At 41.3% G+C, this 57,671-nt stretch carries 51 protein-coding genes, 1 pseudogene and 1 riboswitch (1 of these 53 running past the window's edge); of the genes and pseudogenes, 39 read left to right on the top strand and 13 right to left on the bottom strand.

Annotation, left to right across the window (positions count from 1 at the left end; genetic code table 11):
• Both BLQ13_RS09670 and BLQ13_RS09665 read right to left on the bottom strand, forming a co-directional pair.
• Positions 1 to 27, bottom strand: the start of a protein-coding gene (locus BLQ13_RS09670) for a hypothetical protein (RefSeq protein WP_090918577.1). 342 nt of this gene lie to the left of the window's left edge; only the first 27 of its 369 coding nucleotides appear in the window; its start codon is at positions 25 to 27; its stop codon lies beyond the left edge, outside the window.
• A gap of 116 nt (positions 28 to 143) precedes the next feature.
• Positions 144 to 2,849 carry a UvrD-helicase domain-containing protein gene (locus BLQ13_RS09665; protein ID WP_208606767.1) on the bottom strand — a complete coding sequence of 902 codons (2,706 nt, stop codon included), beginning with the start codon at positions 2,847 to 2,849 and terminating at the stop codon, positions 144 to 146.
• Positions 2,850 to 3,204: 355 nt separating this feature from the next.
• On the opposite strand from BLQ13_RS09665, the gene BLQ13_RS09660 reads away from it, so the two are divergent.
• Together BLQ13_RS09660 and BLQ13_RS09655 are read left to right on the top strand one after the other, a co-directional pair.
• Positions 3,205 to 4,023 carry a zinc ribbon domain-containing protein gene (locus BLQ13_RS09660; RefSeq protein WP_090918575.1) on the top strand — a complete coding sequence of 273 codons (819 nt, stop codon included), beginning with the start codon at positions 3,205 to 3,207 and terminating at the stop codon, positions 4,021 to 4,023.
• Positions 4,024 to 4,083: 60 nt separating this feature from the next.
• Entirely contained in the window at positions 4,084 to 4,887 is an 804-nt protein-coding gene (locus BLQ13_RS09655; RefSeq protein ID WP_090918573.1) for a TrmB family transcriptional regulator, read from the top strand.
• 603 nt (positions 4,888 to 5,490) lie between these two features.
• Here the strand turns inward: BLQ13_RS09655 and BLQ13_RS28790 are convergent.
• Positions 5,491 to 6,288, bottom strand: coding sequence for an NUDIX hydrolase (locus BLQ13_RS28790; RefSeq protein WP_244159270.1), 798 nt, complete (start codon positions 6,286 to 6,288; stop codon positions 5,491 to 5,493).
• Positions 6,289 to 6,367: 79 nt separating this feature from the next.
• Here BLQ13_RS28790 and BLQ13_RS09645 point away from each other — a divergent pair, with 79 nt between their 5' ends.
• The gene (locus BLQ13_RS09645) at positions 6,368 to 6,670 is read left to right on the top strand and encodes a hypothetical protein (protein ID WP_090918571.1); all 303 of its coding nucleotides are present in this window, start codon (positions 6,368 to 6,370) and stop codon (positions 6,668 to 6,670) included.
• Positions 6,671 to 6,953: 283 nt separating this feature from the next.
• Here the strand turns inward: BLQ13_RS09645 and mscL are convergent, their stop codons facing one another.
• Positions 6,954 to 7,448, bottom strand: coding sequence for a large conductance mechanosensitive channel protein MscL (mscL, locus tag BLQ13_RS09640; RefSeq protein WP_090918569.1), 495 nt, complete (start codon positions 7,446 to 7,448; stop codon positions 6,954 to 6,956).
• A gap of 263 nt (positions 7,449 to 7,711) precedes the next feature.
• Positions 7,712 to 7,811, top strand: a riboswitch (purine riboswitch).
• Between the two features lie 233 nt (positions 7,812 to 8,044).
• Between mscL and BLQ13_RS09635 the strand changes: the two genes are divergently transcribed.
• Positions 8,045 to 8,632 (top strand): xanthine phosphoribosyltransferase, encoded by a 588-nt coding sequence (locus BLQ13_RS09635; RefSeq protein ID WP_090918567.1) that lies wholly within the window; start codon positions 8,045 to 8,047, stop codon positions 8,630 to 8,632.
• Position 8,633: 1 nt separating this feature from the next.
• Complete coding sequence (locus BLQ13_RS09630) at positions 8,634 to 9,995, top strand: nucleobase:cation symporter-2 family protein (protein ID WP_090918565.1); 1,362 nt, start codon at positions 8,634 to 8,636, stop codon at positions 9,993 to 9,995.
• Between the two features lie 346 nt (positions 9,996 to 10,341).
• On the opposite strand, the gene BLQ13_RS09625 is transcribed toward BLQ13_RS09630, so the two are convergent.
• A complete protein-coding gene (locus tag BLQ13_RS09625) occupies positions 10,342 to 10,680 on the bottom strand; it encodes a DUF4870 domain-containing protein (protein WP_090918563.1) in 339 nt (112 codons plus the stop codon).
• A gap of 71 nt (positions 10,681 to 10,751) precedes the next feature.
• Positions 10,752 to 11,024, bottom strand: a complete 273-nt coding sequence (locus BLQ13_RS09620; RefSeq protein WP_090918561.1) for a transposase — start codon at positions 11,022 to 11,024, stop codon at positions 10,752 to 10,754.
• A gap of 395 nt (positions 11,025 to 11,419) precedes the next feature.
• On the opposite strand from BLQ13_RS09620, the gene BLQ13_RS09615 reads away from it, so the two are divergent.
• From BLQ13_RS09615 to BLQ13_RS09575, 9 genes are all read left to right on the top strand, one after another.
• Positions 11,420 to 11,608: a hypothetical protein gene (locus tag BLQ13_RS09615; protein ID WP_017690840.1), complete on the top strand. Its 189-nt coding sequence runs from the start codon at positions 11,420 to 11,422 to the stop codon at positions 11,606 to 11,608.
• A gap of 205 nt (positions 11,609 to 11,813) precedes the next feature.
• On the top strand, positions 11,814 to 12,569 hold the full coding sequence (gene map / locus BLQ13_RS09610) for a type I methionyl aminopeptidase (RefSeq protein ID WP_090918558.1): 756 nt from the start codon (positions 11,814 to 11,816) through the stop codon (positions 12,567 to 12,569).
• A 566-nt stretch (positions 12,570 to 13,135) separates the two neighbouring features.
• On the top strand, positions 13,136 to 14,188 hold the full coding sequence (gene coxB, locus BLQ13_RS09605; protein ID WP_090919014.1) for a cytochrome c oxidase subunit II: 1,053 nt from the start codon (positions 13,136 to 13,138) through the stop codon (positions 14,186 to 14,188).
• A 71-nt stretch (positions 14,189 to 14,259) separates the two neighbouring features.
• Positions 14,260 to 16,110: a cytochrome c oxidase subunit I gene (ctaD, locus tag BLQ13_RS09600; RefSeq protein WP_420848927.1), complete on the top strand. Its 1,851-nt coding sequence runs from the start codon at positions 14,260 to 14,262 to the stop codon at positions 16,108 to 16,110.
• Positions 16,107 to 16,733 carry a cytochrome (ubi)quinol oxidase subunit III gene (locus BLQ13_RS09595; RefSeq protein ID WP_090918554.1) on the top strand — a complete coding sequence of 209 codons (627 nt, stop codon included), beginning with the start codon at positions 16,107 to 16,109 and terminating at the stop codon, positions 16,731 to 16,733. Before ctaD ends, BLQ13_RS09595 begins: the two co-directional genes overlap by 4 nt.
• Before the next feature lie 3 nt (positions 16,734 to 16,736).
• Positions 16,737 to 17,057 (top strand): cytochrome C oxidase subunit IV family protein, encoded by a 321-nt coding sequence (locus tag BLQ13_RS09590; RefSeq protein WP_090918552.1) that lies wholly within the window; start codon positions 16,737 to 16,739, stop codon positions 17,055 to 17,057.
• A 171-nt stretch (positions 17,058 to 17,228) separates the two neighbouring features.
• On the top strand, positions 17,229 to 18,161 hold the full coding sequence (gene ctaG / locus BLQ13_RS09585; protein ID WP_090918550.1) for a cytochrome c oxidase assembly factor CtaG: 933 nt from the start codon (positions 17,229 to 17,231) through the stop codon (positions 18,159 to 18,161).
• Positions 18,162 to 18,193: 32 nt separating this feature from the next.
• The gene (locus tag BLQ13_RS09580; RefSeq protein ID WP_090918548.1) at positions 18,194 to 18,658 is read left to right on the top strand and encodes a DUF420 domain-containing protein; all 465 of its coding nucleotides are present in this window, start codon (positions 18,194 to 18,196) and stop codon (positions 18,656 to 18,658) included.
• Between the two features lie 80 nt (positions 18,659 to 18,738).
• Complete coding sequence (locus BLQ13_RS09575; RefSeq protein ID WP_090918546.1) at positions 18,739 to 19,110, top strand: hypothetical protein; 372 nt, start codon at positions 18,739 to 18,741, stop codon at positions 19,108 to 19,110.
• A gap of 128 nt (positions 19,111 to 19,238) precedes the next feature.
• Here BLQ13_RS09575 and BLQ13_RS28260 read toward each other — a convergent pair whose 3' ends face one another.
• Positions 19,239 to 19,598, bottom strand: a complete 360-nt coding sequence (locus BLQ13_RS28260) for a hypothetical protein (protein ID WP_139168873.1) — start codon at positions 19,596 to 19,598, stop codon at positions 19,239 to 19,241.
• A 219-nt stretch (positions 19,599 to 19,817) separates the two neighbouring features.
• Between BLQ13_RS28260 and BLQ13_RS09565 the strand changes: the two genes are divergently transcribed.
• From BLQ13_RS09565 to BLQ13_RS09510, 13 genes are all read left to right on the top strand, one after another.
• Positions 19,818 to 20,531, top strand: a complete 714-nt coding sequence (locus BLQ13_RS09565; protein WP_090918542.1) for a hypothetical protein — start codon at positions 19,818 to 19,820, stop codon at positions 20,529 to 20,531.
• A 92-nt stretch (positions 20,532 to 20,623) separates the two neighbouring features.
• Positions 20,624 to 21,013, top strand: coding sequence for a GntR family transcriptional regulator (locus tag BLQ13_RS09560; protein ID WP_090919013.1), 390 nt, complete (start codon positions 20,624 to 20,626; stop codon positions 21,011 to 21,013).
• Between the two features lie 12 nt (positions 21,014 to 21,025).
• The gene (locus BLQ13_RS09555; protein ID WP_208606766.1) at positions 21,026 to 21,928 is read left to right on the top strand and encodes an ATP-binding cassette domain-containing protein; all 903 of its coding nucleotides are present in this window, start codon (positions 21,026 to 21,028) and stop codon (positions 21,926 to 21,928) included.
• 20 nt (positions 21,929 to 21,948) lie between these two features.
• Positions 21,949 to 22,851, top strand: coding sequence for an ABC transporter ATP-binding protein (locus BLQ13_RS09550; RefSeq protein ID WP_090918540.1), 903 nt, complete (start codon positions 21,949 to 21,951; stop codon positions 22,849 to 22,851).
• Positions 22,844 to 24,142: an ABC transporter permease gene (locus BLQ13_RS09545; protein ID WP_090918538.1), complete on the top strand. Its 1,299-nt coding sequence runs from the start codon at positions 22,844 to 22,846 to the stop codon at positions 24,140 to 24,142. Before BLQ13_RS09550 ends, BLQ13_RS09545 begins: the two co-directional genes overlap by 8 nt.
• A 128-nt stretch (positions 24,143 to 24,270) precedes the next feature.
• The gene (locus tag BLQ13_RS09540) at positions 24,271 to 25,392 is read left to right on the top strand and encodes a hypothetical protein (protein ID WP_244159269.1); all 1,122 of its coding nucleotides are present in this window, start codon (positions 24,271 to 24,273) and stop codon (positions 25,390 to 25,392) included.
• 587 nt (positions 25,393 to 25,979) lie between these two features.
• A complete protein-coding gene (locus BLQ13_RS09535) occupies positions 25,980 to 27,254 on the top strand; it encodes a dsDNA nuclease domain-containing protein (protein WP_167375699.1) in 1,275 nt (424 codons plus the stop codon).
• Positions 27,235 to 27,771 carry a hypothetical protein gene (locus BLQ13_RS09530; RefSeq protein WP_090918534.1) on the top strand — a complete coding sequence of 179 codons (537 nt, stop codon included), beginning with the start codon at positions 27,235 to 27,237 and terminating at the stop codon, positions 27,769 to 27,771. Before BLQ13_RS09535 ends, BLQ13_RS09530 begins: the two co-directional genes overlap by 20 nt.
• A gap of 12 nt (positions 27,772 to 27,783) precedes the next feature.
• Positions 27,784 to 29,769, top strand: coding sequence for a hypothetical protein (locus BLQ13_RS09525; RefSeq protein ID WP_090918532.1), 1,986 nt, complete (start codon positions 27,784 to 27,786; stop codon positions 29,767 to 29,769).
• A gap of 555 nt (positions 29,770 to 30,324) precedes the next feature.
• Positions 30,325 to 31,362: a phosphoribosyltransferase-like protein gene (locus tag BLQ13_RS09520; RefSeq protein WP_090918530.1), complete on the top strand. Its 1,038-nt coding sequence runs from the start codon at positions 30,325 to 30,327 to the stop codon at positions 31,360 to 31,362.
• 78 nt (positions 31,363 to 31,440) lie between these two features.
• Positions 31,441 to 33,276: an NADAR domain-containing protein gene (locus tag BLQ13_RS09515; RefSeq protein ID WP_090918528.1), complete on the top strand. Its 1,836-nt coding sequence runs from the start codon at positions 31,441 to 31,443 to the stop codon at positions 33,274 to 33,276.
• A 33-nt stretch (positions 33,277 to 33,309) separates the two neighbouring features.
• Positions 33,310 to 33,489, top strand: a complete 180-nt coding sequence (locus tag BLQ13_RS29155) for a DUF3298 domain-containing protein (protein ID WP_139168878.1) — start codon at positions 33,310 to 33,312, stop codon at positions 33,487 to 33,489.
• A gap of 319 nt (positions 33,490 to 33,808) precedes the next feature.
• On the top strand, positions 33,809 to 34,564 hold the full coding sequence (locus tag BLQ13_RS09510; protein WP_090918525.1) for a hypothetical protein: 756 nt from the start codon (positions 33,809 to 33,811) through the stop codon (positions 34,562 to 34,564).
• 290 nt (positions 34,565 to 34,854) lie between these two features.
• Here the strand turns inward: BLQ13_RS09510 and BLQ13_RS09505 are convergent, their stop codons facing one another.
• Positions 34,855 to 35,199, bottom strand: coding sequence for a helix-turn-helix domain-containing protein (locus BLQ13_RS09505; RefSeq protein ID WP_090918523.1), 345 nt, complete (start codon positions 35,197 to 35,199; stop codon positions 34,855 to 34,857).
• Positions 35,200 to 35,334: 135 nt separating this feature from the next.
• On the opposite strand from BLQ13_RS09505, the gene BLQ13_RS09500 reads away from it, so the two are divergent.
• From BLQ13_RS09500 to BLQ13_RS09465, 9 genes and pseudogenes are all read left to right on the top strand, one after another.
• A complete protein-coding gene (locus tag BLQ13_RS09500; RefSeq protein ID WP_244159268.1) occupies positions 35,335 to 36,324 on the top strand; it encodes a DGQHR domain-containing protein in 990 nt (329 codons plus the stop codon).
• 19 nt (positions 36,325 to 36,343) lie between these two features.
• Positions 36,344 to 38,122, top strand: a complete 1,779-nt coding sequence (locus BLQ13_RS09495; protein ID WP_167375698.1) for a TniQ family protein — start codon at positions 36,344 to 36,346, stop codon at positions 38,120 to 38,122.
• Positions 38,123 to 38,179: 57 nt separating this feature from the next.
• Positions 38,180 to 38,806: a TnsA endonuclease N-terminal domain-containing protein gene (locus tag BLQ13_RS09490; protein ID WP_090918518.1), complete on the top strand. Its 627-nt coding sequence runs from the start codon at positions 38,180 to 38,182 to the stop codon at positions 38,804 to 38,806.
• A 6-nt stretch (positions 38,807 to 38,812) separates the two neighbouring features.
• Positions 38,813 to 40,900, top strand: a complete 2,088-nt coding sequence (locus tag BLQ13_RS09485; protein WP_090918516.1) for a hypothetical protein — start codon at positions 38,813 to 38,815, stop codon at positions 40,898 to 40,900.
• Between the two features lie 79 nt (positions 40,901 to 40,979).
• The gene (locus BLQ13_RS09480) at positions 40,980 to 42,008 is read left to right on the top strand and encodes a TniB family NTP-binding protein (RefSeq protein WP_244159267.1); all 1,029 of its coding nucleotides are present in this window, start codon (positions 40,980 to 40,982) and stop codon (positions 42,006 to 42,008) included.
• A 13-nt stretch (positions 42,009 to 42,021) separates the two neighbouring features.
• Positions 42,022 to 42,384: pseudogene (locus BLQ13_RS29150) on the top strand (TniQ family protein); the annotation flags it as partial.
• Between the two features lie 84 nt (positions 42,385 to 42,468).
• A complete protein-coding gene (locus tag BLQ13_RS28785; RefSeq protein WP_244159266.1) occupies positions 42,469 to 42,996 on the top strand; it encodes a hypothetical protein in 528 nt (175 codons plus the stop codon).
• A complete protein-coding gene (locus BLQ13_RS09470) occupies positions 42,993 to 43,817 on the top strand; it encodes a site-specific integrase (RefSeq protein WP_090918512.1) in 825 nt (274 codons plus the stop codon). Before BLQ13_RS28785 ends, BLQ13_RS09470 begins: the two co-directional genes overlap by 4 nt.
• Positions 43,818 to 43,994: 177 nt before the next feature.
• The gene (locus BLQ13_RS09465; RefSeq protein ID WP_090918509.1) at positions 43,995 to 47,756 is read left to right on the top strand and encodes a hypothetical protein; all 3,762 of its coding nucleotides are present in this window, start codon (positions 43,995 to 43,997) and stop codon (positions 47,754 to 47,756) included.
• Positions 47,757 to 48,536: 780 nt separating this feature from the next.
• Here the strand turns inward: BLQ13_RS09465 and BLQ13_RS09460 are convergent.
• From BLQ13_RS09460 to BLQ13_RS09445, 4 genes are all read right to left on the bottom strand, one after another.
• Positions 48,537 to 49,955 carry an MDR family MFS transporter gene (locus BLQ13_RS09460; RefSeq protein WP_090918507.1) on the bottom strand — a complete coding sequence of 473 codons (1,419 nt, stop codon included), beginning with the start codon at positions 49,953 to 49,955 and terminating at the stop codon, positions 48,537 to 48,539.
• Between the two features lie 150 nt (positions 49,956 to 50,105).
• The gene (locus BLQ13_RS09455; RefSeq protein WP_090918505.1) at positions 50,106 to 50,576 is read right to left on the bottom strand and encodes a MarR family transcriptional regulator; all 471 of its coding nucleotides are present in this window, start codon (positions 50,574 to 50,576) and stop codon (positions 50,106 to 50,108) included.
• Between the two features lie 323 nt (positions 50,577 to 50,899).
• On the bottom strand, positions 50,900 to 52,606 hold the full coding sequence (locus tag BLQ13_RS09450) for a CocE/NonD family hydrolase (RefSeq protein ID WP_090918502.1): 1,707 nt from the start codon (positions 52,604 to 52,606) through the stop codon (positions 50,900 to 50,902).
• Between the two features lie 25 nt (positions 52,607 to 52,631).
• A complete protein-coding gene (locus BLQ13_RS09445; RefSeq protein ID WP_090918500.1) occupies positions 52,632 to 53,864 on the bottom strand; it encodes an MFS transporter in 1,233 nt (410 codons plus the stop codon).
• Positions 53,865 to 54,064: 200 nt separating this feature from the next.
• On the opposite strand from BLQ13_RS09445, the gene BLQ13_RS09440 reads away from it, so the two are divergent.
• From BLQ13_RS09440 to BLQ13_RS09430, 3 genes are all read left to right on the top strand, one after another.
• A complete protein-coding gene (locus BLQ13_RS09440) occupies positions 54,065 to 54,814 on the top strand; it encodes an IclR family transcriptional regulator (RefSeq protein ID WP_167375697.1) in 750 nt (249 codons plus the stop codon).
• Positions 54,815 to 54,954: 140 nt separating this feature from the next.
• Positions 54,955 to 55,818 carry a DUF421 domain-containing protein gene (locus BLQ13_RS09435; RefSeq protein ID WP_090918497.1) on the top strand — a complete coding sequence of 288 codons (864 nt, stop codon included), beginning with the start codon at positions 54,955 to 54,957 and terminating at the stop codon, positions 55,816 to 55,818.
• 204 nt (positions 55,819 to 56,022) lie between these two features.
• Positions 56,023 to 57,246 (top strand): TraB/GumN family protein, encoded by a 1,224-nt coding sequence (locus BLQ13_RS09430; RefSeq protein WP_090918495.1) that lies wholly within the window; start codon positions 56,023 to 56,025, stop codon positions 57,244 to 57,246.
• Between the two features lie 198 nt (positions 57,247 to 57,444).
• Here BLQ13_RS09430 and BLQ13_RS28655 read toward each other — a convergent pair.
• Positions 57,445 to 57,671, bottom strand: a 227-nt coding sequence (locus BLQ13_RS28655) for a hypothetical protein (RefSeq protein ID WP_208606764.1), incomplete at its 5' end; no start/stop codon positions are given.

Below are 57,671 nucleotides of genomic sequence, written 5' to 3'. Positions count from 1 at the left end.
ATACAGATGTTGTTTGCCTTCCTGCATAATCCAACCCCCATTTCAATATTGAAAAAAAGACCATTTTACTGTTGAATTGGAAAAAAGACGCTTCTACTGTTAATAAACAGCAGCAAGCGCCCTGAAACGAAGAAGATGCTTCTCTATTTTCCAAATCGATTTGTCAATGGAACCTGCCGGGTGCCGGCGATCATCGTTCCTGAACATAGTGGACAGACGGGAGGGCCGGAGGTGGCCTTTTTCGACGTTTTACCGGACGCTACAGCCGGTTTCTGCCTCAACCATGCTTTGCATGTAACAGAACTACATTTCCAGACGGCCACCGTTTCTGTCCGCTCGGCTTTGTTCGAACCTGCTCGAGAGGAATCAGTATTTCGGGAAGTACTCGAAGTCATGGTTGTACTGGTAGCCTTCGGATGTAGTCCGGGTGTACTAAATGCTGTATGATCTCTAATAATTCCGCTGCCGCGTTTCTCGCTGAGGCGATCCTCATCCCGCTCATCCAGCATTTCCATCTCCCGATGATCCTTATGGTTAATTGCACTACGCTGCCGATCGTGCTGCACATAAGATGAAGTTTGTTGTGCAGTACCACCCTTACCATTTTCACGTCTGTCGGCATCTTTAGCGTTACCGATGCTTTTCCAGTTTCCGTTGCTGCTTCGGTTGTTGCTATTTCCGTTGTTGTTCCTGTTGAAGCTTGCGTGTCCATGATTCCCGTATGAAGACGGGCTGCCACTACGGGCTTCTTCCCGTGTTTTACGTTTGTCCGGGACCTCCATGCCAAAAGCTTCAAGCAGGAAACGCGACACATCAGCAGGTTTGCCGTGATGGCTTGCAGGTGATGTCACATATAAGTGCTGCTTCGCACGAGTGATCGCCACATAAGCCAGTCTGCGTTCTTCCTCCAAAGCCATATCCAATTCAGCATCCGTCTGCTGCACGGTGAGTGCTGCCTTCTGATCTTCCGGAATATCCTGACGCAAGGCGGTACTATGCGGCACAATGCCTTCGCTGGCTCCGATCCAGTACACACATGGGAACTCCAGTCCTTTGGCCCGGTGAATGGTCATGAGCTGTACGGCATCACTATCCTGCGCCCGGCGCAATGATTCCATCTCGCGGTGTCTGCGGGACAGCTCGTCTGCGAATTGCACGAATTCCTCCACGGTTTCGAACTTTTTGACAGCCGCTTCGAATTCATCCAGTGTTTCCAGCATCGTTTCCTTATAATGGGTAAAAATAGTCGGGTCGCCGCTCTCCATATACTTATCGTAGAACTGGCGGCGCATCTCCTGAATCGCGATAATCGGCTTCAGCTTGTGCAGAGATTTGATCAGCTTGATGCGTTCCTTGACCTGCTCCTGTTGAAAAGGCTTCAACTTGTCCCATTTGCTCAGATGAATCAGCGGATATTTTTTGGCTTGCTCCTGCTCACAGCGCTGGATATACTCCAGTCCTGCATCACGGGACACATACAGCGGACCGAGTGCGCTTGGCAGAGCATCCATCGCTCGTGGGTTCAAAGACAGGCGCATATGATCCATTAACGGCTTGATCAGTGACTGATCATAGAAGACCGGAGCGGCTCCGTGTTGTACAAAGGGCACATCCTTCAGCACCAATTGCTCAAATACCGCCCGGCTGCTACTGGCGGTCCGGTGCAAAATAGCAATGTCCCGATATGGAAACTGTCCTTCCTCCACCTGCTCACAGATCTGATTCACGACCCAGGCGGCTTCTTCCTCGGCGTTAGATGGTGTAGCGAACCGGGGCGCATCCCCGCGTTGTCCTGCCGCACGCAGCCGTTTGTCACGTCTGCGTTTGTTGCGTGCGACCAGCTCGCTTCCAAGTCCCAGAATACGCGCATCACTGCGGTAATTAATATCCAGCGTCACGATGCGTGCACCTGGGTATACTTTATCGAATTCCAAAATCGATTCCTGCCGTGCGCCGTTGAACGTATAGATCGTCTGGTCATCGTCTCCAACAACCATCAGATTGCGGTGTGCTCCAGCGAGCATCTGTACAATCTCGTATTGCAGCCGGTTTGTATCCTGAAATTCATCAACCATAATGTATTGAAAACGCCGCTGCAGCGGCTTTAACACCGCCGGATCCCGAAGTAGCGCAGCCGCGCGCAGCAGGATATCATCAAAGTCCATTTTGCCACGATCCTGTTTCCAGCTTTCGTATCCGAGCAATACACGCTTGGCATCGCGCTCATCTTGCGTTTTCTCCGGCAAGTCTGCCGTGTCTGAACCTTGCATCTTCCAGGCGGACAGCATCGCCAGCAGACTCTCCGGCTGAAACGCCTCGCTCATGCCATTTTGGCGAAGAAGCATTTTCAGCACCGTATGCTGGGCCCGCGACTCACCAAAAATGTCTTCCTGTACCCCGTAATGGCGTAGCAAAGTCAGCGCAAACGAGTGAAATGTGCGGGCCTGTACCGCTCTTGCTGCAGCAGGTCTAATCCCTGGCAAAGCAGCAATCCGGTCCTTCATCTCTGCAGCGGCTTTGTTGGTAAACGTTACGAGCAGAATGCTGCCCGCGTGTACACCGCTGACTTCCATCAAGTAGCCTGCCCTTGCAGCCAGCACGGTTGTTTTGCCACAGCCAGCACCGGCGAGGGTGAGAATAGGCCCTCTGCCATGACGAACAGCCGAGATTTGCGGACCATTGAGTTTAATGCCCGCTTCTTCAAGCGAGCGGAAATAATAGGCGTCCTGCTGATCATCACCCACAAGCTGCCGGCTGGTTTCCAGCGGCGCCGAGGGAGATTGAGGCAAGGAGGACGCGGGGGTCACCCCGAGCGGACGGGGGTAGAACGTTGAGTTCGGACTTAACATGTTTCATCCACCTCTGTATACATTCAGGGATTGAATAATCCCGTTCAAGAGTAAAGAATTTGCCCTTTTCACAATCGCATTGTAAATTGGTAAGATAGAGTAAGTTGCGAATCCTGCGTGTTCCATTCATATGGAGTCAAAGTTCCATTATACCGAACGTATGGTCTTGACGAAAGCCCCTGTTTTGATCCAATATCCGCATAAAATGGGGTTCCAGCGCGATTTTTCGCAACTTTTTGGCTTCATATCGTATAAGTTATATATCCAGAGCATCTCGCATGTTGCGAATTGCTCACCTACTAACTAATGAAGAATAATAATGATATTGTTTTGACGGGACAGAGGAGGAATTGTGATGAAACTGCTTCAGCGCATCAAAAACGGAGCAAACAAAGCAACAGAGCGTGCACAGCACGCCGTTGAGATTGGCAAACTGAACAATCAGATTGTGGGCTTGCAACAGGAACAGGAAGTCCATTTTACCGATATGGGCCGCATCTTCTATGAAGGTTATCGTGCACAGGATATGACGCTCGCTGAAAAGGAAATGGTAGATCTGTCTAATCTGTGTGACGAGTTACAGGATGAGATCGACGCTCTGCGCAGCAAGATTGCCGAGTTGAAAAATGAACGTCTGTGTGAGTGTGGACACGTTGCATCACTGGATGCCAATTTCTGTCCGAAGTGTGGACGCAAATTGGGCGAATCCAAACCGGGTGCAGCTGCATCGGGAACGGCCGGAGTCGCAGGGGTTGGCAAAACGGCAAATCATGAGACGGCAGCTGCACAGAACCCGGTCGCGGAGCAGTCTATTTTTGATGCACCGCCGGCTGTGGAAGAACATGAAGAGACCGAGCCGTATCATACGGTTATCCCTTCGATTGCGGATCTGGATACGGAACCGGGATATAACAGCACCGAGTTTACGCTGGAAGAGAAGGAAGCGTTCGATGCAGAGTGGGAACGCCGCAGAGAAGAGGAAATGCAGCGGGAACGTGAGCGTCAGCAGGAGCTGGATGAGCGTATTCGTTATTGGAAAGAAAACAATCCGATCGTGAACACCGTAGATGTGCAGACGGAAGTGCCACGTGAAATGGTGAAGTGTCAGATTTGTGCATCCGAATTGCCAAAAGGCTCGAAGTGGTGCCCGCGTTGCGGAGCCGAGCAGATTTGATGCAGTAGACGTGCTGCCGTCAGGCAGTGCTGGTTGCTGACAGCATGGGGGGACAGAAATATGGACCAACTGCTGCATCATCTACGTCATCTCGGGTTCACCGAGATGGAATCTAAAATTATGGTGGAATTAGCCCGCCAGGGATCAGCCTCTGGATATGAGGTAGCCAAACGGCTGGGTGTGTCCCGTTCCAATGTATATGCAACCTTGCAACGACTGGAATCAAGAGGATTTCTCCGGTGCAGTCCGGGAGAACCTGCGAAGTACAGCATGTTGAAACCGGAAGAGATGACACGCATGATCTCTGATCAGATGCATACTTCTCTGGATTACGTCGAGCGAAGCATGCCGAAGAGCGAACCGGAGAAACCTGTGTTTTACAATGTCGAAGGCGACAAAAATGTTCTGGAGAATCTGAGTCGTGAACTTGCCGCAGCGCAGCACGAGATTGTAGTGGATGTGTGGCGCGAGGAAGCAGAACTGCTTCGAGAGGAGTTGCAACAGGCTGAGGCTCGGGGTGTACGCTTATTGTGGTCCTGTGAAGGTGGGGAAGGTATGGTAGATCAGCCGCTTCCTTTGCCGGGATTGCCCTCACATGGCATGGGTAACGGGCGTAAGTTCTCGCTCGTTGTAGATCGCCGCTGGTGCATGCTGGGCATGCGTGGGGAGTCATGTCCTACGCAGGCCGTGGTCACAGCTCATCCGGTAATGACCGGATTGCTATTGAATCATTTTGCACAAGAACTGGTGCTGTATGAACTGGAGCAGGATATCGGCGAGGAGTTGGAGGATCGCTACGGACGTCGGTACGCAGACATTGCTGCACGGTACTGGTCTACCCCTGCACCAGATCATGAACAGTAACACTACATTAGCAGGAGAGCTCTTACGGGAGAAATAAGAAATACCAAAAAGGACGAGGCGCGAACAGAAGGGTTCGTTGCGGCTTCGTTCTTTTTGTGTTGTTCTGTGTTACTGATCGTGGCACCTTATAGCCTCTTTGTCTAGCACATACTCGAAAACCTACGGCTTGAGCGCTAACGATCACCACAAGCCTTATTTTGGCGAAATCGACCTCTTTCAGATTCTAACGATCCTCAGGAATGCTATTTCGTCCAAAAATCATCTATTCGCCGCCAATAGAGCCAATTATGCCTAAATAACGTCTCTGGTGATCGTTACATTTCACGAGACCCCGAAATGGGGAAAATAACGTTCCCTGTGATCGTTAGAATTTTATGAGCCCAAGCTCGCGTACATTCGCTTTAGGTGGTTCGTGAGTACAACGATACAATTCAGAACCACAATGCAGTGATGCTTGTTACAGCATTGGTTTGCCATCCGGTTGATAGTAAAGGAATGCTCCTGGAATACCTAAAGGGAAGGGTAATGTGATTGGAATAATGAAGGTAATCGTCTAGGGATAAGTCAAACGTATGAAGTGATGCTATTTTTGAGAAAATGAAGTTAGACCCCGTGTACTCGTTTCAAAGCTTCGAGTACGTCGATATAATACGTGGAGCCATGCGGCACAAAATCCGCCGTGCTTACTTCGCATATGAGGCGTGCAGCACTGGCGGAATGCTCATAATCGCCATGATTGGACGAAAGGTCGGTTGATGTCATTGTGATTTCTTGGGTGCACTCAGACAGTGACTCACCAGTTCGTAGGGATGCGGTTAAGGGTGTGTTATCCAGTGATGGTGTAGATAACGCTTTACCTTCTTGCACAAATGTCCGTTGTTGTGCACGCACACCGGATGCTTGAACGGTATCCTTCTCTTGGCGGAACAGGGCGAGCAAGTCATCTAGTGGCGCCTCATAGAGACTGTCCACCTCACTAGCCTGGAGAACATAGGACTCCAGTGGCTGGTTCAGGCACAGACCGTAGACAGCACTGAATTCCCGATCCAGAAACGGAATGCCGCGCACCTCACCCTGTAGTTGTTGCGTAGCCGTGAACAAATAAGTCAGCGCATCGAATGAGGTATGCACACCGAGCTCTTCTTCGAGTTCACGATGTGCATCCTGTAGCTGTTCACCGGCTACGAGGTGGCCTGCCGCTGTGATATCATAATATCCGGGAAAAGTATCTTTAATATCCCGTCTTCGCTGAAACAGAACCATGCGCTTGTCGCCTTCGTCACGCACGATCCAGCAATGAAAGGAACGATGCCAATATCCTTTGGCATGAACCTCATTTCGGGGTGCTGTACCGATCCATTGTTGCTGATCGTCATAAATGTCGAAACGTTCTGGGGTCATGAAACGTATCTCCTTATATAGCAGAATTTAAAGTTCAAAATTTCACAAAGTATCTTTTTAACGAAAGGGGAACGATTGTATGGAATGCATTGTACACTTTCAGGTGATTTATCCGCAACCTCAGGAGCGTAAAGCGCTTAGGGGACTTATCTTTGTAGGGCAAGGTCAGGAGCCGGCCACGAGTCAGCTTACGACGATGTTCAAAGACATGGGATTTCATGTTCGTTTGGAAGACGAAGCACAGTTGTTGTTTAAACCGACGGATGCCAGCGCCAATTTTGAATACATTCGGGTTACTGAACTGGATACCGGGGAAGAGGTCTACAAGGAAGACAAAGATCTCAAATCGATTCTGGAACACTTGCTGCCAAAACGTTTCTAAATAAGAGACGCATGACCAGCATACAGCAATCACAGTAAATAAAAAAAGGTCCCACCGCTAAGGTGGAACCTGAACATTTGCAGGTTTGATGTACTTTATACGCGTATGCATAGCTAAAATAGTTTTCGATCAAACAAGAATGAGTATGCTTAAATGCTCTATAGATGCAGACAATAATCATTACATAAGCGTACATTGGCTTAGATGTCATTGCTGTATCAAGAATCAAACCTGCGTTTTGCTTTATTTAATTGTATGCTCTACACAATAATAGATCAGACCCTTATGCCGGAGCGTTGCTTCCTTCAGCCTCGAGCTGGGAAGTGCATTGGGAACAACGAGTAGCTGCAGCCGGAATTTCAGACAGGCAGTACTTGCAGGCTTTCGTTGTTTTTTTCGGTTCAGGCTTGGCATGCTCTTTGCGCTTCAGATAGTTAATGCCTTTAACCAGCATGAAGATACAGAACGCTACGATAATGAAATCAATCATCACATTGATAAATTGACCGTAAGCAATGACGGTGGCACCGGCTTCGTTGGCTTGAGCCAGTGTCGTGATGTCTTGTCCACCGGCTGTCTTTACGTCAGGATCAAGGTTAATGATTTTTTGGCTGAAATCGATCCCGCCGAGCAGTTTCCCAACCGGTGGCATGATGATATCATTCACAAGGGAGGTAACGATTTTTCCAAAAGCAGCTCCGATAATTACACCGACCGCCAGATCAATGACGTTGCCGCGAACAGCAAACTCCTTAAATTCTTTCAGTATGCCTTTCATGTAACAATCTCCTTTAACGACTAGATTCGGAACGCATCCTCCAAGGTAAGTCCCGTCAGGATACGCTTTTGTTCTCATATTGTACATAAAAAATGAAAATCAATCATCCCCCATTATGCAAAAGAAACATCGTTTCCGCAAATTCCATGAAAATACCTCTTTATTTCAAGCCGCCAATTCGGTATACTTCTAACATTGTCAGTGAGATTACACTTTTACATTCAGGTTCGCAATTATACATGGATACGAATCGTGAAGCCAAAATGAATTGAATAGCCGTTACTCGTATATGTGCAGGAATAGGCCTGCATGTCTCTACCCGATCACCGGAATGATTGGACTACGGGAAGGATGCTTCTACGCTCTGCGTGGGTTAAGGTCAGGTCTGCCTAAATACATAGGTATGGCTTCCTGAGCCTCAGCCTGTGGCGTATGCAGTGTTCGAGCGGCTTGTGTCCGTACAGGAACAAGTCCGTCTTTCCCGTCTCCGGTTCATGCCGCAGGTGTGGACAGGCGGGCTTTTTGTTTTTTACACGGGAGAGATATTGTAGAGCAGACTGTACATGGCGGTAGAGGGCATTTGGGAGGAAAAAACGATGCAATTGTTAAAAGACAAAGTCAGACAGGAAGGCATTGTCCTGTCCGAGCAGGTACTCAAAGTAGACTCATTCCTGAACCACCAGATGGACCCCGTGTTGATGAAGGAAGTTGGCAAAGAGTTCATTCGTCGGTTTGAAGGGGAGAACATTACACGTGTGCTGACGATTGAATCATCCGGCATTGCGCCGGGTATTATGACCGCACTGGAACTCAATGTTCCGCTGATCTTCGCCCGTAAGCAGAAGTCACTTACCCTAACCGAAGATATTTTGGTGGAGAAAGTGTATTCCTTCACCAAGCAGGAGACGAATGAAATCACGGTAGCGAAGAAGTTTATGAATCCCGGCGACCGCGTGCTGATCATTGATGATTTTCTGGCGAACGGCGAAGCTGCATTTGGCCTGGCTCGTATTGTAGAACAGGTTGGCGCGGAAGTCGTTGGGATCGGGATCGTGATTGAAAAAGCATTCCAGCCGGGAGGCCGTCTGTTGAAAGAAGCGGGTTACCGCGTGGAATCTTTAGTTCGTATTGGAGCACTGTCCGATGGACAAGTAACCTTTGCAGATGAGGAGGGCACGAACTAGTATGGCACGCGAACGTATTTTTCAACGTCACCGGCATCCGGCCAAAACCTTCTCACTTGGCTTGCAGCACGTACTTGCGATGTATGCAGGAGCTGTCATTGTCCCGCTTATTGTTAGTAGCGCACTTGGATTCACACAGGAGCAACTTACCTATTTGATTGCGATCGACCTGCTTGCTTGCGGTGTAGCTACACTGCTTCAGGTCTGGGGCAATAAATATTTCGGCGTTGGCCTGCCAGTTATGCTGGGCTGCGCCTTCCAGGCCGTATCTCCGATGATTATGATCGGGAAGAGTAGCGGCGTATCTGCCATTTACGGTGCCATTATTGCCTCCGGTCTGTTCGTTCTCATTTTCTCGGGTTTGTTTGGCAAACTCATTCGGCTCTTTCCGCCAGTGGTTACAGGTTCCGTGGTCACCATTATTGGTCTGACCCTGATTCCGGTAGCATTTACCGATTTGGGTGGGGGTCAGAATGCGGCGGACTTTGGCAGCGGTGTACATCTGTTGCTCGGTTTCGGTGTATTCATTTTTATCATATTAATGACTCGTTTCACTACAGGTTTTGTACGCTCTATCTCTGTATTAATCGGTCTGTTCGTTGGCACAGTGGCTGCTGGCTTCATGGGTGAGGTGAAGTTTGCTCCCGTTCTTGATGCAAGCTGGTTCCATATGGTTCAGCCATTTTATTTCGGAAGACCGACCTTTGAGATTGTTCCTATTCTGACGATGATTCTGGTCGCGATTGTCAGTGTAGCCGAATCTACGGGCGTATTTATGGCTCTGGGCAAAATGTTGGACAAGGATCTGACCTCCAAGGATTTGGCGCGTGGATATCGTGCAGAGGGACTGGCTATTGTGCTTGGGGGGATTTTTAACTCGTTCCCTTATACAACGTATTCGCAAAATGTAGGGCTTGTACAGATGACTCGTGTGAAGACACGTGATGTCATCGTTGTTGCAGGCGGTTTGCTGATCGTTATTGGCTTTGTACCAAAAATTGCTGCTCTAGCTCAGCTTGTTCCCGGATCAGTGCTTGGCGGTGCCATGGTGGCGTTGTTCGGTATGGTGATTTCGTCGGGTATTCGCATCATTGGCACTCAGGTGGACCTGAACCGTCATGAGAACCTGTTCATCATTGCATGTTCTATTGGCATGGGACTAGGGGTGACGGTGGTACCGCAGTTGTTCGCAGGTGCACCAGCCTGGGCTCAGATTATGCTGGGCAATGGCATTATTGCAGGTAGCTTTACAGCAATCTTTATGAATTTGTTGTTTAATGGCCTCGGCAGTAAAGAAACAGCTGCCCAACTGGCTGCACAGCATACAGATGAGATGGCTCAGGAGAACAGCAAGACTGCATAAAGGTGAGGTAAGGAGTAATGTAAGGCTGGATAGGATTATGGCTTGGAGTGGGATTCTATCCCTTCATAAACTGGCCGGAATCGCTGTTCCTTTTAGCCTGATGCTTGGTCAGAAGGGTTATTATGTAAAGCGTACATGATGAATGATTCACGTCATAAAGCATGTTGACTCAGCATATAAATGATTTATTTCTTATATTATTCACGTTATAAAATATCAATGCGATGAAGTATAAGTTAACCTTTATTTTGGACAGTTAACATAATTTACGCACAGCAAACACCGAAACAATGGGTTCAGCACAAACCATTGTTTCGGTGTTTTCTTGTTATTGCACGATACGATATTATAGGTGCCGCATCTGCTTCTCGGCAAAATCACCAACCCAAGGTAGCTTAAGCCATTTTCCTTGCAGACTTGTAACGACGGTCAGGAGCCATACGATTACACCTAACAGGGATAACAGTGAAGCTACAAGTGGACCAAACAGTGGGAGAAAGGCCGACAGTACATGCCCAACCATAATCAGTCCGAAAACCGTCACGGATTGAAGGGCATGGAACAACACAAATCGGCTGCGCTTCTCCACGGCTAGAAAGATGATGCCGCCTACAAACGTGAATAAATAACACAACATGCCGGCTATATTTTCATCCAGACCGCTGGACGATTTCATGGGAGACATTCGGCCCAGCCTCCTTTGTCCTTTTTATATAGGCTATGTAGGAGGTGGACAGAACTGAACCGATGAATGGATTAAGTTTGAATCTGTCTGCGAGGACTGGTTATTTTCCCTTTTTTATCTTCATCATCTTCCTTGGGCACCAGACGCTCATCTGTTTTTCCTTCATGATGATTATCAAATGCATACTCTGTCAGCTTCCATTCGGTCTTGCCGAGTACGAGGTCGGCAGGAAACTCTTGCCCCCGGTGAAGGTGCTCTTCCTGCCCGGCTTCATTGACATAAACGCCGTCGACCTCAACCTTTTCATGCGAAAGGGGTAACATATCCTGTTCTTTTCGTTCCATAACAGGTCCTCCTTTTAATTCCATATAGTTAACTGATTTGGTGATCCAAGATAATATCCCCCGAATAGTTGCGGGTTATGCTGGATAGATTAATCCGTATAGAATAAACATTTTATAAAATATGATTCGGAATTAAACTTTTTGGGCAGTAAAACCGTTATATATATTAGGAAAAATCGTCAAGTCGTAACGAGGTTCCGAATATGATACAATAAGATTATGATTCAACCTGAATCATATCGGGTATTTATAGTGTCAGGTACTTGCTATTCGGCGAGGTTCCCGACCTAAAGCTTGCTTTAAGCCGCGCACACAACTTCATGAATGGCATTTAAGACTTATTCGGCGTTCTCTAAACGGAGCATTCACTTTCAACGTTTTGGGAGGGAATTACAATGGCAACGAAAGGTCACAATGAGGTCAAAGAAAGTTTGAGGGAAATGACTCGGATTTTCCGTCCTAAAGATCCAAAAAAATTCGTGAAGGAGTATGTGAGAAAATACCGGATTACGGGTGGATATGAGGAAGAATTGACTTCTGTCGTTGAGCATGAACTTGTCAAGATGGATTCTTCCGTATCCTGAAACAACACCAACTTCTGATTATACTGTTCCAATATGAATAGAACCGTCTCTCGGGCCTTGGCTCCGGCAGACGGTTTTTTTTGCGTTTGTGGAGTCAGTTAGCATGTATCTATATTATCTTGGATTTAGTGTCACTTTAGGGGCTTTGTTCTGAATTGCCTGCATATACATGGAAGTATACCTACAGCAGGAAGGATGAAGGCATGTGGACCCTATATTGAAAACCAGAGAAGAGATTGGCTACATGCGAGAAGCGGGACGGATATTAAAGGAATGCCATCAACATATTGAACAGTACATGGTTCCAGGCACCACAACAGCGGAGATTAACGAGCACGTTGAAGCCTTTCTCGCGGATCATGGAGCCACACCTGAGCAGAAAGGGTATAAAGGTTATCCCTATGCTACATGTGCTTCCGTCAACGATGTGGTCTGTCATGGGTTTCCTGGGAGCCAGGCACTTGCAAGTGGAGATGTCGTGACGATTGATATGGTAGTAAACAAAGACGGTTGGCTTGCTGATTCGGCCTGGACATATGCCATAGATGAACCGAGCAGATCTATTCGTCGGCTTATGAAACGTACGGAGAAGGCGCTTTATAAGGCGATAGCACAGGCCGTTCCAGGGAATACACTTGGAGACATTGGTAGCGCAATTGAACGAACGGCACGATTGTACCGATATGGAATCGTTAAACCGCTTATCGGCCATGGCATAGGGCAATATATCCATGAGCCACCGAATGTACTGCCTTATGGAAAACGAAAAACAGGAATGATGCTTACTGAAGGTATGGTCATAACCATTGAACCCATATTCACGAAGGGTAGCTCCGGGGCTGTGGTGTGGGATGAGGATGGCTGGACAGTCCGAACGCTGGATGAAAGCTGGGGCGTGCAGTATGAACATACCGTAGCCATTACCAAGGATGGGCCGTTGATCCTAACGGATGGAACTTAAACGAAAATTTTCCCTCTATAATTGAATAATTGAAATGCTGTAAAGCTGGCGTGAATGCTCCATGCAAATATCGACTTGAAGATCCATGGGGCAGAATCGTCCATTTCCAGTTGGTGTGGTAATAGTTTCCTGAAAAGGCGAAGAATCTTTTTGCATAATCTTGCATGTTTTTATTGTGATAAAAGTCGCCAAGAAATCTGATATCATCACCGAAATTTGGCAAAATTTTTCAGTGGTTAATTGTAATACTTTTAAGTGAAATCGTTTGCAAACCAAGTTGTGATGCGGTTTTATACATAAAGTGAACAATTTGTGAACATGTGTCCAAAGATTGACAAAATCATACCCTCAACTTATATTTAATAAGTGATTGAAGCATATAGAATGAATTGGAAGAATGCGCAGACATGCCCTGGACAGGAAATGACGGGAGTACTGGAAGCGTTATTTTTGTAAGCATCCTATATGATGAAGAGGATTATGTGTATCGTGCTGAAACGTACATGTGTTGCTTTTGTACCGACGACAACGTAATCTACGAAAACGTAAAAAAGTGGGGTAGATCAATGATGAAACAGTGGCAGGTTGCAAAGCGAATTCTCCCCTTGCTGGCGGTGTTCTCTTTGCTGCTATCCGCATGCGGGCGGGAAGACTTGTCAGTAATGAAACCTCAGGGTCCTGTGGCGCAAGGCCAATATGATCTGATGAAGCTGTCTATTGCGATTATGATCGTGGTGCTCATCATTGTATTTGCAATTGCTGCCTATGTCCTGATTAAGTTTCGCAGACGAGCCGGGCAGAATGAAGTACCCGAACAGGTTGAAGGCAATTTCAAGCTGGAAGTAATATGGACAGCCATTCCTCTATTGCTGGTCATTATTTTGGCTGTACCAACAGTTCAGACGATTTTTGCCCAAGGTGAAGATTTGTCCAACGACAAAAACGCAGTTAAGGTCCAGGTAACCTCACATCAGTATTGGTGGGAATTCACTTATCCTCAGTATGACATAACCACCGCTCAAGACCTCATCATCCCGACCGGAAAGAAAATTGCATTCGAATTGAAAACCGCGGACGTGCTTCATTCCTTCTGGGTGCCGTCACTTGCGGGCAAAATGGACACAAACCCGGATGGAACACTGAACAAATTCAGCTTCTCTGCTCCAAATGAAGGCGTTTACCGTGGTAAATGTGCCGAGTTATGCGGTAGATCTCATGCTTTCATGGAATTCAAAGTTAAGGCTGTTAGCCAGGAGTCCTTTGACCGCTGGGTTAACGCGATGAAAGCGCCAGCTGTGCTTCCTGAGGACACACAGCTTGCTGAGAAATTCAAAACGAACTGCCTGTCTTGCCACGCTGTAGGCGATCAGGGCGGACCTGTTGCACCTAACCTTACAGGTATTGGTGGCAAGGAATCCGTTGCAGGTATTTTGCTGAATCAACGTGAAGGTCAGGAAGAAGGTAAACCGGTACTGGATAACATGAAAGAGTGGCTTCATGATCCACAAGCTGTGAAGCCGGGCAATACGATGCCAAGTCCGAAGAGTCTGGGACTGACGGATGAAGAAATCGACGGAATTGCCGAATATTTGGCCAATTACAAATTGGACTACGAATAGAACAGCAAGGATGAAGAAGGGGGTACACAACCTTGGCTCATGCGCATAGCGTCAAGCGGTACAAGGGCTTGATGGACTGGATCACCACCGTCGATCACAAAAAAATCGCCGTTCTTTACTTGATTGCAGGCGGACTTTTCTTCGGCATTGGCGGAATTGAAGCCATTTTGATCCGGATTCAACTGATGAAGCCGATGAACGATTTTGTATCGGCGCAAGTGTTTAATGAATTGATTACGATGCACGGAACTACGATGATTTTCCTTGGCGTGATGCCGATTATTTTCGCCATTATGAATGCGGTGGTCCCTTTGCAGATCGGGGCACGTGACGTAGCGTTCCCTTTTGTTAACGCTCTGGGCTTCTGGACATTTTTGTTCGGTGGTGTGTTACTTAATCTGAGCTGGATCATGGGAGGCGCGCCGGACGCAGGCTGGACATCATATACACCTCTCTCCGGTTCGGAGTATAGCGGAACACACGGTGTAGACTTCTATACGATCGGTCTTCAGATCGCCGGTCTGGGTACACTCATCGGGGGCATTAACTTCCTGGCTACCATTATCACCATGCGTGCGCCAGGCATGTCTTATATGCGGATGCCGATGTTTACCTGGACCACGTTTATTACATCAGCCATTATCCTGTTTGCTTTTCCTGCCATCACGGTGGGCCTTGTATTATTGACGTTTGACCGTATTCTCGGTGCGAATTTCTTCGATGTTGCAGGTGGCGGTAACCCCGTGCTCTGGCAACATATCTTCTGGATTTTCGGACACCCGGAAGTTTACATTCTGATCTTGCCGGCATTCGGCATTATCTCGGAGGTTATTCCAACCTTCTCGCGTAAGCGGTTGTTTGGATATAGCTCCATGGTATTTGCCACCATTCTGATTGCCTTCTTGGGCTTCATGGTATGGGCGCATCACATGTTTACGACAGGTCTGGGTAACGTGGCCAACGCGTTATTCTCGATCTCAACGATGCTGATTGCTGTACCAACAGGGATCAAAATCTTCAACTGGCTCTTTACGATGTGGGGCGGACAGATTCGCTTTACGGCGGCCAATCTCTTTGCTGTCGGATTTGTACCAACCTTCGTCATGGGTGGGGTTACCGGTGTCATGCTGGCTTCTGCACCGGCAGACTTCCAGTTCCATGACACGTACTTTGTTGTAGCTCACTTCCACTATGTTATTGTGGGCGGACTGGTACTCGGATTATTCTCCGGACTTCATTACTGGTGGCCGAAGATGTTTGGTCGTATTCTAAGTGAGTCACTCGGGAAGTGGACATTCTGGACATTTATGATCGGGTTCCAGCTGACCTTCTTCGTACAGCATTTCCTCGGTCTGATGGGGATGCAACGCCGGATTGTTACATACTTGCCGAATCAGGATTTTGACCTGCTTAACCTGGTTAGCTCCATCGGGGCGTTCCTTATGGGCGTAGGGGTCATTATCTTCCTGGTGAACATCGTCATCACGACAAAGAAACCAATCGATGCACCGAACGATCCGTGGGAAGACGGCCGTACACTGGAGTGGACGATTCCATCGCCGCCGCCAGAGTACAACTTCAAACAAACACCACTGGTGCGTGGTATCGATGCATATTGGAAAGAGAAGATGGCAGGCAACAAGGAGATGACTCCGGCGGAGCCGGTAGGTTCCATTCATATGCCATCTGCTACACCATTGCCGTTTGTTATGTCGGTAGGTATTTTTATCGCCGGACTTGGATTAATGTTCAGCAAAGACAAATTCGAAATGGAATTCATGAATTTCATTTTCAATAATTATATTGTGCTTATTATCGGTCTTCTCATTACATTTGGTGCGATGGCACTGCGCTCATTATATGACGATCACGGCTGGCACATTGAACCCGAGGATCAGGACGAGAAGGGGGCGAGAACATGACAACCTCACATGCCGAGCCGGTAAACGGCAAACTGCCGCACGAACCAGAGAAGGCAACGCTGGAAGGACGCAACAAGCTGATTGGCTTCTGGCTGTTCCTTGGCGGTGAGACGGTACTGTTTGGTACACTCTTCGCGACCTTCCTCGCACTTCGCGGGCAGACCAATGATGGACCTACAGCGAACGAACTGTTCCATCTGCCGCTTGTGGCAGCAGCAACCTTCATCCTCTTAGTCAGCAGCTTGACGAGTGTATTCGCCATTCAGGCGATGCACAAAGGGAACCGAAATTCACTGGCTTTGTGGCTGGGGATCACAGTTGTTCTAGGTCTGGGATTCCTTGGTCTGGAGATTTACGAGTTCTACGAGTACGTGAAACATAAAGAGTTTGGCATGACCACGAGCGCCTTCAGTTCGGCATTCTACACGCTGGTCGGGTTCCACGGAGCCCACGTTGCATTCGGTATTGTGTGGATCGGAATCATTATCGGGCAACTGTTCAAAAAAGGATTAACGGTCGTAACCGCACCGAAAGTCTATGTCTCAGCCATGTACTGGCACTTCATCGACGTTGTGTGGGTGTTCATCTTTACGGTCGTGTACCTGCTCGGAAAGGTGGGGTAACACATGTCCGCTCAGGATCAAAGTGATCAACAGCCGGTGAAGCACCGTCACCGTGCGGAAGGGCCTTCGAAGCATGTCGTCGTGTTTATTTTCTCCATTATACTCACGTTGATTGCCTTTGCAGCTGCTGCAGCCGGAGGGGTTAACACAACCTTCACCATTATTATTATGGTTGTCATGGCCATTCTGCAGGTATTTGTGCAACTTGGTTACTGGATGCACTTGAAGGACAAAGGCCACTTGATGCCAATACTATTTATGGCCTTTGGATTTTTTGTAGCCTTTACATGTATTATTATGGCCCTCTTCTGGGTCTGGTGGTAAGAGAGATGGCGGCGGCGAATGCCGCCGTCTTTTCCCCTTTTATACGAGTGAATGATGAATGATGGAGGTTTGCATCTCTGGATCGTTCCAATGTACTGTCATCAAGAGAGTATGACATCGTGGTAAGTGAAATAAATGTTCACCAAAACAGGTCACGGGGAGGTTTCCCGTATGCTCGGGTTGCAATATTTTAGTTTTGACGACTTATGGAGTCCGCTTATTCTTGCTTTATTTTTGATTATTGCGGCAGCTTATCTCGTATTAGTGGGTCCGTTCAGCGAGAAAGTACAGGGCGCAGAGCCAGCAACTACCGGACAGAAAATCATGTTTCTCGCAGGTCTGTTCGCTCTATATCTGGCACAAGCGGGTCCCTTCAATCTACTGGGTCATGTAATGTTCAGCTTCCACATGGTGAGCATGGCATTATCCTACCTTGTTGCTCCGCCATTGATGATGAAAGGTTTGCCGACTTGGGTATGGCGCGGTATTGTGCGCTGGCTGCCTACTCGCAAGCTTTCCTTCCTGGCGCATCCCATTGTAGCGGCAGTGTTGTTCAACGGACTGTTTTCCTTGTATCATCTGCCCGTTGTGCATGATTATGTCATGTTGAATTTTACCGTTCACCGGTTGTACTATATCGTACTTTTTATCACATCCATGCTGATGTGGTGGACTTTACTTAACCCTCTGCCAGAGGGTAGACAAGCTTCAGGCTTGTCAAAGGTTGGATTTATCTTTTTGAACATGGTGCTGTTAACGCCTGCATGTGGATTAATCATTTTTGCTTCCGAACCGTTGTATCAGACTTATAGCAATCCGGCTGTATGGGCTGAAGCGATGAGGTATTGCGTAACGGGCGACTCTTCTGCGATTCTCCGTTCTTTCGGAGGGCCGGCGTTCTTTAATGTTCTGTCTTCCACGAAGGAGGATCAGCAGGTGGGTGGGATTCTTATGAAGTTTATCCAGGAGGGCATCTTTGTGTCTATGCTGGCTTATGTGTTTTCTCAATGGTATCGGAAAGAGAGACAGGAAGAGGATGATGATCTCTCGCCTGCTGGTGGCGGTAAAGAGCAGGGGCCGCTCAATCCGGCCGCCAAATCGTGAGTTTAATGTGACGACAAAAGGGGGAACACACGATGGATATGTATTTTTGGCTGCCTACAATCAGTACTTCGTTCATTGTGCTTAGTGCGATACTTGTGGCGATTGGCTGGGCTTTAATTATTCGTGGTAAACGTGAGGCACACCAGTCTGCTATGGTAGCGGGAGCGATCGCAGCTCTAATCTTTTTTGTAATCTACATGTCCCGCACTGTATTTGTTGGTAATACGGCTTGGGGCGGAGACCCGGATATGGAGATCTTTTACCGCATCTTTCTGATCTTTCATATTATTCTGGCCACGGTTGCCGCTGTATTTGGTATCTCGACACTGGTACTTGGCTTCAAAAAGAATTTTGGAAAACATCGCCGCTGGGGGAAATTTACCTCCATCATCTGGTTTGGCTCTGCACTGACAGGTACGGTGGTATATGTGTTGTTATATCTGCTCTATCCGGGGGGACACACAAGTCCGGTATGGGAAGTTATCCTCGGCGCTTAAATGGATGAATCTCGCAGATGATTAGTCCATACCATCTCTCTTATTCATTCATAGAATGAGTTTGAGAGGAGGGAACCAAAATGAAAAAAACAGTCAGCATCAGTCAGACGTATCCTCGTCTTACCGTGTATTCCGAAGAGAACTACAGAGGAAGAAGCCGCATTTATCGTGGTAACACTGGACTTCGCAACCTGGACAATATTTTGGACGGGGTTGAGAGCCTGCGCTTCTTTTCAACGAGTTCGAATGCAACACTTGTGCTGTTTACACGGCCAAACTTCCAGGGAGGCTTCCGTGTCTATCGCGGGAACACCAATCTGAGAGATTTGGATGACTTGATCCGCGGCGAAGATGTAGAGTCGTTGATCTCCACCAATCAGCGTCTCACTCTGGCTGAGATTCGCGCCATCCGTAGAAACCGCAGCTTGCCAACAGGCTACAACCTCGTGTAAGACATGAGCCTCTTCTGCTATCAGGTGACCGGAAAAGAAAAAGAAAAAAAGAAAAGAGCTGTGCCCTTCTGTGATTGATTCACAGTGCCGGGTACAGCTCTTTTTCTAATGAGACAGAGCAGGAATTGTTAGTCTCCGCCGCCACCGCTATCTCCACCTCCGCCACTATCCCCACCGCTGTCGCTGCTTCCGTGATCACTGCTCGAATGATGATGAGAGCCCGAAGAAGAATCTATATCGTGATGTTTGTGATCGTGATGGAGTCGGTGGTCGTGAGTGGGCCTGGTATGCGAGTCCGTCGAAAAGTCAGAGGTCATCATAGAAGAAGACGTAGCCGAGCTAGACGAATGATGATGCTGTCTGGACTGTCTGGAATGCCTTTTGCTGTCACTTTTGCTCTTAACCCGACCTGGCTCACTTCGAATGATGAGCCAGATCATCGCAAGGATAAAACCAAATACAAGTATGGGCTCAATAAGCCATCCCATAGGGTGATCATTCCTCTCAACTAAAATCGCTGTGTATATCTTATCGCAGAATGGATTCTTTTCCTATCCTGCTTTCCTGATTCAGGAAAAAAAGGGGTTGACGGGACATGCAATAGGTCTGTATACTGTGTATATTGATATACACACTAAACACAGTGATTGAAACAAAAGCACAGTCAACCAGATGAAGGAAGACAGTTGAAAGGCAGGCACAGATATATGGATGCATGGAAGCAAGCGTGGTGGCTAACCCGTAACGATTATAGTAAGGATAAGCTGCAGTGGTTATGGTCTGCCATATTTATGATCTACACAGGCAGTATGAGCGGCGTGATGCTGATTGGGCAGCAACAGAGTAATTTTATTAACCCGGTAGTAGATGCGTTTTTTCTCATTATGCTTCCGTTCCTAGGATTTCTTTTCAGCAGACGTTCCTTCCGCTACATACAAGAAGATTCCTACACACAGTTGCTTGCCTTTTATCGAAGGCTCCCGATTCCGAATGAAACTGTGATGTGGTCAAGACTGCAACAATCTCTGATTGCATTCGCATATAATGGTTTTTTCTTTTACGGATCATTATATGCAGTCAGATTACACACGGAAGGTTTCACATGGGATCAGTATTTAGCCTTTGCGCTGAGTTGCACAGGATATGGACTCCTGATTACGGGATTATATATTTACGGAGAGTTTCTCTTCAGTGGTAAAAAATATTTGATGCTTAGCTCCATGTTCTTACCGATGGCCGTTGTGATAGCTGTTCTGATCCGCCTCTCGGGTAATTATGGATTCTGGTATGTAATACACTACAGTAAACTGTGGGGCTTGCTATCTCCGATCATGTGGATTGCGGTGGTAGCAGGTTTGGCAACATTATGGGGATTCAGTCGATTGACGTTGAAGAAGCTTGCTGTGAGAGATCTGAGTTAGAAGGCAGCAGAATTATTGATAAAAAGAATATAGGATGAAACCGGCACGTTCAGGTAAGTGAATGAAGTGTACCGGAGGGCGAGGTGCAAGATGTGAAGATACCCATTCAAATAAATGAGAATAGCGCTGAACCTTTGTATCACCAGATTGAGAATCAATTAAGGTCGTTAATTATAACGGGTCAACTGGGGGAGGGGACACATTTGCCGTCCATTCGTGAATTTGCCGGAGCACTGAATTGCAGTGTAATTACGGTTAGACGGGTCTATCAGGATCTGGAGAATGAAGGTCTGCTTCGTACGAAGCAGGGGACAGGAACATTTGTGGCCCAGGTTGAGGCGGGAGAACGAGAGAACTACAGGCTGAAGGCAGCGGAGGAAGCGATGCAAGCTGCGGTGCAGTCGGGCAAAGCTGTAGGGTGTACAGAAGAGGAAATGGAAGTTTTGTTCCGGGAGGCCCTAAGAGCAAATTATTCGAAGTAAGGAGGGGGAGGTATGGTGGAACCTATAGCCGTTCAATTAAATGGTGTATCCAAGATGCGTAAACGCAGGGTTATTGGGCCGATTGATCTCACGATTCCGGAAGGATATGTGGTTGCCATTCTGGGGCATAACGGCTCTGGCAAAAGCACATTGCTTAACATGTTGCAACAAATTGTACTACCGGATAATGGTGAGATCATATGGTTTGGACAGGAGAAGCATTCGGGGATACTTCCGATTGAGCTGAGACAACAGATTGGCTTTGTGGCAGATAACAGTGGTATTGAAGAGAATCGGATGACGCCGCAGGAGGCAGCTGATTTCAGATCACATTGGTACCCAAGGTGGGATATGAAGCTGTTCAAAAAGCTTATAACAGACATGGACGTGCCAAGTGATGTGAAGCTGACCAAGATGTCCAAGGGAGAACGGAGGAAGTTTGAAATAGCCGCAGCACTTGCTGCTCGTCCTAAACTGCTTCTTCTGGATGAACCTTCGTCCGGTCTTGATCCTTTTGCTTGGAAGGTAATGGTGGAGCAGTTCCGTGATTATATGGAAGGTGGAGACACAACCATTCTCATTGCCACGCATATTGCAGATGAAGTGAAGCGGCTGGCAGATTACATCGTACTTATGCACCGCGGGCAGGTTCTGGGTATGGCAGAGAAAGACCTAGTGCTTGAGCAGTGGAAGGAGATCTGGTACGAAGGGGATTTGCGGCCCGAGAATATTCCTGGTGTAGTTGAATCTTTTCAGGAAGAGAATGGTCTGATCCGTGTGATTACAACCCGGGTGAGCGAAGCGCAGGAGAGGTTGGAGTTATCCAATCACCGGGTACTCAAAATTCGCAATTTGGAACTGGGAGAAGTGCTTGAATATTGGATTGCCGGGTATGCACCCGTACAGTGGAGATAACCGAAGGGAGACGATTCTGAATGAACCGATTGGAACTAAAGCAAGTCGTCAAACAGTACGCAGACAAAACAGCTGTCAATGGAGTTACGCTTAATGTAAAAGAGGGCGAGATTTACGGATTGCTTGGAGCGAACGGCGCCGGTAAAACAACAACGATGCGCATGGTGCTCGGTCTAATCCACCCGGATGGTGGTAACATTCTGTACAACGGGAAGCCATATAATACAGAGTTGCAACAGATTATGGGATATTTGCCCGAAGAACGCGGATTGTATCCCAAGGTAAAAGTTAGCGAACAGATTAATTACCTGGCACGCCTTCGCGGAATGAAAGCCAAGGATGCCGATGAGAGTCTGAAGTACTGGCTGAAGCGTTTCGAAGTGCCGGAGTATTATGATAAAAAAATCGAGGAATTATCCAAAGGAAACCAGCAGAAAATGGGCTTTATAGCCGCGGTGGTACATAGACCGCAGATTCTCATTCTGGATGAAGCCTTTAGTGGACTTGATCCAGTTAACGTAGAGTTGCTTAAATCAACGGTTAAAGAATTGCGTGATGAAGGTACAGCCATCTTGTTCTCTACACACCGGATGGAACATGTCGAGGAGTTGTGTCGTCAGATCACGATACTTCATCGTTCTAACACGGTAGTGCAAGGTGAGATTAAGGAGATTAAGAGCCGTTATCCGCGTGAGCAAGTTTACCTCAGTACTCTTGGACAGGTAGAAGGACTTGAGCAGCTGGCAGGTGTGAAACGAGTGGAGCAAAACGAACGTGGATATCAGATTCAGGTCAGTGAGGTTGCAGCCGCTCAGGAGATTTTGAAAACGGCAATGGCACAGACCACCGTGGAGCATTTTGAGATCAAGGAACCAACGCTTAACCAAATCTTTATTCGTGAGGTAGGTGAGTCGAATGAATAAAATGGGCACAATTACAGGTTTCACGTTCAAAAACAAAGTAAAAACGAAGTCATTTATGGTTACTACCATTGTACTTGCACTTTTAATTTCGATTGGACTCAATGTTCCATATTTCATTACTTTATTCAATGGCGGACCAATTGGCGGCGGAGCTTCCGGTAAAAATCCTGTCAACATCGGTCTTCTGACAACGGAACAGCAGGATGTAGCACAGAAGCTGGAAGACTTCTCGTCTGCTCAGGGAAATCAGGCGTATCGTTTCATCGTGAGTGGGGATAAGGACGAAGCTGCATTACAGGAAGATGCGAAGGCAGGCCTGATTGATGGTTATTTGAAACTTGAAACGGTAGCAGGACAGGAGTTCCCGAAGCCTGTTTTATATTCCACAGATGACATTTCACCTCAGATCACTACGGCTATTGAATCTGCTCTGCAAAGTGTGAAGCTGGATGTCGTAGTCAAGGATGTACTGACACCTGAACAGAAGGCGTTGATTACAACACCTGTGAAGCTGACTGCAGAGAGTCTAAGCGCTGATGATGGTGAGGCTGGAGCTGGTGCGGAAAAATCAATGAGTCCGATCAACTATATCGTTGTGTACTTGTTAATCATCTTGCTGTTCACATCTACGATGATGACAGGTAATATGATTGCTTCCGAGATCACAGCTGAGAAAAGCTCGCGCATTATGGAGATTCTGATCACGAGTGTATCTCCGCTCAGTCAGATGTTTGGTAAAATCATCGGTATCTTCATGGTAGGTATGTTACAGATCGGAATCTTCGGCGCAGTTATTGCGGGGAATATTCTATTACCGCACAACCGCGCAGTACTGGATGATTTCAATTTGAGTGTTAGCGACATTAATATCGCTGTAATTGTATATGGATTGATCTTCTATATCCTGGGTTACTTCCTGTACGCAGTGCTGTTCGCAGCCGTTGGTTCAATGGTCAGCCGTACGGAAGAGCTGGGGCAGGCAGTTCTGCCAATCACGATGCTGTCCCTGGTATCATTCTATATTGCACTCTTCAGCATCTCTGCACCGAATATTTTATTGCTCAAAGTTGCAAGCTTCATTCCGTTCACATCACCAACAGCGATTCTTGTACGGATTGGGGCAGGCGTTGCACCGACCTGGGAGATTCTGACGTCTCTTGCCATTCTGGCTGTATCCATTCTGGTCTTTGGCTGGCTCGCAGCTAAAATCTATCGCACGGGCGTACTGATGTACGGCAAACGTCCAACCTTCAAAGAGTTGTTTAAAGCGATGAAGGCGTACAAGATTTAATATTTCAAACGACGATTATGTTTGTGCGTTGTCATAATTAGTGAGAATGTTTTCAAAATTTATGAGAAAACTTTTTCATAATTAGTGAGAAATGTATATTTATTCGTGAATATGCTATTGAGTCTATTTTGCATGCACCTGAGGGGGAGATAACGATCTTTAAACTGACTGGAGAACGTGGGCTTACGATTGGAAAAATCAAGAACAAAGAGAATGTTACTAAATCGGCACTTGCTTCGTTGAGAATAGCAGTTAAGTCATATTTTAAAACATATCAAGTAGCCTCGGATAAACATGTAGTTAAGGACATGTGTGTTGAGAACGAGCATCCCTTTTATGAATACTCAAAGGAACGTATCGATCTATTCTGTGAAAATACAGATTACCAGGAAGTGTATCTGCAATGTGTATTCCATTTCCACCATTTTTTTGAGCTACTATTAAAAGATATACTAGTAAGTGTTCATCCCAAGCTGGCCTATAAGGTAAACTTAAATGGGGACAACTCAGCTACTATTCTTGATATTCTCTTGAACAAAAGACCTCATGACTTAACAAGTGATAATACTGCTGAATTTATGACTTCACTGAATAGAGTAATCAGCTTAATGAAACTTGAAGGTGACACCAGCAGTATACCTGTCATATCAAAAATTATTAATGATAATAAGCAGACCTTGGTAGATCTAAACCAGTTAAGGAATCGTGTCTGGCATAAAGGCGTGTATCTCCTACGTTTAAATGAGTTGGATCAGTTTATTTCCCAAAATGTATTTCCCTTAGTAATTAAGTGCTTAGAATTCAGTGATTACAATAAACTTGAATCCTATTGGAAATATAAAAAATCTACATTAGACCCGATAAATGAAATAATTAAATCCGGTCAAAACCAAATCGATTACGAGCGTATTGCTTTTTTCAAAGCTTATGGGCTTGCATGTTACACCATACCTATCTGGAATTTTGACTTGGACCAAATCGAAGCTAGGGCAAATGCTATCATAACGGCTTTAGATGATCTGGATGTTACTACTTGCTTTGTTTGCAACAAGGAAACCCTTCTTGTCAGTACAGAAACTGACTTTAATACAGACAAAGAGGGAGCACCTGTAAGTATATGGATCAGATCTATTGGTGCTGAGTGTCTGAATTGCTCACTGAAAATCTCGCCTGATATTGGAGAGCCACAGTCTCATGGTGTTGATTGCGACATTTTATGGAGATTTGAAGATGTTTTGACCGAAACATAATAATTAATTGATTAAAATATGTGGCTAGGTGTTATTGCCAGCTAGTCAGTTTTTAAAAGTAATGAAACAACAACCGTTTCTTCAATATAGAAGAAACGGTTGTTGCATTTTATGAAAAAGTTTGTTCCACAAATTATGAATGCATAGTGAAGAGTAATAATTAGAATTTCCAAATATTGAAATAATATCAGGGATAAGATTTTAGCACACTCAAGTGAAATAGACAACGAACTCATCCGAAAAAAAGTTGAGGTAAGTGATTTAATAGAAAATAGAAATTTCCAGAGATCATTCAAAATGTTGAAAGCAAGGTTCCTCCCCCTATTCACAAGAACATACAAAATAAAAATCTACTAAGAGTATAATGCAGATTCTATTGGCTAATAAGCTTCTCATTTATGGTACAATATTCCTAATTACCATGTTTCTTATTTGTAGAAATAATCAAATGAAAATAAATTAAAGCGAAATAATAAGATAACTGATTGTATTTATGCTTATTTCTCAAAATCTCTTCTTTTTATGATCTAGTTTGTAGTATCAAGTGTTGTAAATTATTAAAGTAGATAAGATTTGGGGGAATTACTTTGATTAATAATGATGGGAACATTAGAGAGTCTACGCCAGTAACTGATCTTTCAAATGATCCAGGCGATGAAACCCAACGAAGATTTCGATACCAACATACATTCACAACATTGATTGCAATAAATATGTACGCCGGACGTTTACCTTACAAGGAGTTATACTGTGAACATCATGAAGATATTCTCGCTGTTGCGGAGGATGGAACATACCACGGAATTCAAATTAAAACTAAGCAGTTGAAGGATGGAGCCTTTGATTTAAATGATGCAGCTATTAAAGGCAGTTTACTAAGATTTGTAGATCACAGCAAAAAGTTCCCTGGCTCTTTTTCGAGATTTGTAATTATTTCTAATTGTCCATGTAGAGATGACTCTACTGGAAAAAGCTTAATCAATTTATTGAAACAAGTAAAAAATGGGACAAAAGAAAACTTTAGTCCAAGGGAACTAAGTAATTACATACAGCTAATGGCAACAGAAAAGGATGTTGAAGTTGAATTTATATTAGAAGTTCTTCATAAAACAGAATTTATGAATGGACCTGGTTTAAATGACATTGATTCAAAGGTTATTGATGAACATTTGGGTAAATTACCCGAATGTCATGGTACTGGTATCGAAAAACTAAGAATTATACATCGACGACTTTGTGAGAAAATGCATCAAGCCTCTTCAAAATTATTGGAAAACGCGGTAGAGGATTACGTTGCATTAGCTGGTGGAATCCCAAGCCTCGTAGCTGAAGAAATTAACTCCAAAAGAATTACTAAACAAATGATAGAGAAGCTAGTTTCTGAAAATATCAACTCTAATTTGTTTTTGAGCTCCCGCACAGACTTTTCTGACATTCCCCAAGCGCATTCTAGTCAGTTGATGAGGTATAAAATGGCATCTGGTTTTATTGATGTAGAAGATATTGAGATGGTAGATGATTTAAGAGTAGACGCTGAAGAGTTTTTTATAGGAAATAGTTATAAGGTTAGTGATCGAAGCACATATTTAAAAGAGTTTAATCAAATAAAAAGGATTGTAATTAATGAATCTAGAGAGGCAAAATCTAGGTTGAAAAAAGAGAACACCCCTTATGGTACGGAGATGCTTCATGAAATTGAGGATAGGTTAAGAGACATTACTCGATACAGACCGAATGATGTTTTCGAATGCCCATACGAGATTTTAAAAGGGTTAGTTGGCATTTTGACGAACGATTGCAAGATTTCGTTTAGTAAAGAACCGCTTGGAGGATGGATTGAAAATGTCAATGTCTCTAATTGAGAAAGTCATAAGCCTCGAAAACCATGATGAATTACATACGGTAAGACTTCTGGTTTTGATAAGCACAATTGTTGGGAAAAAACGAGAGACAACCATCCAAATCACAAAATTGGCGAAATTAGATTTTATTCTTAGGTATCCAGCTGCCTTATATAAGGCATTAGATTTTGTGAATGGTTTAAAGGATGCTCTAATTACTGAATCTGAAAAGAATAACATAGAGTCTGAGATGCTTGCTTTTAACTATAGCCCATGGAGTTCGGATTTCAGACGATTGTTAGTGTTGCTAACATCGCGTTCGCTTATAAGTTGGAGTAGCAAAGGAAATAGTATTGAACTGAGCTTAACGAAGCAAGGAGAAGATTTCTACAATAAAATTATAAGATACCAGGAGTTTAGTGAAATTATTCAGCAAAGTAAGAGCATCAAAACCAATTTTTCTAAACTGTCGATGCTTAAACTAGATTCGGTTTTATCCGAAATCCTTAATCCCATAAATTTATATAAACATTTGTAAGGAAGTGATCACGTGAATATTCAAATATCAACTTTGACTGTCCGGTGTCGTAAAGGAGTCTATAGTAATTATTTTTCGGAAAAAATTACATATTTTTATGGGAAAATGGGAGCTGGTAAATCTACAATACTTCATCTTATTGATTTTTGTTTAGGGAATGAACTTATTGAAACTCCAGCTCTGCAGCAGGAATTTTTAGGTGCTGATTTGACCTTATACATTAATGGAAAACAAGTGGGAGTTTCTCGAGATAAAGGATCTAATCAAGTAAATGTTAGTTGGATTGTTAATGCAGATGAGGCATTTAGCGTTGTAGCTCCAACTAAACCTGCTAATGATTCTTCCACCTTAATTCCAGGTACTAAGGTTCAAAGCTTATCCGATTTGATTTTCTTTTTAGCTGATTTGGAGCCACCGAAAGTTAGGAAGAGCAAATTAAAGGAAGATACAGAATTGATCAGATTGAGTTTCAGGGATCTAATGTGGTACTGCTATTTAGACCAAGACGAAATAGATAGTTCATTTTTTTACCTAGGGAGAGACGAACATGATTTTAAGCGGCTTAAGAGCCGAGATGTTATGAGATTAATTTTAGGATTTCATCAGGAACAGGTAGCGCTACTTGAGAGTAAACTATATGAAACAAGACAAAGAAGACATACATTGCTTGAAACAGCTATACAAATAGAAAGATTCCTTAGTGAAAACAATATAGCTAATACCTTAGAAATTGAATTGGAATTGGTTGCTATATCAGAAGAAATTCACAATAAAAAAACGGAAGTTAAAAATCTGAAAGAAACATATACTTCTGATAATGGGCACATACTTGATAAGTATAAACTACAAGCAAGAGATTATATGAGGAGTATTGATGAGTTTACAAATATAATTAAAGATCTACAATATCAGGTGAACCGACGCCAAAAGCTGCAAAATGAATACAATGTCGCCTCAGTGAAGGTTAGCCGCTCTAATATTTCCCGTCAACTCTTGAATGGAATCAATTTTTGTAGCTGCCCGCAGTGTGGTCAAGACCTAGAGGAGAGAGTCGGACTTGAAAATGCATGTCCCCTTTGTCTTCAGTCAGTAAACGAAAATGCTAATATTGACGAAGTTGAAATACTAAAAGCTGATTTGAGAGTAAGACAATCGGAATTAAATGAATCTCTTCAAAGGCTTGAGAGGCAGCTCACTGCAGTGGAGAGAGAAAAAGGGGTGCTTACAGAAAGCAAATTCAAACTAGACCAACGAATCTTAGAACTAGAGAAGGAATATGACTCTGCATTTTTAGCAAAAGCTAGAGAATTAGAAAGAAATATAGGAGAATATGAAGGTAGAAAAAGTGAATTAAAAAATTTACTTCCTTTACCAAGGAAAGTTGAACAAGTTCGTCTAGAGGTTCAGATACTAGAAAGTGAAGAAACGAAGTTAAAGATACAACTACTTGAAGCACGTCGAAATGCAGAAATGGATGCATCAAATCTCGAAGAATTAAAAAAACTATTTGTTGAGAATCTTTCAATTGTTGGATTCCCTGGCATTGCTCCGAATGATTTTATTGAAATAAATACTACTGACTTCATACCTAGGTTAACGAGATACGGTAATAATGAGTTATTCACAACAGAGTTTGCTAACTTAGGTAGTGGAGGTAAAAAAACTATTTTCAAGTGTTGTTATGTATTAGCAATACATCGACTAGCTGCTAGAAAAGGAATAGAAATCCCCTCATTTCTGATGATTGATACGCCTATGAAAAACATTAGTGAAAGAGAAAATATAGATATTTTTGCTGGGTTCTATAACCTCATTTATAAATTATATTCTGGCGAGTTATCCGGTAAACAACTAATTATTGTTGATAAAGAATTTTATAGTCCAATAAATACAGAGTACAGTTCACAATTTGATGATGAGAAAAGCCTTTTCGTAAAGCATATGACACCTGATGATCCACTTAATCCTCCTCTAATTCAATATTATCGAGGACATTGATTTCATAGTGAATGCATAATACGGTCACTTCGTTATTTTCTTTTTCGACTTAATGAAAATCGAATCATAACAAGTTTCGATAGTGACCGTTGAGTGCGCAGTGAGTTGTTAACGATGATCCAGAGAAGTGGTATGGATGCTTGCATTGTCGCAATGAAAGATTACATAGAGTATAAATTGAATATTTATAAACTAGAGTGTAGCCAGAGCATGTCTTCATTCATAGGAAATCTTTGTCCTAAAGGATGCTAAACACAAAGATGATTAAATTGTAACAAAAAGTGAGAAAATTGAAGAATTCTAAGAAATATAGGGAGTGATTAAAAGGTTACAAACAAACACCCTTATTCCGGAACTGGGGGAAGCAGATTCTATATCCTTCTTCGGTTGCTTAAAAACATGAATAACAAGTCACAAGTTCATTAGCGCTCAGTTCTCCCGTACTTCAACTTTCAGACCGAGGTTTTAAGATACAACCTAGTAGAATATATTGTATTTATATGTAATATCATGGTATATTATGAGCGAATCAATAGATCGGAGGTCTTAGGTCTTATGAACATATCGACGAATAGTTTATATGTGCAACTAATCGCAAATAAGGTTGCGGATTATCAAGGAGGAGGTATTATGACTCCAGAGAGAATCTTGCAATGGATTAACCAGTTCGATCCTGAAGATCATGAAGTAATTCTTTCAGAAATGGCATCAATTTTGCAAAAAAATTATGTTTCAAAAGATGATGCCAAACAGTATTTGGTAAGTTTTTTTAATGTTAATCAACAAGAGCATGTAGTTAAGGACTTTGAATTGAATTATAAAAAAGTACAATTCTTAAATATACAAGAAGGAGGACAAAGTCAAAGAGAGTTATTAGAACTTTTAGACGAAGTTTTATTAGAACAATATGGTTTCGTAACTGAAGATTGTGGTACCAGTAATAATGTTGACACTTACATATACATTGATGATTGCTTTTTTACGGGCAAAAAGGTTTCTGATGATATTAAAAAATGGGTTGAGAAAGCTAATCCAAGAACTACACTCCACATTATTTTTTTTGGTGTTCATAGTGCAGATTATGAATTTAGACATAACCAATTAAAAGGATACTTAAGCGGGAAAAATATTGAACTAAAGGTGTCGCAATTCAAGAAGATTATAATGGATAAGTATGCAAAAGGGACATATGAATGCTGTTGGCCAGCCTATCATTCCACTCCAGAAGTTGACTCTTTTTTGGAAAATCTAAATGAGTGGAGAAGCGAACGTAACTATGGTAAGTTCAGTTTATTCAGAGACGCTAACAAGCCATATACAGAAACTTTGTTTAGCTCTATGGAAGCTCGAAATAAAGTAGAACAAGCATTCTTGAAAAAAGGGATTCATATTTTTAATCTATCAGAAAATCCTAATAAGAAATTTATGCCAATGGGCTATAATTTAAGTCTAAATCTAGGTTTTGGTTCTATTTTTGTAACATATCGCAACGTTCCAAACAATTGTCCATTGGTGCTTTGGTGGGGAGATCCAAATAAAAATTATCCAATCAATCAGTGGTTACCACTCTTTCCTAGAAGTACATACGAATGACCCATTAAATAGGAACGCGAGTTCCTTTTTTTTGTTTTTTTGTATAGAATAATATGAGTACATATATGGGGGGATTTTATGAAAGAGAGGCTATATTCACGTCGTAATGCAATAGTGTTTAAAAAAACAAACGAGTTGTTTGGTGGTCTCTCCAATATGGCTGGAGGCTACCCTATTTTTATAGGCGAACATAAGATACTTACTTCTGAAGCACTTTATCAAGCAAGTAGATTTCCTCATATGCCGGATGTCCAAAGGCAGATTATACGTGAAAGAAGTCCTATGACAGGAAAAATGAGATCCAAGCCTCATAGGAAAAATTCTAGGCAAGACTGGGACAAGGTTCGAGTTCAAATAATGAGATGGTGTTTAAGAGTTAAGTTGTTTCAAAATTGGGCTAAGTTTAGCTCACTTCTCTTAGAAACTGGGAGACTGCCAATAGTTGAAGAATCAAATAAAGATGCTTTTTGGGGTGCTAAACCCGAAGGAGATATGCTAAGAGGGGTAAATTGTCTGGGTAGACTTTTGATGGAACTTAGAGAGGAGTTAGTATCTTTAAAAGATGATAAGTTTGTACTAATGCCTCCTAATATACCTAATTTTCTGTTGTATGGTGAAGAAATCCTACCAATTGAATTCACTCTTACAAAAAAACAAGAGGTCGCACTAGAAAGTGAAAAAGTTCATCAGCTTTCTATATTTAATGATGATATAGAAGATATAGAAGAAAAATATGATGAGAATTTTCCTGAATCCTTTAATAAAATAAAAAGTGTCATGAAGAAAATGTCAACTGAGAATTCTAACTATTCGTTTGAGGTAGTTGAAGATTTGATAGATAGTAAATGGACCAAATCCTCAATAAAAAGTTTGAATGAATATATTTGTGCGGAAATTGACTTCAAAGAATTTCCTCCCACTTTTTTTCATACCATATCAGATGCACTTATTAATACTAAGTTAAAAATTTCTACTAAGTATTTTTTAACGATACTCTTATTCAAAGTGCATAACAAAAACGAACTGTACAAAAGGTATTTAAATACCTTTATAAAGGCTTCAATGGTCAATCCTAATCCATTAGGTCATTATTTTTATTCATTAGTTAAAAAGATGTCTTCCAATCAAAGTTATATCTTTGAATATAAACAGTACTTTATTCGTAATGCATATAGTAGTTTCTTATCTATGCTTTTTGATGAAATGACTCAAGAGACTTTGATGGAGCTAATTGAAGCTTACATTTACGAAAGTAATGGCTTATTAAAAGATTTTATTGGGGTATCGATAGAGACAGTAACTGATGTACTTCGTAAAAAGGTTGATGTTAATGCAATGAAAGAACCTTTTGAACTTTGTTATGAGTTAGGAATCGTAGTTATTTATTTAGAGTTACCTATTAACATAGAGGGCTTTACTTATAAAAATAAAACTGCAAATAGGGGAGTTATAGTTTTAAATGTTGAGCAAAATGGGACTTATCATGAAAAAGTTGTATTAGCTCGGGAGATAGCACGTTTTCTAATGCTTGATTCAGAGATAAATGATTCTGTCGTCAATCATGTTGATAAGATAAATATAGAGATTGAGCAGTTTGCAGGTCTAATTTTAATACCAGAAGGATCAGAAAAAGAAAGAACTTTAAAAACGATAACCAAAATTCATTTAGATTTGCTTTCTCTATTCTCTGAATTGTGGGAAATACCAACTAGTATACTTGTACTAAGATTTATTAAAATTACATCTGAACCGATAAATTTAATGATATTTAAAAATGATTTACTGGTACATCAATACCCTTCCGAATATTGGTACGAAAATAACAAGATTAAATTAAATGGTATTGAAAAAAATGAGATTACTTTTAAAATTGAAAATCAATTAACGTATAAATTGCAGTATCTTCAAACGTGAACTCGATCACAAAATTTAGCGAAATTTAAATTAATTAAAAAGCACATATATGAGCTCTTAAATCTTCCCATTAACAATAGATCCAATAAATATTTTTACAATGAGGGAGTTGTGAATGTATTCATTCCTTACGAAGTCGGGTCTTATGTAGCTGGCTTCGTTGAAGTAACTCTCTCAACAGCACTGTGGATGAATTTTATTACGAGAGCTTAGGTTTTTTCTATTATGAAAAGGACAGCTCATGTATCATTCAGTTTTGATGATGAAAGTGGCTTAGATCACTTTAGAAAAATTATAGATGACATAGAGAGCTATAAAGTTGAGACTACCTTGGACAAATAATAGTTTCTGATAAATTTGATAATGTTATACATATATGTACTTTGGATGCGCAAGAAGAAGCCGTTAGTGAAATCTTGGTATCTGACAATTATATTGAAAGAGCAAGGGAGATAATCTCATTGCTCATCGTTATGTTATCAACATGCTCTTATATGATTTAACAAGATACGTCTACAATGGAGGAAACTATGTGAAAAATAAGTTATTCAAATACTACAAAGACTGTGCTTCAAATTACGCCCTCATTTACGTGCACATGAATCTATATCACAAATTCTTTTATAGCTACATCATTTTTACCATATTATTATTAATCAGTGTTATACCCGCTTATTTTCTTCTTCAAAATTTAACTTCTTACATCATTATGTGGATTCTAATTCTAGTATGTGTAGGTTCTGTTATTCTATTTAGTAAAATGTTTGATGTGAAATCAATGAGAATACTAAAAAAACAATACGGTATTTCCTCTACACCAAAAACATGGGACGACTACACTCTCGAAATTAGAATACATATAATTACAGAGTACCTTATAGAACATGGTTTATATGAGCGATGGAAAATAGAAAAGTTAATAGACGACTTTTATAAAGATGAAGAAAAAGCCAAAATACCACCGTTAGTAGCCCCGAGTATTATTTTGGCGATATCTATCCCCAACGTTACACAACTTCTTTTGCAGATCTATAGTTTTTTTAACTTAGAAGCAAATGTGCCCTATTTTGTTCAAAATTCAGAAAGTGCTAAATTGACATTGAATGTCTCAATCTTTTTTGTTGTTTTGATTGTGTCCTTAATTCTTGTTATGAGTATCTCTGTAATAAATCATGTACAAGCTGCTATGCGTAAAGCAGTTTTTGATAAACATGGACAAAAGCGGAATGGCTTAATAGAAACATTAGAAAATGTCTTATATCAAATGCAAGATCGTATGAATATCTAGAGAATTGGAGATAAGAAGATGGTGGGGTTGTGCTTAAATTCAGAATAACAGATGAAATGGTTAGAAAATTGAATGATTGGGATTCGTGCAAACCTGTTGATGTAACCGGGGCAAAGTTTGCTTATACTTTTATTCCAACGGGTATTGGCCTTGTAATTCAGGTGAAATGTGATGTTTGTGAAAGAACATTAAGCTTATCGGAGGATCTCTAAAAAATAAAAAAAGCATCTCCCTAACCTCCATTTTTCTAAGAGGTGTGGAGGTGCCTTTTTTATTTTCAGTTGATGTATTTATAATTTTTTGAACATAAGCGCATCTTTTATTAAACGATGGAGAACTTCAAGTTCTTTACTAGATAAGGAGAATAGGGCTGTATCGATTTTCTCTAGAATCTCGATTTTAGTTTTATCCTTCGAATAATACCTGTCATCCTCTAACAGTTGCGAAGGTGCAATATGGAGAGCATTAGCTATCTTACTTAAAGTTTCTAATGTGATATTAACTTCCCCACGTTCAATTCTTCCCAGATACGAATAATCTATTTGTAGTTGTTCTCCTAATTCTTCCTGGGTCAATTTGCTCGCCTTTCGATATAAGCGAATTTTTTTCCCTACGCTTAAGAATATGTTGGACATTTAATCCACCTCTATTCAAGAGTAGGTAACTTGGCTATGGGAATGAAGAATGTTTAACTACTTAATTCCATTTGAAAATAGGTGTTATATATCCTAAAATAAAAATAGCATATGACAATAAGGAGAATAACATCTATGACACAACAACATGTGATTGAGAATGTACTGCAATCTAAAATGCGAGGTAAAGTTTCCTATTTAGGCAATGTTTCTGCTACTTCTGTATTACAAATCACGTATGTAAAACCTTTTGATCATCCTTCAGGAAAAGGGTATCAACGACCGGTAGATAGTAAAAGGTGTAATGACTTTGCCTTGTATCTTTCGAAGGGAGAGGATGCACTCTTTGCTCCAATCATGCTTAATGCTGAATCTCATTGGGAGTTCAGCGCATATGACAAAGCTAGACCACACTTAGGCAGGCTGATTTGTAAGGGGAAAGCATCAATAATGGATGGCCAGCATCGAGTGGGCGGAATAAAACGATACACTCAGGATACGAACTCTGAAATCAATGTTCCATTCTTGGCTTTTCACTACCTAGATGAAGACGAAGAGGTCCATTTGTTCGACATTATCAATACAATGGCGAAAGGGATAGGAACTTCACTAAGCAAGTATCTTCATCGAAATACGGATGAATATAGCTGGATCGCAACGCAACTGATAACGCGTGGAGATAGTCCCTTTCACTTTATAGGTACACTAACTGGAAAGCGCAGTTCTGGTCGTCATGTCACCCTCCAGAATCTGTATAAAGTGATTGAATTATTGACAAAGTCAGAAGCTCTAACTCATGTAAATAAAGAAACTAAACTAACGTGGAGCCTGATGTATTTTAATGCTATAAAAGAACAATTCAATACAGAATGGCTTAGTTATAAAGAATATCGTTTAACGCATATTGTTTGCCTCAATGCCTTGGCAATTGTAGGTGCAGAGATTCTGAAGGAAGCTACTAACCGACAAAAGGGCAAGATGGATTACGCCTTCATAGAGAAGAGTGTGAAAAAAATGAAGAATACAGAATGGTCTGCAGAAGGTCCACTAAAGTATCTTAAAGGGATAAGTGGCTCTCGAATGCTTGCCCAAGATTTAATTTCTGAAGTCATTCCTGCGAAATGATGTAGATGGGAGTGAGTGGGTGTATCTTATACGATTAAAGCCAAATCACAATGAGTCTTTGTTGAGTTACTTGAGTAGAACTGCTAAAGCGAACGAGGTTTCTTTGATTGATCTGGCCATGGATGTGAAAAATACAAGATACACATTGAGAACTGATCGATTTTATCTTATTGATCTTTACCCTCATGTGACACTTAATATTAAAGCTCTTGCTGAACGCACTCAGCAAACGGAAGAGCGATTATTACAAATGACATATTACTACGCTTTTTCAAAGTTTAGTCATAGTGAAAGAGAATCCTATTCCCGTTTCATGAAAGGATTTACGAGGAGAATACTTTACTATTGTCCAATTTGTATATCCAAGGATAATTATGTTCGGTTAACTTGGAGATTAGAGGGTATTAACGTATGCACAAAACATCATTGTGAATTAAATGGGACATGTGGCTACTGTGGTGGCACTATTGAAGTAAATAGGATACAATCAAATTGTCAATGCCCTTTATGTCATATGTATCTTGGTGAAGCAAAAAGCCATATTATAAAAAATAAGGAAACAAGTCTTCAGCAGGATTGGATGACTTCACAATGGGAGTTTTTATTGAAACCGAGTACTACGTATTATACTCCCAATGATATTGCACATAGAGTTGCTTATTGGATTGAGAGCACCAGTAAGCAACGGGTCTTAAGAGAGGCTTGTATAGAATATAAAGTGAATCATCAAGAGTTATTGCAATTGGCTCGTGGTACGTTAAACTATCGAAGGAGCTTTCATCTTAAGAAACTGTTAGACATATTGTACAAGTGTGAAATAGACATGCAGTCCTTTCTATCGTTTGTTATCCCTGATCAATTTAGTTTGAATTTGTTATCCAGCTCTAAGGGGCACACCAACGATGCAGTGTGCTTAGCATCTTGGTGCAAATACTATAATTTTAACAAGGAATTAAAACGGACTGGCACGCAATATAAAAAGCTCAAAAATGGTTCTGTTCAAAAGAACTACTTATTTTGCAATGGATGTGGGTGTACGTATTACTTTGACGAACACTTCAATCAGCTTGAAAGGGATGGATTTATAGAAGCCTTTGAATGGATAAGGTCATGTGAACTGAAACAGGTGTTAGAACACAAACCAGGTCAAGCAAGTTCGATATCTAGTAAAGCATGGGCTTATTTTCAAACAAGGTTAGTAAAAGACTCTCCTCCAATGATTGAAGAGGACTTATTAGAGCGTTTTATACAAGCAATAAAAAAAGGCACCAAGCTAAATCAGATTAAAAGCTGGGATTGCTGGAAATCGGTAAATCATTATTTGGTATATAGATATCATCTTGAAATATTAAGAACTTGTCATCTGAAGAAGCGAGGAGCTACCACACGATCAGCTTATCTTACACAACTGCCCCAATTGACTCTTTTCACCAAGAGACTTTTGGATAAGGATGAGACGATAACTCTAACCAAATTAGCTAAGCATATGGGAATATCTCGCTCTACACTCCAGCACTGGCAAAATGGTTATAGGGAGTACGAAAAAGCGAAGATTTTACAGAAGACTAAGAGATTAGAAAAGCGTAAAGAACAATTAATCGCTGAGATAGATCGTTTAATTGAAAGCCAAGACTTTGTGAGGAAAACTCTAATTCTTAAGTCAAAGGATATTTATGAACATCTTGGTGTCAAACAATCTTATTTGTGTAGTTGGGCTCCAGAGATCACAAGGTACATTACAGATCGAATTGAAAAAAATATTCATACATCGAGAGACATGCAGCCGGGGAAAGTCTAACAACCTTGGCTGTTTTTTTATTATTGTACAGGAGACAAGTAAAGGAGGCATAGATCATTGTATATTCCGGCTAGGAATATTAAGGCCAAGATTAAAGGATATAGAGGAAAAGAGCCATTCTTTAGTTCTGGTTTGATGGTACACTGGGATAGCTTTTTAGAGCGTGATTATATACGTTTGGCTGATTTTGATGTGGATGTGCGAGAAATTTATCATCAACCACTTTGTATACATTACATGTCAAACGGAAAGAAGCTTCGATATTTTCCTGATTTCAAAGTGATCCTTACAAATGGACAGATACTAATTATTGAAGTCAAGCCATTTGATTTCTTAACTGAACCAAAAAATCAAATCAAGTTCGAAGTAGGTAGGAAGTATTGTGAAGAGAAAGGATGGTTGTATCAAGTGTTCACCGAGAGAGAAATTAGACCTGGTGAGCTACAACAAAATTTATCCATATTAAGGCGAGTTAAACTTCAAGAGGTAGATTCTGAGATTATCAAATATCTGTTAGACGAATTTAATAGTTGCGATGAGATGGAACTTATTTCCTTCAGAGAACGATGCAATCAACTAGAGAATACCTCTTTCTATTTTCATTTACACTACTTGGTATACGAGCAATATATTAAAGTCGATTTAATTCATGAAATAATAAATGATTACTCCCTGTTGAGGTGAACCTGAATGTTTACTCATTTTACGTATGGTACTCGTTTTCGTATTGGATCAACAGAGTATGAGTATCTCGCACAAAGAGAAAGTGATGTTGAAGTTTTAAATATAACGATTGGTGAAAAAGAGCTGCTGCCGATGCAGGAAATATTGGTTGCCTACAACTCTAAAGATCCTAAATCAAGACTGATATTTTCCGAATATACTAGTGAACAACTAGTCATAGATTATGTTCCGGAAGATTATACAGAGAGTGAACTCAAAATCATGAACATACGTTATCAAGCGATTGAACCCTATATCAAAGGAGAACTGAAAAATTCTGATTTTAAATCTTATATTGAGAATTTTCCATCTGAATTAAAGCGAATTCAAAAGTTATCTGAAGCCTCAATCTATCGTTGGGCTAAATTATGGTCCAAGAGAAATAATAAAATAGATCTAATTCCAAAAAGAACAGGGCCGAAAAGTAAACGTATCGATGATGATGAACTCTCAGAAATATATAAAATTATAAATAAATATGAAAAAAAATCAGAGACATTCACTGTTCGTGATCAGTACATGGATTTGAAAAGTATCGTTGAAGATATAAATATGATGAGGGAAGAGAAAGATAAACTCAAGTTGTCATCTGAATCTACTTTCCGACGAATTTACAAGCAACATGTGAATACACTTTTACGAGATAAAGAACTCATGGGACATGCAAATGCCATGCTCAAACATAAAGGAGTTCAGACCCCACAACGGGCAACGTTGCCACTGGAAGAACTTGAAATCGATTGGACACCGGTTGATTGTCTAATTAAAGATTTTGAAAATAATGAAGCGTTTCGTCCAGTACTGATGTTTGGAATAGATCAAGCTACGAATGAGCCTATGGGGCTCCATATCATCATGAAGAAGGAGCCTGATGTAGGAGATTTTTTGCAACTGCTGTTAAATTGTATTCTGCCTAAAACTTATCTTAAAGAGTTGTACCCTCGAGTACAAAAGGAATGGTCAGCATATGGCGTACCACAAACTATTGTTTTGGATAATGCAAAAGTGAATGAATCAAGGAACTTAGAAGAAATATGTAGTTTTTTAGGTATAGGCGTGAGATATACAGGCATTGGTGCTGGTAATCAGAAAGGGAAGGTGGAGCAAGCACTGGGGAATATTAACCATAAGGCATTTCAGGGCCTGTCAGGAAGTATGTTTTCTAATCCCCAAGAAAAGGGAGCGTATGATTCCAAAGCAAAAGCAACGGTAAGTTTGACGAGTTTACTTCATATTGCTCATATCACCATCGTAGATAGAATTGCTAATAATTTTAATCGAGGTGAGAACATCCAGGGAGTGCCAGAACAATTGTGGAAACAAGGGCTCTTGGAGAATCATATTCATCCGTCAATACCTTATAGCCGGGAGTATTTAGAATTGCTGTTCTCTACAAAAACTGCAATTCGCGTGATTAGCCCAAGAGGAATAAAACTCATGGGGCATTTTTTTTACAGTGAAGAACTTAATAAATTAAGAAGAGATTTAGATAAAAACGGAAAAAGTATAAAGGTTATGGTTCGTTTTGGTTCAGATATGAGAACTATTTACATTCGGGACGAAGGGAACAATCGCTATGTTCAGGCTGATATTAAAGATGGAGGCTTGGGGCGATTAAATATTGATAAGAATTACCCCATCCTTCCTGAAGTACTCGAATATTGGGATAACAAGCATCATAGTGAGTTGAATGCTTTTGATAATACGCATGTGGGTAAAGCTATACGTGAAATAGAAGAGATACAAGAGGAAGATAAAAAGTTAAATCGTAACCTTAAAAAGCAAAAGGCGAAAATGGAGGCGTCTAAACACTTAGTGATCAGTGCTTCAAAGGGAGTTTCTGCTAAACATCTAAGGTTACCTGAAAATACAATCATAAGTGATATTTCCGATAATGATCCGTCTAAAAGCGTGACCGCAGAGAAAACAGATAGTGAGGAAATGGAAAACCACTCAGTTATACCTCCTAAGCCTGGAGAGTTATGCATCGAAGAAATAGATTTAGAGGCGGTAGCCAGAACATGGGGAATTGGTAAACGAAGCAAGAGTCAGTGAAACAAATCGAAGTCGCGATCTATAGTTGATTAATATGTCGTAAAAGGCGGGATTTTATTTTAGTGAGGGGAAGTGGTTAATGATGTTTAAAGCTTTAATGGGACAGCGTGCAGACATGCGGGAGTTAAACATTAGGAAGGAACGTACTAAAGAGATTATTATTCATCACCCTCAATATTCGGAAATTTTAAATGAATTAGAGATGATGCTGTATTTCTCTGAAGACTCTGTGAATCCTGAAGGGGCATTTGTCTATGGAAGCACTGGAGTAGGGAAAAGTACATTGGCTAAAGAATTTAGGGACAGGTATCCAAAAGAAATCATTGTAGAGGATAATCGAGAGTTTACGCATATTCCAGTGCTATACGTTATTGTACCGCCTAAAGCAACAAACCGCACGTTAGCATCGAAAATTTTAGAGGAAATGGGAGATCCTCTACATTACAAGGGAACAGAAGCACTTTTGACAAGTCGCATTCATAACTATGTGAAAAAATTAGGAATTAAGATGATAATTCTTGATGAATTGCAACATTTAATTGATGCAGATACTGACCATGTCCTTAAAACGGCTTCTAATTGGGTTAAAACTTTTACAGAAGAGGTAGGAATTGCGGTAGTGCTAAGCGGGATCACAGAATCTTTTAAAGTGTTTTTAGCTAATCCACAGTTAGATCGTAGATACTGCAACAAAATAGAACTCCTACCATTCTCCTATGGAACAGTAGAAGAAATTTTAAACTTCAGAACGTTTTTAAAGAAGATTGATAGTGAATTGCCTTTTTCAGAGTCATCTAATTTAGCTGATCCAAATCTGTCTAGCAAAATATATTATGTATCAAAGGGGATCCCATTTTATGTGATGAAGCTTTTGGAAGAAGCCACGGTGAGTGCAGCTCTGAATGGAGCAGATTCGATCCGTGAAATAGATCTCGCAAAAGCACTCACCAAAATAAAGCAAGTAGGTCGACCTTTTGTCAGCAACCCATTTTCAAACGAGGAGTTTGACCTTGAGTCGGTTATAAAGCGAGAAGATGATCTTGAAACGAAATATAAAGTAGAACTCATAGAGAAGGGGAAGAAGGGAAAAAAGGGAAAGAAACAATGAAGGAGAGGTTGTTATGCGCATACTGCACTTACCTCATCCAGAGACTAATGAAACACTCGAAAGTTACCTCAGTAGAATACTAAAAGATAACTGTTATTCAAGTGTTAGTGATCTAAATGTTTTGTTTAAACTGAAGGATGGAATCCAAGCGACGATATATCCCTCACAAAAACAATTCTTAAAACAAAAGTTGTCCTCCTCATTTACAAAAGGATTATGGAGAGATGATGAAACAATAGAATGGGTACTAAGCAATAAATATCTAAGAAGATTTTTATTCACATCGTGTCATACAAAAGTTTGTCCTGAATGTTTATACGAGAAAATGTATTATAGATGTGTCTGGAGATGTACAGGGTACACTACGTGTCATATTCATAATTGTATGATGCAATCTAAGTGTCTATGTGGACGCAAAATTATATGCTTATCTCCTAGACCCGGGATATGTATATGTGATATGGAACTGGACAAGTTGCCACGCGATATGATTGAACAATCAAAGGTGAATCACAATGTTTTCTTTCAGGCGATGTTCGATGAAAATAACAAGGGATGGAACGATAAAAACATCCTATCGACGTTTCAAAATCATGAAGACATAGAGTTACTTTTCAAATTGGTGAATATAGATTATCAAAATAAGGGTCAATCCTCTCTTATAAAGAGTTATTTCATTAATGAGAAGGCGCTGAGACTCTCCTTAGAGAAAGTGTATTCTTCCCTCTCAGAGTCAGATGGGAAATTAAATGAATTACTTGGTATGTTGGACAAATCTATTTTTAGTGACAGGCTAATCAAATTAAAAGACGAACTTGCATTAGAGTGTTTCAGTTCGATCAGAGATGAGATTGATTTATATCTAATAGGAAAGAATCAAAAGGGGCAACTACAAGATTCTAACTTTCTAGGTAAAATCGCTAAATCATTTTCGATTGCTTCATCTCATTTGATGAGTAAAGTAGGAGTAGAGGAGGGAGAAAAATGAAATCAAATCTAGATATGGACAAACTGAATAAAATACTTAACCAGATTGCAGATGCACAAGGTAAGAAGGTTATTTATCAATTGTCGGCCTCATCTAATAAATATTACGAAACTGACAATCGTATGTATCAAGAGTGGTGTATGGTTCATGGGTATAACGCCTATCCTTCCAAGGAGGAAGAATTAGCTGTTTATGTAGCGACTCTAATTTTGGAAGGGTATAAATCGAGTACTGTTATTCGAAAAATTGCTGCTATAAGATATGCTCATCTTGCACAAGGCTATCTTGTTCCAAATACTAAAATGATTTATTCCATCATTAATGGATCAAAAGAAGCACTGAAAACGGATAGAACAAGCAAAAAGAAGTTGAATAAACGAGACTTCAATTCGATGTTAGACGCAACACCTGATAGTTTGAAGGGAATTCGTGATAAAGCTCTGTTGCTTTTAAAATATCATAGCAAGATGTTAAGAGAAGAAATAGTCGCAATTAACGTAGAAGATCTTGATTTTTCCAATGAGGAGAATTACGTCAGAATTCGCTATAGACGGCAAAGTGGAGGAATTAAACGTTTTGGTTATGATAAAAATGAATATGTCATTCTGAAGATGCAAAAAGAGAACTGTCCTGTATCAGCTCTAAGGGAATGGTTAGTAACTTCAGGGATACTTTTAGGAGCATTATTTCGCCCAATTAATAAAGGTGGAAATATTATTAATTCTAGACTAACTGGAAAAGCAGTGGCACTTATTGTTAAAGAATATGCAAAAAAAATAGGGCTAGATGAGAAATTGTATTCTAGTAGTAGCTTGAAATAAGAAAATTAGAGTGTGTATTCGTGTACTTAAGGATACCTTGACAGAAGTTATACTACGGCGGGAGGGAACGACTAAGGGTCAACGCCAAAATTGGAAGATGGATGTGACCAAAAAATATTTCTGCATAATAACAGCAAAGGATAGCTGAATGTATATACACATAAGGAGGAATAATTTGTGCACTCTAAATTACTTGTTGATGCAACTGATCTAGTCCAATGGGCAGATAGACGTGACTCTCAGTCTGTACTGCCTCAGCTTATTCGGAGTTTAATACTCTCAAGTAGCGACCGTATTGAAAAAATTAGTTTTGCTGCAGGTGAAGGCGTAAGCCTAGGAGGTTGGGATGGGGTTACTGTTGCCGAAGAAGGTGACAGTTTCGTCCCAAAAGGTACTACAGTGTGGGAAATGGGTGTAAACAGATCTGTCAAAGGGAAAGCAGATGACGATTATATGAAACGATGTCAGAATCCTTTATATATGACTCCCGACGAAACCACATATATTTTTATCACACCGAGGCGATGGAGGGATAAAGACACATGGACTATAGAAAGGAAGAAGGATGGGGTTTGGAAGGATGTACTAGTTTATGATGCAGATGATATCGAAACTTGGTTAAGCCAAAATCCTACTGTCCATGTGTGGCTATCTGTACTTTTAGGTAAACACCCCCAAAATTGTATTGATTTAAGTAGTTATTGGACAGATTGGTCAGAAGAAACCCAACCAACCATCTCACCAGAAATGGTGTTAGCAGGACGTGAAAATATTAAAGAGGAAATATCGAAGTGGCTTCGAAGTGCAAATTCTCCACTAAAAATACAAGCAGAAACACGTGACGAAGCTATAGCAGTATTTGCTGCTTCAATTAGTCTGCTTCCCCCATTAGATAAGGATTTCAATCTATCTAAAGCTATAGTCGTTAATAATATTGAAGCTTGGACCTATCTTTCATCGTCTCAAAATAATTTAATATTAATTCCTGCATTTGACTCTGAAAGTTTGAGTCGTGCAATTAGGAATGGGCATAACGTTATGATACCTTTGGGACGTTCAGATAGCACTACGGAAGGCGCTATACAGATCCCACGCCTTTCACGTGATAGAGTGACATCCATTCTGATCGACATGGGATTAAATAAGCACGAGTCACGTGACCTTGGACTTTTAGCTCGAAGAGGACTTACTATATTTCGTCGACGAACAGCAATTAGTCCGGAAATTAGGCAGCCTTTATGGGCTCGGCCAGGTGAAGCGCGACCCTTAATTCCACTTTTATTAGCAGGTGCTTGGAACGAAACAAGGGATGGTGATAAAGAGAGTCTTAGTGAGTTAGCGCAATGTCCATATGATGAACTTAATGGAGTACTAGTAAGATGGGCAAATGAATCCGACCCTCCTATTCGTCATATTGGTCATGCATGGTACATAATTTCAAAGGAGGATGCATGGTCTCTCTTGATACGCTATGTTACCCCAGTAGATTTGGAAAAGTTCAAATCTGTAGCTCTTAAGGTGCTTAGCACAACTGACCCTAAGTTTGAACTGCCTTATAAAAAACAGTGGTTGGCCCAGGTGAGCGGTTATACCTCTAATTATTCAGGGCTTTTCATCAAAAATATAGCAGATTCACTAGCATTCATGGGAGCGAAAGAGGGCAATGATAATCTTGATCTATCATTAAGAGATCATGCCTCTAATATAATCTATGAATTATTTAGTATATCAAAGGGACGTTGGCAAGTGTGGTCTACATTATGCCCTGTTCTACCACTTCTTGCTGAAGCAGCTCCAGAACAGTTTATTCAAGCAATTGAAGAAGAAATTAGTAATGAAGAGGTAATTTTAAAGCTTTTCAATGATCAAGAAGATACTATATTTGGTTCTTCTCCACATACTGGTTTACTTTGGGCACTGGAGGTTCTTGCTTGGAACCCAGAATACCTTGGGAGGGTCTCATTATCATTAGCTAATCTAAGTAGAATGGACCCTGGTGGGAAACTACAAAATAGACCTAAAAATAGTCTGCGTGAAATATTTTTGACTTGGAATCCCCAAACGACCGCTTCCATTGAGCAACGTCTTCAAATTCTAAATATGCTTATACAAAGGGAACCACAGGTAACGTGGGAATTACTATGTGAGTTGCTACCACAGTTTCATGGGATTTCGCATAATACAGCGAAGCCGAAATGGAGAGAGTGGGCACCGGACCATACCAGGGGTGTTCTAAGATCGGAATATGACAGAGTGACTCATGAAATTATGGCCATTTTATTGGCGGAAGTAGGCCATTCTGGTGAACGTTGGAATGAAATCATTCAATCTTTAGCAATGCTTCCTTTAGAAGACTTGGAAATTGTATTAATTAAACTTGATAGATTAGGCGATACAGACATTAATTCTAAGGATAAGGCACTCATTTGGAACTCACTCAGAAAAGAATTATCAAGACATCGTTCTTTTCCAGATGCAGACTGGGCTCTTAATGAGAGTGAAGTAGACCGATTAGAAGAAATCTTCAGAAAATTCGAACCATTCGAAATATCCTCTCGTTATAGTTGGCTCTTTAGTAATTGGCCTGAGTTGCCAGAAGGGCGTAAAGGGGATTGGGAAGAACGTGAGCGAAAACTTCATGAAGTAAGAACATTCGCATTGTCTAGGATCTATGAGGAAGAAGGAATTAAGGGAATAATGCATCTGTTAGAAAATGTTGAGCAACCATATCATTTAGGTTCAACGCTTGGAGAACTCCGGTTGGCTGTTAAGGAAGAGGATGAATTTCTTCAAAACTATCTAGACTCTCCTGATAACAAACTGGCTCAATTCGCTCGTGGATATATATTTGGTAGTACTAGGTGTCTTGGGAGTGGATGGGTGATTGAAAAGTTGAAAATCGCAAGTGGTTGGGGGACGAACAAACAAGCAGAGATTTTAATTTTCCTACCGGTTAATAGAAGCACTTGGGATTTATTTTTAAAATTAGGTGACGAGGTTGAAAGAAGGTACTGGTCATTAGTTTCACCAATTTCTATAAACGTAGAAGACTTGGAAATAGCCGTTGATAAGTATTTGCACTATGAATTAACTCTTTCAGCAATTGACTTATTGGCTCTACAAAAATCCTTTGCTAAACCAAAGCAAATAGCTGAAGTCTTGACAAAATTACTCACTACAAGTACAAAAGACAATTTTCCATCTAACTGGTCACCTTACCACATTTCTGAGTTGTTTAGTAAACTTGAGGATTGTCAAGAAATTGAGGAGACAGAAATAGCTTCCTTGGAATGGGCATACCTCCCTATACTTGACCGATATAATCATGCTCCCAAGTTTCTTCATCGCGAATTATCCCGTAATCCTGTTTTTTTTGCCGAAGTAATATCAATGGTGTATAACGCAGAAAGTGGCGAGTTGAAAGAACCAACCTTCGAAGAACGTCAACGTGTATCTCAAGGCGAGGATCTTTTGAAATCATGGAGTACATTACCAGGTTTAAGAGAAGATAATGGTATTGATAAACGGGAGTTACTTGATTGGGTAAATAAATCGCTTCAAGCAACTCTTGATTCAGGACGAGGTAAGTATGGAGCTATGTATATTGGAGAGATCTTAAGTGCATCTGTTATGGGGGAGGATGGCGGTTGGCCTCACGAAGCTGTCCGAGATGTAATAGAACAATTTAGCAATACTAGCATCGATAGAGCATTCACTAGTGGTGTATACAACAGAAGGGGATTCGTAACTAAACAAGTAAATGAGGGAGGGTTACAGGAAAGGAAACTTGCTGAAAGATACAATAACTATGCGAATATTTCTGGTGTCCGTTGGCCAAGAACAACTGCGCTACTTCGTTCCATTGCTAACAGGTATAACAGAGAGGCTCAACAAGAAGATATAAGTGCTGAATTAAGAGAAGATTTAGATCATTTATAATACGAAAACAATTATTTTTTTGATGAATATCTCTTATTCCTAGAACAGAATACTTATCTTTGTTGGTACGATTTCTTATCTATCAACGTTCTTCACTTTATTGAAATTAAACAAACCTTAGCACATTTTGGAGGCAACTAATAAAAATTAGTCGTCTTAAATACTAAAATGTTACGGATGCAGGGAGAGTTAATCGACTTCTAATATACTTTACAAAGTGCAATTGCTTATTAGAGTAAAATGAAGTGTAGCTCGAAAGCTTTATACTTGCACAGAGTATATAAAAGAGAATGATAAAATTAATAAAACTATTGATTTATCACATTGATCCGATATGTGCTTCTTTTAAAACCTTATAAAGTTAGAGATTAGTCTTTTATGTTGAAATTTTTTAGAGTATTTAACTGGAAGTTAATATACACTAACATGTATAAATAAACAAAATGATTATTGTGTTTCTTTCACTAATTGTGGAAATCAACTTTTTCACAATTCGTTTTGCTCCTGAAATGTGAAAATTCTCTTTGATTTATGAGGCTCTATGCCGTTGGTTTTTCACTAATTATGATAACGAGCAGTTATTTTTCTCATAAATTATGAAAATGCATAGCAATTTCTTTCACTAATTATGACAACGCACAATGTTATGTTGTGCGTTGTCATAATTAGAAGTAGATCATGGCCTCCTGATGTTCAGGTGGCCATGATTCCTTTTTCGGATAAAGATGGAGTTGTTGGTCTGGATTCGTTTTAACGTTGGATAAAAGAATGGGTGCTACTCTACAATGGGTGCACCTTCTTTTTATTCGTAAGAAACAGGCCGGGGATAAAGATCAGTGCCAGAATGATCGCGGCTATAAGAAAACCGATATGGTACGCCTGCAATTGATTTGCAATGGATGGATGCAAACCTTGTATAGCTGTTGCAACAGCCGTCGCAATAATGGCTGAGCCGAAGCTTGAACCGAGGTTTTCAATGATATTTATTCCAACACCCGCCTCCGGAAGTTGCTTGTTGCCCAGTCCATTGTAGGCTTCGCTCATTAGTGGAAGACTAATGCCCCCAACGCTGGCACCGCGAATAAATAAGATTACTGAAATCCAGATCATACTTGTATGATCTGTGATGAAGATAAAAGGAATGGATCCAATAAGAGAAAGAAAAAGACTGACGATCAGCACATATTTTGCACCAATGCTGTCGATCATTTTTCCAATGAAAGGCCGAGTAATCAGCATACCAACGCCTTGAGGAATGAGTGCAACTGCTGTTTCAATGGCTGTGAAGTGTCGAAAGGTTTGAAAGAACAGAGGGAGTATTAACAACGGACCCATGATGGCGATATTCGCGAAGAATAGCCCGGCACTTGAGGCTGCAAAGTTCTTATGGGTGAACAAATTCAGGGGCAGAACGGTTTGATTCATTTTAATACGATTATAAACGGGATATAAGAGAGCGGAAGCGAGGCCTATCCCTATCCACAAGATGGTCTCCTGATTGTTGAAAGTGGCATAATCCGCTGCTTTGGTGATTCCGTATATTAAAGCTATGCTCATAATGGATAAAACGATAATTCCAAATAGATCGAGCTTGCTCTCTTTGTTAAAAGGCTCGTAGTTTGGAATCTTTCTGATCATTAATGGTGCAGAAATCAATACAACGAACACGTTAATGAAAAAGATCCACGGCCAAGATGCGACTTGAACAATGAACCCTCCGAGGATGGGTCCCAAAATAGGACCAAAGATCATAGGAGTGCTTACAATCGCCATGACTCTGCCTAAGTACTCTTGTCCGGTTGTCTTAACCAAGAGGGTGAACATGAGGGTGGTAATGACTCCGGCACTAAATCCCTGAAGCAAACGGAAGAAGATAAAACTGGATATATCCCAGCTAACACCTATTAGTAAAGAGATTACGCCAAAAGCAATGACCGCTCCAATGAAGACCTTTTTGCTATTAAATTGATTCATAAGCCAACCAGATACCGGAACTGCAATCGCAAGGGCTAAAATATATCCTGTAATGGCCCATTGAATGGTGCTTAATGTGGTATGAAAATCTTTTGTGAGTTGACTTACAGCGATATTCACCATTGTAGAATCTAACATAGGAGCGATTGCTCCAAGAGCAATGGCCCAAGCGGTAATCAGGATATGTCTAGGTATGCCGGTTTCTTTTACTTTGTTTGTACGCATATTACACTCCTTTAATCAATATTGTTTCCTCTTCAACTAAAAGTTTATCTACATTTTGTTTCCTTGTCAACAATAAAAAAGGTGTAAAAAAAGCATCCTTATCTCTTTAGAGAAGGTTGCTCTTGGTTTTATTCTTAATTTATAGTTGTTTCACTTCATTATATCTAAACCTTGTTTCTTTATTTCAGTGTCCAAATGTTTACTGTACAGTTCAATGAAGTCCAGCATGTGATCGAATTGTTCTTCCGTTACATGCTTGAATACGGATTCATCTCTTTCCTGAAACTCTTTATGCAGTTTCTCGTGAATATCAAATACGACTCTGCCTTGCTGGGTGAGTTTAAAAAAGACTTCTTTCTTGTTATTCGTTTTCTGATAGTCTTTGATCAGGCCTTTTTCAATGAGTTTTTTCGTTAATTTACTTATAGCGCCCTTGGTCATATACATGGACTCCGCCAGCTTGGTTACATTGGAATCTACATTTTTCTCTATAAATTCAATGCAATGGACTTCAGAAGGCTTGTACCCTTGAAGACTGCTTTCCATCTTCGATTTATTAATCCAGACTAACTTGTTAAATAAGTCCCTGAAATTCAGCATAACCTGTTCTTGCTTGTTCATGGTTAGTCACCCCATACGAGTAATATGATAAAGTGAGACAGAACATAGAAGCACCATCTTACATAGTAGTACGTGAATTAATATCACTGACAACGTTTATCTCCTACGATAAACTATAACCTTTTATAAGGTGAAATCAAATGATGGGATTCTGGGAGTCATAATTAGTGAATGTATTTTCAAAATGGATGGGACATGTAACTGAAATAGGTGCCACTCGGCAATGGAGTGGCACCTATTTATCTTTGATTCGATGAATTGATCCGATCAATTAAAGCAAGCACGATTTGCTAACTAGACTGCATTCCTTTTAAAAATACAATCTATTTAGGGAATTCAATGTAACTACAATAGTTAGAGCCTGTATATAGGGTCTGAGCTGCAATCTTGTATTTGGATGTGGAAGCCCAAGGTTCTTTCACATTGGAATGTACATGGTAAGCAGGAAAATTAGAAGAAGATACTTCTGCTCGAATAAAAGAACCTTTTTGCAGTTCCCACGCTGTTGGCCACATCTCTATAATGACCTGTGCAGGTTGGTTGGGTGTATAATCAACGGGTTGATCAATGTTATTCCGATATCTCAGAGAAGTTATGCCATCGACGATATTAAAACTTTGACCATCCGGAAATACCTCGCAGATCTTCACACTAAAGGCCGTATCCTCCGCATCTGTACTAACCTCTAAGCACACTTTAATACCGCCTGTTATTTGTGTATTTTCATCCAGTACAGCAGAGTCAAACCTCAGGACATCTTGGCGATCAGAAAAGTCAGGTTGGGCCAAACTACCATGTGGTGCACCCTTAAACGAAGGCATGATCCATGCGAGTAAGGCACTTCCTCCATGGGTAGGTACGGGGGAGGAAGGATCGTATACATACTTCACTGTTGACGGTTGCGATGGCTTGTCGGTTAGTTGCTGTTCAGGATTATTTGAAAAGTACAAACGCCAGGTTGTATCCTGATCCGTTATGGACTGACGTTCTTCCCACCGAGAAGCTCCAATACGATAAAAGGAAATCGGGCTGAATGTGCCAGGATTCCCTTTTAGATGTATATCAAACCATTCCAAGGCCGCTTTTATTCGAAAAGCTCCCAGAAGGTTAGCATCAGGATACGTTCGTTCACCTGGTGAATTCCCGACATGATCCCAAGGGCCGACTACAAATCTGCTTTTACGTTTTACATGATCTTGAAGCAGGTTGTAGCCTTTGAAGGCTCCCTTCAGATGATGGTCAAACCATCCCTCCACCATAAACACTGGAATATTGATCTTGGAAGGAATATTTAACAGCTCTGCCCATATTCCTTCCTGCCAGTATTTTGATTCACGGCTCGTCTCTGAAATATAACTTTGGTAGAAGGGGAGGGTACAGCCCAAAAGTTTCTCGTCTGCTTGGTTATGAGGCAGAATGCTGAGAGAGTCTTGATACAGCTCGCCTGCATCGGTCGTCGTTTCCACTCCAGAATTCGCAAACGCCCAGGACGTATATATGTCATGCCGAAACATACCGTTCATATACATCTGTCCGTAGCGATCCACTCCAAAAAGATCTAGAAATACGGTTTTGACTTCTTTAGGCAACGAATCAGCGATAATCCAGGTTGTAAATGAACAGTACGATTGGCCGAAGAGTGCAATGTTTCCATTTTGGAAAGATTGCTGGACTAGCCATTCCAATGTATCAATGCCATCTTCACGTTCATTCACAAAGGGAGACCACTCCCCTTCGGAAAGTCCTGTTCCTCTACAGGATTGAATAACTAGAACATAACCATGCCTGACGAATTGTGTATAGGTTGCTTCAAGCAAGTCTTGGTTATTGGGATAGGGATTACGTACGAGAATGCATGGCCAAGAATCACCTTGATTAGGCCGGTAAATCCTAGTATGAAGCTGAACGCCATCTCGCATCGAAACCATGGCTTCACTCATACCGTGGATTTCATATTTGCAAGGTGGGTTTTCCTGTTCGATCGTTTTAGTTAAACCTTCCCATTGGGGATTTACTTGGAATGATCTCATTTTTTTACACCTTCTAACGAATTTATTATGTGGTCATTCTTTTTCTGAATTGAATAGCAAATGCAAGGCAAAGGAAACCAATTGTATACGCTACCACGTTCAAAATCAATGAGGCTGAGTAGGAATGGGTTTGATCAAACATCGATCCATGTATATATACAGAAACAGCATTGGCAAATGCACCGAACATGAGAATAATAGAAAGGATTTGACTATAGTCTTTCGTTCCGAAAGATCCGCGAATCAATAGAGGGATTGCAGTAAGTACGATGGCTTGTCCCATCCCGCTCAGAAATCCGGAACCATTCAAAAAGACTACATTGTTGAATACGCCTGTACTATACCATCCAGAAGCTCCAAGGAGCGTGAAAATTAGAAGGACGATGACTGGTTTAACATGATCCAGCATAAAGCCCATAAGCAGTTTACCAATGGCGGCTCCAATAAGCAGGGCGGACATCACACTTGCACCTACTTGTAAACTGAAGTTTAAGCTTTGAATAAGTGCCGGTACATGTTGTGCCAGAGAGCCAGCTGCCTGAAAACAGATAATAGCTATGATAAAGCTGTAAAAGATAGGTGTGCGGGATGCCTCTTTTATCGACAGACCGTTCGCTTCCACATTGTTGACTGCTTGATTTGATTCTGCTACTGTATGGTTCGTTTCTGCACCATAAGGAAGCAAACCGTTTTCAGGTTTGAATTTCATCAGAAGGGCCGTCGGTAAAAGCACGACAAGACATATAATGCCTACGATGATATAAGTTGTTCTCCATCCGTGTTCAAGAATTAAATGACTGATTATCGGATTAAAGAACGAGCCTCCGACAGCGGTCAGCGCACCTGTAATTCCAAACAAAATCCCCAGTTTTTTCTCGAACCAGTTACCTAGTAAAATGGGGATGGAGATGACAATGGAGATACTCTGCATGACTCCCAAGACAACTTTGATCCCGTAGAAAGGAGTGACGCTTTGAATGAATGAACATGCTATAAAACAAAGGCCGGTTATTCCGAAAGACAGACTGAGCAGCAATTTGGTATTAACCTTTTTAAACACTGTACCAGCAAATAATAAAGAAACTGCACCGGCAATTCCGCCAAAGGTTGCGTTGAGAGCGATTTCAGCACGCGTCAAATTTAAATCTGTGCTCATCCCTCCCCAGAATAAACCGGCTGTATTGATTGTTAATCCGAAACCAACGAAGGATATAATACAGCATCCCAAAAAAATGACCCAAGCATAGTGAATTTTCATATTGCCCCCCCTGATGTGTTCACACCTCTACCATTCCACTATATGGAATATCATTCAACTTAATAAGTATAATTGAATAATCATTCCGTATAATGGAATGGTGTTCTTGAATGTGGAATGGGTGTGTTGTATGATTGGAATAGTAGCATACGCTTACATTATAATCAAGATAAAGATTAACGATGAAAGGTGCCTTATTAATGACCAATAAATCTAACGTAACTTTGAAAACATTAACCATTATGAAGGCTTTCATTGATGGACAAGCGGTATGGGGAGTCAATGATCTTGCACGATATCTGGAAAGTCCACCTAGTTCCATACACCGTATTTTAAAGACATTAAAAGAAGAGAACATTTTACAGACTATCCCCGAAACGAATAAGTACACGATTGGGAATGAGTGGGTACGACTTTCATCATTTATTAGTGCTAATTTTGGATTGAAATCCGTAGCTGAACCTTACCTTAAGACCTTGTCGCATGAAGTGGGACAGTCCGTGTATTTGGCACAGTATCAAGAGCAGTATCAGAAGCTATCATTCATTTTAGGTATTCATAGTTCAAACATTCTTCAGTATCGCCTGGAGCTCGGAGTGCTTCAACCCATTCATATTGGAGCCAGCGGGAAAGCAATTTTAGCATTTTTAAAAGATGAACAGATTAGGGAAGTGTTAAATCAGGAAGGTGTGCCATTAGATGAAGCAAAGCAAATTATGGTGGAGATCGAGAGAATCAGAAGTGAGGGATACTCCTATACGTTCAGTGAACGTAAAAATGAGTCGATCGGATTCGGTGCTCCTATCTTTGATGCCGCGCACAATGTAGTTGGAAGCATTATTTTCGCAATCCCGTTGAGCCTGTATAAAGAGGAAGAGAAGAGTGTTATGATCGACAAAATTTTAGAGACATCCAAAGAAATTTCATATCATCTTGGACAAGTAAGATAAAAAAGTAGATGGTCTATCAGATTGCCAAAAAACTGAACATTCCAATGCATACAATCTGACGCGCATGTTAATTATAACCTTTAATAATGAAGTTATGTCATCCGAGGAATATGGACTTCATTCGGAAAGGAGCATGCGACGTGCCTGATTGGTTAGAAGTTATTATACGAACGATTTCTGCGGTAACTATGCTGTTTCTCATTACGAAGATTTTAGGTAAGCGGCAGATCTCTGAACTCTCCTTGTTTGAATATATAACGGGTATCACGCTTGGGAACCTGGTAGGTTACATCTCTTTGGATACCGACACAAGCTGGTATTTGGGCTTTCTTGCTGTGCTGGTGTGGGTTTCTTTCTCGGCAGGTGCAGAGTACCTAACGATGAAAAGTAAAAAGTTCCGAGATATTGTGGATGGAAAATCAACGATCCTTGTTGAAAATGGAGCTGTTATTCAGAAAAATCTGAAAAAGGAACGACTGACGATTGATGAGTTTCTGGAACAGCTTCGTAAGAAAGATGTTTTTCGGGTGGCCGATGTGGAATTTGCGGTAATGGAACAGAGCGGAGATATCAGTGTGTTATTAAAAAAGGAATATCAACCGCTCACCGCAGACATGCTGGGGTATCGTCTTTCTTCGGAAAAAGAACCGCGAACGATCATTATGGATGGTCGCATTCTACCTGAAACTTTAAATTCTGCTGCAGTGAGTGAGGAATGGGTCAAAAAAGAACTGCGTAAGCTAGATCTGACCTTAAGCCAAGTTTCGATCGGTCAGGTGGATAGTAAAGGAGAACTGACCGTGCAGACCGGAACGGAGGCTTTGCCCAAACCAGCCAAATCAAATCCAAATGATCAGATCAAAGACCTGGTACAACGATTGCAGGACGATTTGATTATGAGAAAACAACTTGCAGCGAATGACAAAGATCGTCTTAAATATCAGGAGGCGTTAGATCAATTTCAAACGGCAATGCATGCTTATCAAAAAGCGAATTCGTCATGAAAAAAGGTACATAACAAAACCGTTCGAAACCTTGGCTAAAGCCAGGTTTCTTTTTTATAAACTATAGTAATCTATGAATATTTGGAAAATTTTCTGGAACGGAACTTCACATTAGAACGTAATATAGAAGGTGAAAGTGATCTCGTTGATCTTTGTCTACATCAAAAGTGTAGAAATTAGAAGAAGAAGGGAAATACATAATATATGAAGCAATGGAAACGCGTACTCTTATCTCTTACCGTCTCAGTAGGATTGCTCGCATCAGCAGTTCCGGCAATGGCTGCTCCGCAAGACACGGCTGTTAAAATCGATAATAAAGCTGTTACATACACTGCGGGTGCACCAATTGTTGAAAAAGGAACGACTCTCGTTCCACTCCGTACAACGCTGGATGCACTTGATGCCAAACTGGCGGGTACAACCGATGACAGTATCACAGCAATCGTCAATGGCAAGACCATAACGCTGAAAAGCAAACTTGTTCGCATCAATGGTGTTACTTACGCACCAATTCGTATTGTTGGCGATGCCGCAGGGTATGAGGTTCGTTGGGATAAGGCTACAAGAACTGTGTTGCTCGTATCCAAGGGTGACGGCACGGTTGAAACCGCTCAAAACGGTGGACGCGGCTTCATGTGGGAAGTGCAGAATAACGGCAATACCGTATATCTGGTAGGGTCGATGCATGTAGCAGACAAAAGTTTTTACCCATTGCGTCCTGAATTTGAAGAGGCGTTTGCTGAAGCTGACTATCTTGGTGTAGAAATAGATCTGAGTAAAGCGGCAGACGAAGAACAACAGAAGCTGGTGTTAAGTATGGGTTCATATCAGGATGGTACAACGTTGAAGGATCATGTTTCCAGTGAGACATACAGCAAGCTTGGTGATATTTTGAAGAAAAATGGGTTAGAGCCTAATGCGCTGGATGCATTTAAGCCTTGGGTGGTGGAAACTACGCTGGGAAGTCTGAAGATGTCATCAGCTGGACTGGAAGCAGCGTCCGGTGTAGATTTGTATTTTATTCAAAAAGCGATTGAGCGTAAAATCCCTGTGATTGAACTTGAATCCTACCAGTCTCAATTAGGAATGTTCGATAATTTCTCAAAAGAATTACAGGAAAAAACATTGCGTTCCACAATCGATAACTTCGATGTCCTAGACAACTCCGCAAATCAGATGGCTGAGATGTGGAAAACAGGTAATGACGAGCAATTGCTGGAGTTGACCAACACCTTCTCCGATGATGAAGAGTATAACAAAGCGATGTTGATAGACCGCAATATCGGTATGGCCGACAAGATCGATGGTTACCTGAAAAACGGCAAAGGAGAAGAGTACTTTATCGTAGTTGGAGCAGCACACTATTTAGGGGACCACGGGGTTGTGAAGTTGCTAGAGGATAAAGGATATAAGGTAGAGCGCAAGTAAGGTGAGTACTAGGTAGGTAAGTATCTGATGGTTTAGTCATTATGATTCACCTTAGTTGTTTCAATAAAAGGAATGCACGTAGGAGCCCTTTCAGACGCTTAGTTTGAAAGGGTTTCTTTCTATGACTAGGTGTCTTTATTATCTAATGATGATTGGTCGGTTACAGTTGGTGGAGAGTGAGGGTAGTGATAGACTGTGCTAATCTTTAGCTTGATATTCATTTGGATAAAAGTGGATAACTAAATTCAATAAATAAAACTTTACAAGTGGAGCCGATACGTGGTATATTCTTATTCCGGCCAAGAAAACACGGCAAGCCATTGAAAACAAGCTTCGAAAGAAACTTAAAAAAAGAACTTGCAAAGTTGGTTCGGACATGATATTATATAAGAGTTGCTGAAACGAACTGGTTTCGGTAGCGAGAA

The organism is Paenibacillus polysaccharolyticus (genome assembly GCF_900102085.1).
In the GTDB taxonomy this organism is placed as follows: Bacteria; Bacillota; Bacilli; order Paenibacillales; family Paenibacillaceae; genus Paenibacillus; species Paenibacillus polysaccharolyticus.
Note: the sequence above shows the minus strand (reverse complement) of the source record. Positions and strands in the feature narration are given on the sequence as shown.

Excerpts from the sequence above, each read along its gene's own strand:
- BLQ13_RS09665 (WP_208606767.1), bottom strand. The coding sequence starts at position 2,849 with ATGTTAAGTCCGAACTCAACGTTCTACCCCCGTCCGCTCGGGGTGACC.
- BLQ13_RS09660 (WP_090918575.1), top strand. The coding sequence starts at position 3,205 with ATGAAACTGCTTCAGCGCATCAAAAACGGAGCAAACAAAGCAACAGAG.
- BLQ13_RS09655 (WP_090918573.1), top strand. The coding sequence starts at position 4,084 with ATGGACCAACTGCTGCATCATCTACGTCATCTCGGGTTCACCGAGATG.
- BLQ13_RS28790 (WP_244159270.1), bottom strand. The coding sequence starts at position 6,288 with ATGACCCCAGAACGTTTCGACATTTATGACGATCAGCAACAATGGATC.
- BLQ13_RS09645 (WP_090918571.1), top strand. The coding sequence starts at position 6,368 with ATGGAATGCATTGTACACTTTCAGGTGATTTATCCGCAACCTCAGGAG.
- mscL (WP_090918569.1), bottom strand. The coding sequence starts at position 7,448 with ATGAAAGGCATACTGAAAGAATTTAAGGAGTTTGCTGTTCGCGGCAAC.
- BLQ13_RS09635 (WP_090918567.1), top strand. The coding sequence starts at position 8,045 with ATGCAATTGTTAAAAGACAAAGTCAGACAGGAAGGCATTGTCCTGTCC.
- BLQ13_RS09630 (WP_090918565.1), top strand. The coding sequence starts at position 8,634 with ATGGCACGCGAACGTATTTTTCAACGTCACCGGCATCCGGCCAAAACC.
- BLQ13_RS09625 (WP_090918563.1), bottom strand. The coding sequence starts at position 10,680 with ATGTCTCCCATGAAATCGTCCAGCGGTCTGGATGAAAATATAGCCGGC.
- BLQ13_RS09620 (WP_090918561.1), bottom strand. The coding sequence starts at position 11,024 with ATGGAACGAAAAGAACAGGATATGTTACCCCTTTCGCATGAAAAGGTT.
- BLQ13_RS09615 (WP_017690840.1), top strand. The coding sequence starts at position 11,420 with ATGGCAACGAAAGGTCACAATGAGGTCAAAGAAAGTTTGAGGGAAATG.
- coxB (WP_090919014.1), top strand. The coding sequence starts at position 13,136 with ATGATGAAACAGTGGCAGGTTGCAAAGCGAATTCTCCCCTTGCTGGCG.
- ctaD (WP_420848927.1), top strand. The coding sequence starts at position 14,260 with ATGGACTGGATCACCACCGTCGATCACAAAAAAATCGCCGTTCTTTAC.
- BLQ13_RS09595 (WP_090918554.1), top strand. The coding sequence starts at position 16,107 with ATGACAACCTCACATGCCGAGCCGGTAAACGGCAAACTGCCGCACGAA.
- BLQ13_RS09590 (WP_090918552.1), top strand. The coding sequence starts at position 16,737 with ATGTCCGCTCAGGATCAAAGTGATCAACAGCCGGTGAAGCACCGTCAC.
- ctaG (WP_090918550.1), top strand. The coding sequence starts at position 17,229 with ATGCTCGGGTTGCAATATTTTAGTTTTGACGACTTATGGAGTCCGCTT.
- BLQ13_RS09580 (WP_090918548.1), top strand. The coding sequence starts at position 18,194 with ATGGATATGTATTTTTGGCTGCCTACAATCAGTACTTCGTTCATTGTG.
- BLQ13_RS09575 (WP_090918546.1), top strand. The coding sequence starts at position 18,739 with ATGAAAAAAACAGTCAGCATCAGTCAGACGTATCCTCGTCTTACCGTG.
- BLQ13_RS28260 (WP_139168873.1), bottom strand. The coding sequence starts at position 19,598 with ATGGGATGGCTTATTGAGCCCATACTTGTATTTGGTTTTATCCTTGCG.
- BLQ13_RS09565 (WP_090918542.1), top strand. The coding sequence starts at position 19,818 with ATGGATGCATGGAAGCAAGCGTGGTGGCTAACCCGTAACGATTATAGT.
- BLQ13_RS09555 (WP_208606766.1), top strand. The coding sequence starts at position 21,026 with ATGGTGGAACCTATAGCCGTTCAATTAAATGGTGTATCCAAGATGCGT.
- BLQ13_RS09550 (WP_090918540.1), top strand. The coding sequence starts at position 21,949 with ATGAACCGATTGGAACTAAAGCAAGTCGTCAAACAGTACGCAGACAAA.
- BLQ13_RS09545 (WP_090918538.1), top strand. The coding sequence starts at position 22,844 with ATGAATAAAATGGGCACAATTACAGGTTTCACGTTCAAAAACAAAGTA.
- BLQ13_RS09530 (WP_090918534.1), top strand. The coding sequence starts at position 27,235 with ATGTCAATGTCTCTAATTGAGAAAGTCATAAGCCTCGAAAACCATGAT.
- BLQ13_RS09520 (WP_090918530.1), top strand. The coding sequence starts at position 30,325 with ATGAACATATCGACGAATAGTTTATATGTGCAACTAATCGCAAATAAG.
- BLQ13_RS09515 (WP_090918528.1), top strand. The coding sequence starts at position 31,441 with ATGAAAGAGAGGCTATATTCACGTCGTAATGCAATAGTGTTTAAAAAA.
- BLQ13_RS09505 (WP_090918523.1), bottom strand. The coding sequence starts at position 35,199 with ATGTCCAACATATTCTTAAGCGTAGGGAAAAAAATTCGCTTATATCGA.
- BLQ13_RS09500 (WP_244159268.1), top strand. The coding sequence starts at position 35,335 with ATGACACAACAACATGTGATTGAGAATGTACTGCAATCTAAAATGCGA.
- BLQ13_RS09485 (WP_090918516.1), top strand. The coding sequence starts at position 38,813 with ATGTTTACTCATTTTACGTATGGTACTCGTTTTCGTATTGGATCAACA.
- BLQ13_RS09480 (WP_244159267.1), top strand. The coding sequence starts at position 40,980 with ATGATGTTTAAAGCTTTAATGGGACAGCGTGCAGACATGCGGGAGTTA.
- BLQ13_RS28785 (WP_244159266.1), top strand. The coding sequence starts at position 42,469 with ATGGAACTGGACAAGTTGCCACGCGATATGATTGAACAATCAAAGGTG.
- BLQ13_RS09470 (WP_090918512.1), top strand. The coding sequence starts at position 42,993 with ATGAAATCAAATCTAGATATGGACAAACTGAATAAAATACTTAACCAG.
- BLQ13_RS09460 (WP_090918507.1), bottom strand. The coding sequence starts at position 49,955 with ATGCGTACAAACAAAGTAAAAGAAACCGGCATACCTAGACATATCCTG.
- BLQ13_RS09455 (WP_090918505.1), bottom strand. The coding sequence starts at position 50,576 with ATGAACAAGCAAGAACAGGTTATGCTGAATTTCAGGGACTTATTTAAC.
- BLQ13_RS09450 (WP_090918502.1), bottom strand. The coding sequence starts at position 52,606 with ATGAGATCATTCCAAGTAAATCCCCAATGGGAAGGTTTAACTAAAACG.
- BLQ13_RS09445 (WP_090918500.1), bottom strand. The coding sequence starts at position 53,864 with ATGAAAATTCACTATGCTTGGGTCATTTTTTTGGGATGCTGTATTATA.
- BLQ13_RS09440 (WP_167375697.1), top strand. The coding sequence starts at position 54,065 with ATGACCAATAAATCTAACGTAACTTTGAAAACATTAACCATTATGAAG.
- BLQ13_RS09430 (WP_090918495.1), top strand. The coding sequence starts at position 56,023 with ATGAAGCAATGGAAACGCGTACTCTTATCTCTTACCGTCTCAGTAGGA.